The sequence below is a fragment of the Streptomyces hirsutus genome (assembly GCF_001418415.1).
Taxonomy (GTDB): domain Bacteria; phylum Actinomycetota; class Actinomycetes; order Streptomycetales; family Streptomycetaceae; genus Streptomyces; species Streptomyces hirsutus.
The window spans coordinates 1-48,085 of sequence record NZ_LIQT01000044.1 but is presented as its reverse complement, the minus strand read 5'-3'; the positions used below and the strand labels follow the sequence as shown (position 1 = coordinate 48,085).

The 48,085-nt window shown below is 68.9% G+C and carries 56 protein-coding genes; 6 read left to right on the top strand and 50 right to left on the bottom strand.

The genetic code is table 11. The features are described from left to right. The 3 genes from glmS to AOK11_RS03825 all read right to left on the bottom strand — a co-directional run. Nucleotides 1–1,718, bottom strand: a 1,718-nt coding sequence (gene glmS, locus AOK11_RS03835; protein WP_055592194.1) for a glutamine--fructose-6-phosphate transaminase (isomerizing), incomplete at its 3' end; no start/stop codon positions are given. 104 nt (nt 1,719–1,822) lie between these two features. After that, a complete protein-coding gene (locus AOK11_RS03830) occupies nt 1,823–2,602 on the bottom strand; it encodes a hypothetical protein (RefSeq protein WP_055592193.1) in 780 nt (259 codons plus the stop codon). Between the two features lie 161 nt (nt 2,603–2,763). Continuing rightward, entirely contained in the window at nt 2,764–4,275 is a 1,512-nt protein-coding gene (locus AOK11_RS03825) for a polysaccharide pyruvyl transferase family protein (RefSeq protein WP_055592192.1), read from the bottom strand. 194 nt (nt 4,276–4,469) lie between these two features. Between AOK11_RS03825 and coaA the strand changes: the two genes are divergently transcribed. After that, nucleotides 4,470–5,459, top strand: coding sequence for a type I pantothenate kinase (gene coaA / locus AOK11_RS03820; protein ID WP_055592191.1), 990 nt, complete (start codon nt 4,470–4,472; stop codon nt 5,457–5,459). A 162-nt stretch (nt 5,460–5,621) separates the two neighbouring features. On the opposite strand, the gene glmM is transcribed toward coaA, so the two are convergent. The 3 genes from glmM to rplM all read right to left on the bottom strand — a co-directional run bounded on the left by glmM (nt 5,622) and on the right by rplM (nt 8,397). Then, nucleotides 5,622–6,980, bottom strand: coding sequence for a phosphoglucosamine mutase (gene glmM, locus AOK11_RS03815; protein WP_055592190.1), 1,359 nt, complete (start codon nt 6,978–6,980; stop codon nt 5,622–5,624). Nucleotides 6,981–7,386: 406 nt separating this feature from the next. After that, complete coding sequence (gene rpsI, locus AOK11_RS03810) at nt 7,387–7,911, bottom strand: 30S ribosomal protein S9 (protein WP_055592189.1); 525 nt, start codon at nt 7,909–7,911, stop codon at nt 7,387–7,389. 42 nt (nt 7,912–7,953) lie between these two features. Next, entirely contained in the window at nt 7,954–8,397 is a 444-nt protein-coding gene (rplM, locus tag AOK11_RS03805; RefSeq protein ID WP_055592188.1) for a 50S ribosomal protein L13, read from the bottom strand. Nucleotides 8,398–8,833: 436 nt separating this feature from the next. Here rplM and AOK11_RS03800 point away from each other — a divergent pair, with 436 nt between their 5' ends. Continuing rightward, nucleotides 8,834–9,721: a hypothetical protein gene (locus tag AOK11_RS03800; RefSeq protein ID WP_055592187.1), complete on the top strand. Its 888-nt coding sequence runs from the start codon at nt 8,834–8,836 to the stop codon at nt 9,719–9,721. Nucleotides 9,722–9,803: 82 nt separating this feature from the next. Here AOK11_RS03800 and AOK11_RS03795 read toward each other — a convergent pair whose 3' ends face one another. The 5 genes from AOK11_RS03795 to AOK11_RS03775 form a co-directional block, all read right to left on the bottom strand. Beyond that, the gene (locus AOK11_RS03795; protein WP_055592186.1) at nt 9,804–10,889 is read right to left on the bottom strand and encodes a C40 family peptidase; all 1,086 of its coding nucleotides are present in this window, start codon (nt 10,887–10,889) and stop codon (nt 9,804–9,806) included. Between the two features lie 21 nt (nt 10,890–10,910). Next, entirely contained in the window at nt 10,911–11,393 is a 483-nt protein-coding gene (locus AOK11_RS03790) for a poly-gamma-glutamate biosynthesis protein PgsC/CapC (RefSeq protein ID WP_055592185.1), read from the bottom strand. 54 nt (nt 11,394–11,447) lie between these two features. After that, entirely contained in the window at nt 11,448–13,196 is a 1,749-nt protein-coding gene (pgsB, locus tag AOK11_RS03785) for a poly-gamma-glutamate synthase PgsB (RefSeq protein WP_055592184.1), read from the bottom strand. Between the two features lie 6 nt (nt 13,197–13,202). Beyond that, nucleotides 13,203–15,527 (bottom strand): HAMP domain-containing protein, encoded by a 2,325-nt coding sequence (locus AOK11_RS03780; protein WP_055592183.1) that lies wholly within the window; start codon nt 15,525–15,527, stop codon nt 13,203–13,205. Nucleotides 15,528–15,734: 207 nt separating this feature from the next. Beyond that, a complete protein-coding gene (locus tag AOK11_RS03775) occupies nt 15,735–16,910 on the bottom strand; it encodes a CapA family protein (protein ID WP_055592182.1) in 1,176 nt (391 codons plus the stop codon). A 200-nt stretch (nt 16,911–17,110) separates the two neighbouring features. On the opposite strand from AOK11_RS03775, the gene AOK11_RS03770 reads away from it, so the two are divergent. After that, the gene (locus tag AOK11_RS03770) at nt 17,111–17,944 is read left to right on the top strand and encodes a hypothetical protein (protein ID WP_055592181.1); all 834 of its coding nucleotides are present in this window, start codon (nt 17,111–17,113) and stop codon (nt 17,942–17,944) included. Nucleotides 17,945–17,993: 49 nt separating this feature from the next. Here the strand turns inward: AOK11_RS03770 and truA are convergent, their stop codons facing one another. The 37 genes from truA to gdhA form a co-directional block, all read right to left on the bottom strand. Then, the gene (truA, locus tag AOK11_RS03765; RefSeq protein ID WP_055592180.1) at nt 17,994–18,857 is read right to left on the bottom strand and encodes a tRNA pseudouridine(38-40) synthase TruA; all 864 of its coding nucleotides are present in this window, start codon (nt 18,855–18,857) and stop codon (nt 17,994–17,996) included. 73 nt (nt 18,858–18,930) lie between these two features. Then, the gene (gene rplQ / locus AOK11_RS03760; RefSeq protein ID WP_055592179.1) at nt 18,931–19,446 is read right to left on the bottom strand and encodes a 50S ribosomal protein L17; all 516 of its coding nucleotides are present in this window, start codon (nt 19,444–19,446) and stop codon (nt 18,931–18,933) included. A gap of 114 nt (nt 19,447–19,560) precedes the next feature. Next, complete coding sequence (locus AOK11_RS03755; RefSeq protein WP_042165128.1) at nt 19,561–20,583, bottom strand: DNA-directed RNA polymerase subunit alpha; 1,023 nt, start codon at nt 20,581–20,583, stop codon at nt 19,561–19,563. 176 nt (nt 20,584–20,759) lie between these two features. Continuing rightward, a complete protein-coding gene (gene rpsK, locus AOK11_RS03750; RefSeq protein ID WP_003956432.1) occupies nt 20,760–21,164 on the bottom strand; it encodes a 30S ribosomal protein S11 in 405 nt (134 codons plus the stop codon). 65 nt (nt 21,165–21,229) lie between these two features. After that, the gene (rpsM, locus tag AOK11_RS03745; RefSeq protein WP_055592178.1) at nt 21,230–21,610 is read right to left on the bottom strand and encodes a 30S ribosomal protein S13; all 381 of its coding nucleotides are present in this window, start codon (nt 21,608–21,610) and stop codon (nt 21,230–21,232) included. A gap of 207 nt (nt 21,611–21,817) precedes the next feature. Then, complete coding sequence (gene rpmJ, locus AOK11_RS03740) at nt 21,818–21,931, bottom strand: 50S ribosomal protein L36 (protein WP_003974245.1); 114 nt, start codon at nt 21,929–21,931, stop codon at nt 21,818–21,820. A gap of 64 nt (nt 21,932–21,995) precedes the next feature. Beyond that, nucleotides 21,996–22,217, bottom strand: coding sequence for a translation initiation factor IF-1 (gene infA / locus AOK11_RS03735; protein ID WP_003948620.1), 222 nt, complete (start codon nt 22,215–22,217; stop codon nt 21,996–21,998). Between the two features lie 427 nt (nt 22,218–22,644). Further along, entirely contained in the window at nt 22,645–23,481 is an 837-nt protein-coding gene (gene map, locus AOK11_RS03730) for a type I methionyl aminopeptidase (protein ID WP_055592177.1), read from the bottom strand. Nucleotides 23,482–23,614: 133 nt separating this feature from the next. Beyond that, nucleotides 23,615–24,268, bottom strand: coding sequence for an adenylate kinase (locus AOK11_RS03725; protein WP_055592176.1), 654 nt, complete (start codon nt 24,266–24,268; stop codon nt 23,615–23,617). Further along, nucleotides 24,268–25,581, bottom strand: coding sequence for a preprotein translocase subunit SecY (secY, locus tag AOK11_RS03720; protein ID WP_055592175.1), 1,314 nt, complete (start codon nt 25,579–25,581; stop codon nt 24,268–24,270). The genes AOK11_RS03725 and secY overlap by 1 nt, the downstream gene beginning before the upstream one ends. Nucleotides 25,582–25,813: 232 nt before the next feature. Continuing rightward, nucleotides 25,814–26,269 (bottom strand): 50S ribosomal protein L15, encoded by a 456-nt coding sequence (gene rplO, locus AOK11_RS03715; protein ID WP_055592174.1) that lies wholly within the window; start codon nt 26,267–26,269, stop codon nt 25,814–25,816. Nucleotides 26,270–26,271: 2 nt separating this feature from the next. Beyond that, nucleotides 26,272–26,454 (bottom strand): 50S ribosomal protein L30, encoded by a 183-nt coding sequence (gene rpmD / locus AOK11_RS03710; protein WP_042165115.1) that lies wholly within the window; start codon nt 26,452–26,454, stop codon nt 26,272–26,274. A 2-nt stretch (nt 26,455–26,456) separates the two neighbouring features. Continuing rightward, entirely contained in the window at nt 26,457–27,062 is a 606-nt protein-coding gene (gene rpsE, locus AOK11_RS03705; protein ID WP_030221015.1) for a 30S ribosomal protein S5, read from the bottom strand. Between the two features lie 41 nt (nt 27,063–27,103). Then, a complete protein-coding gene (rplR, locus tag AOK11_RS03700; protein ID WP_055592173.1) occupies nt 27,104–27,487 on the bottom strand; it encodes a 50S ribosomal protein L18 in 384 nt (127 codons plus the stop codon). A gap of 3 nt (nt 27,488–27,490) precedes the next feature. Further along, a complete protein-coding gene (rplF, locus tag AOK11_RS03695; RefSeq protein ID WP_055592172.1) occupies nt 27,491–28,030 on the bottom strand; it encodes a 50S ribosomal protein L6 in 540 nt (179 codons plus the stop codon). Nucleotides 28,031–28,054: 24 nt separating this feature from the next. After that, nucleotides 28,055–28,453, bottom strand: coding sequence for a 30S ribosomal protein S8 (gene rpsH / locus AOK11_RS03690; RefSeq protein WP_055592171.1), 399 nt, complete (start codon nt 28,451–28,453; stop codon nt 28,055–28,057). A gap of 237 nt (nt 28,454–28,690) precedes the next feature. Beyond that, nucleotides 28,691–28,876: a type Z 30S ribosomal protein S14 gene (locus AOK11_RS03685; RefSeq protein ID WP_003948630.1), complete on the bottom strand. Its 186-nt coding sequence runs from the start codon at nt 28,874–28,876 to the stop codon at nt 28,691–28,693. A 5-nt stretch (nt 28,877–28,881) separates the two neighbouring features. After that, on the bottom strand, nt 28,882–29,439 hold the full coding sequence (rplE, locus tag AOK11_RS03680; RefSeq protein WP_055592170.1) for a 50S ribosomal protein L5: 558 nt from the start codon (nt 29,437–29,439) through the stop codon (nt 28,882–28,884). Then, the gene (rplX, locus tag AOK11_RS03675) at nt 29,439–29,762 is read right to left on the bottom strand and encodes a 50S ribosomal protein L24 (protein WP_042165101.1); all 324 of its coding nucleotides are present in this window, start codon (nt 29,760–29,762) and stop codon (nt 29,439–29,441) included. The genes rplE and rplX overlap by 1 nt, the downstream gene beginning before the upstream one ends. Before the next feature lie 2 nt (nt 29,763–29,764). Then, nucleotides 29,765–30,133, bottom strand: a complete 369-nt coding sequence (rplN, locus tag AOK11_RS03670; protein ID WP_003992364.1) for a 50S ribosomal protein L14 — start codon at nt 30,131–30,133, stop codon at nt 29,765–29,767. Between the two features lie 107 nt (nt 30,134–30,240). After that, entirely contained in the window at nt 30,241–30,528 is a 288-nt protein-coding gene (gene rpsQ, locus AOK11_RS03665) for a 30S ribosomal protein S17 (protein WP_055570326.1), read from the bottom strand. Continuing rightward, nucleotides 30,528–30,752 carry a 50S ribosomal protein L29 gene (gene rpmC, locus AOK11_RS03660; RefSeq protein WP_030831683.1) on the bottom strand — a complete coding sequence of 75 codons (225 nt, stop codon included), beginning with the start codon at nt 30,750–30,752 and terminating at the stop codon, nt 30,528–30,530. The genes rpsQ and rpmC overlap by 1 nt, the downstream gene beginning before the upstream one ends. Beyond that, complete coding sequence (rplP, locus tag AOK11_RS03655; RefSeq protein WP_054217227.1) at nt 30,752–31,171, bottom strand: 50S ribosomal protein L16; 420 nt, start codon at nt 31,169–31,171, stop codon at nt 30,752–30,754. Before rplP ends, rpmC begins: the two co-directional genes overlap by 1 nt. Nucleotides 31,172–31,176: 5 nt before the next feature. Further along, the gene (rpsC, locus tag AOK11_RS03650) at nt 31,177–32,004 is read right to left on the bottom strand and encodes a 30S ribosomal protein S3 (RefSeq protein WP_010986347.1); all 828 of its coding nucleotides are present in this window, start codon (nt 32,002–32,004) and stop codon (nt 31,177–31,179) included. Beyond that, nucleotides 32,004–32,351, bottom strand: coding sequence for a 50S ribosomal protein L22 (gene rplV, locus AOK11_RS03645; RefSeq protein WP_030619142.1), 348 nt, complete (start codon nt 32,349–32,351; stop codon nt 32,004–32,006). Before rplV ends, rpsC begins: the two co-directional genes overlap by 1 nt. Before the next feature lie 42 nt (nt 32,352–32,393). Beyond that, the gene (gene rpsS / locus AOK11_RS03640; protein WP_003948639.1) at nt 32,394–32,675 is read right to left on the bottom strand and encodes a 30S ribosomal protein S19; all 282 of its coding nucleotides are present in this window, start codon (nt 32,673–32,675) and stop codon (nt 32,394–32,396) included. Nucleotides 32,676–32,687: 12 nt separating this feature from the next. Continuing rightward, nucleotides 32,688–33,524 (bottom strand): 50S ribosomal protein L2, encoded by an 837-nt coding sequence (rplB, locus tag AOK11_RS03635; protein WP_055592169.1) that lies wholly within the window; start codon nt 33,522–33,524, stop codon nt 32,688–32,690. A 40-nt stretch (nt 33,525–33,564) separates the two neighbouring features. Beyond that, the gene (rplW, locus tag AOK11_RS03630; protein ID WP_055592168.1) at nt 33,565–33,984 is read right to left on the bottom strand and encodes a 50S ribosomal protein L23; all 420 of its coding nucleotides are present in this window, start codon (nt 33,982–33,984) and stop codon (nt 33,565–33,567) included. Continuing rightward, a complete protein-coding gene (gene rplD, locus AOK11_RS03625; protein WP_055592167.1) occupies nt 33,984–34,643 on the bottom strand; it encodes a 50S ribosomal protein L4 in 660 nt (219 codons plus the stop codon). The genes rplW and rplD overlap by 1 nt, the downstream gene beginning before the upstream one ends. A gap of 8 nt (nt 34,644–34,651) precedes the next feature. After that, complete coding sequence (rplC, locus tag AOK11_RS03620) at nt 34,652–35,296, bottom strand: 50S ribosomal protein L3 (protein ID WP_055592166.1); 645 nt, start codon at nt 35,294–35,296, stop codon at nt 34,652–34,654. Between the two features lie 18 nt (nt 35,297–35,314). Next, entirely contained in the window at nt 35,315–35,623 is a 309-nt protein-coding gene (gene rpsJ, locus AOK11_RS03615; protein ID WP_003948644.1) for a 30S ribosomal protein S10, read from the bottom strand. A gap of 486 nt (nt 35,624–36,109) precedes the next feature. Beyond that, on the bottom strand, nt 36,110–36,673 hold the full coding sequence (locus AOK11_RS03610; RefSeq protein WP_240497211.1) for a hypothetical protein: 564 nt from the start codon (nt 36,671–36,673) through the stop codon (nt 36,110–36,112). Between the two features lie 44 nt (nt 36,674–36,717). Beyond that, complete coding sequence (locus AOK11_RS03605) at nt 36,718–39,489, bottom strand: RHS repeat-associated core domain-containing protein (protein WP_055592164.1); 2,772 nt, start codon at nt 39,487–39,489, stop codon at nt 36,718–36,720. Further along, a complete protein-coding gene (locus AOK11_RS42665; RefSeq protein WP_055592163.1) occupies nt 39,455–41,278 on the bottom strand; it encodes a DUF6531 domain-containing protein in 1,824 nt (607 codons plus the stop codon). Before AOK11_RS42665 ends, AOK11_RS03605 begins: the two co-directional genes overlap by 35 nt. 100 nt (nt 41,279–41,378) lie before the next feature. Then, entirely contained in the window at nt 41,379–42,026 is a 648-nt protein-coding gene (locus AOK11_RS03595; RefSeq protein ID WP_055592162.1) for a hypothetical protein, read from the bottom strand. A 104-nt stretch (nt 42,027–42,130) separates the two neighbouring features. Then, complete coding sequence (locus AOK11_RS03590) at nt 42,131–42,463, bottom strand: cupin domain-containing protein (protein ID WP_055592161.1); 333 nt, start codon at nt 42,461–42,463, stop codon at nt 42,131–42,133. A 133-nt stretch (nt 42,464–42,596) separates the two neighbouring features. Next, nucleotides 42,597–43,955: an NADP-specific glutamate dehydrogenase gene (gene gdhA / locus AOK11_RS03585; RefSeq protein ID WP_055592160.1), complete on the bottom strand. Its 1,359-nt coding sequence runs from the start codon at nt 43,953–43,955 to the stop codon at nt 42,597–42,599. 432 nt (nt 43,956–44,387) lie between these two features. Here gdhA and AOK11_RS03580 point away from each other — a divergent pair, with 432 nt between their 5' ends. From AOK11_RS03580 to AOK11_RS03570, 3 genes are read left to right on the top strand one after another with little or no spacing between them, the layout of a single operon-like run. After that, a complete protein-coding gene (locus tag AOK11_RS03580; RefSeq protein WP_055592159.1) occupies nt 44,388–44,756 on the top strand; it encodes a PadR family transcriptional regulator in 369 nt (122 codons plus the stop codon). After that, on the top strand, nt 44,753–45,370 hold the full coding sequence (locus tag AOK11_RS03575) for a hypothetical protein (RefSeq protein WP_055592158.1): 618 nt from the start codon (nt 44,753–44,755) through the stop codon (nt 45,368–45,370). Before AOK11_RS03580 ends, AOK11_RS03575 begins: the two co-directional genes overlap by 4 nt. Then, nucleotides 45,367–45,777: a hypothetical protein gene (locus tag AOK11_RS03570; protein WP_157869278.1), complete on the top strand. Its 411-nt coding sequence runs from the start codon at nt 45,367–45,369 to the stop codon at nt 45,775–45,777. Before AOK11_RS03575 ends, AOK11_RS03570 begins: the two co-directional genes overlap by 4 nt. 308 nt (nt 45,778–46,085) lie before the next feature. Here the strand turns inward: AOK11_RS03570 and AOK11_RS03565 are convergent, their stop codons facing one another. Together AOK11_RS03565 and AOK11_RS03560 are read right to left on the bottom strand one after the other, a co-directional pair. Beyond that, nucleotides 46,086–46,745: a response regulator gene (locus AOK11_RS03565; protein WP_206188771.1), complete on the bottom strand. Its 660-nt coding sequence runs from the start codon at nt 46,743–46,745 to the stop codon at nt 46,086–46,088. Then, complete coding sequence (locus AOK11_RS03560) at nt 46,718–48,007, bottom strand: sensor histidine kinase (protein ID WP_055592155.1); 1,290 nt, start codon at nt 48,005–48,007, stop codon at nt 46,718–46,720. Before AOK11_RS03560 ends, AOK11_RS03565 begins: the two co-directional genes overlap by 28 nt. Nucleotides 48,008–48,085: the final 78 nt, after the last annotated feature.

The following is a 48,085-nucleotide window of genomic DNA, read 5'->3' as shown; positions in this document are numbered from 1 at the left end:
GGCGGGATGCGGATGAGGTGGTCGGCGTAGGGGGTCACCTCGTCGTCGCCCTCCTCGGCGATGACGATGGTGCGGGCGCCGCGGGCGCGGATCTCCTGGATGTTGGAGACGATCTTGTCGTGGAGGACGGACCGGCCTCGCGGTGACGGGACGAGGACGACCACGGGCAGGTCGTCCTCGACCAGGGCGATCGGGCCGTGTTTCAGCTCTCCCGCGGCGAAGCCCTCCGCGTGCATGTAGGCGAGCTCCTTGAGCTTGAGCGCGCCCTCCAGGGCGACCGGGTAGCCGACGTGCCGGCCCAGGAACAGCACGGTGCTCTTGTGGGCGAGGGTGCGGGCGAGTTCCCGTACCGGCTCCATGGTCTCCAGGACCCGTTCCACCGAGCGGGCGATGGAGGACAGGTCCCGGACGACCGCGCGGATCTCGTCGCCGTACTTCGCGCCCCGGACCTGGGCGAGGTACAGGGCGACCAGGTAGCAGGCGACCAGTTGGGTCAGGAAGGCCTTGGTCGAGGCGACGGCGACCTCGGGGCCGGCGTGGGTGTAGAGGACGGCGTCTGACTCGCGGGGGATGGTCGAGCCGTTGGTGTTGCAGATGGCCAGGACGCGGGCGCCCTGTTCCCGCGCGTGCCGCAGGGCCATCAGGGTGTCCATGGTCTCGCCGGACTGGGAGACGGCGATGACGAGGGTCTGCTGGTCGAGGATCGGATCGCGGTAGCGGAACTCGCTCGCCAGCTCGACCTCGCAGGGGATCCGCGTCCAGTGCTCGATGGCGTACTTGGCGATCAGCCCGGCGTGGAAGGCCGTCCCGCAGGCGACGATGACGACCTTGTCGGCCTCGCGCAGCGCCTTCGGGGGGATCCGCACCTCGTCCAGGGACAGGGCACCGGAGCCGTCGATGCGGCCGAGCAGGGTGTCGGCGACGGCTCTGGGCTGCTCGGCGATCTCCTTGAGCATGAAGGAGGCGTAGCCGCCCTTCTCCGCGGCCGACGCGTCCCAGTCGATGTGGTACGTACGGACGTCCGCCGGTGCGCCGTCGAAGCCGGTGACCGTGACCTTGTCGCGGCGCAGTTCGACCACCTGGTCCTGGCCCAGTTCGATCGCGGAGCGGGTGTGCTCGATGAACGCGGCGACGTCCGAGGCGAGGAACGACTCGCCCTCGCCGACGCCCACCACGAGCGGCGAGTTGCGGCGCGCGCCGACGACCACGTCCGGCGCGTCCGCGTGGACGGCGACCAGGGTGAAGGCGCCGAGCAGCCGCCGGCAGACGAGGCGCATCGCCTCGGCGAGGTCGGCGCAGGAGGAGAACTCCTCGGCGAGCAGGTGGGCGACGACCTCGGTGTCCGTCTCGGAGGCCAGGTCGTGGCCACGTTCGGCCAGTTCGGCCCGCAGTTCGGCGAAGTTCTCGATGATGCCGTTGTGGACGACGGCGACCCGGCCGGCGTTGTCGAGATGCGGGTGTGCGTTGGCGTCGGTGGGGCCGCCGTGCGTGGCCCAGCGGGTGTGGCCGACGGCGGTCGCCCCGGTGGGCAGCGGCCGGGCCGCCAGTTCCTTCTCCAGGTTGACCAGTTTCCCGACCCGTTTCGCCGTGGCGAGCCCGCCGTCCGCGAGGACGGCCACGCCCGCCGAGTCGTAGCCCCGGTACTCCAGTCTTTTCAGTCCGGCCGTCACGACGTCCAGCGCCGACTGCGGCCCCACGTAACCCACGATTCCGCACATGCCCGGCAGCCTACGATCCGTCAGGCGCCGGAAAGGGCCGCCGCGTGCCCGGAATCGGAAATTCCCACCGGTGCGCGAGGCACCGGTGGGAACGGAGGGGTGCGTCAGCCGAGCTTGGCGAGCTGGGCGTCGGAGATCTGCGTCGGGAAGGGGGCCTCCTCGCCGGCAGCGATCGCACCGAAGTTGGCCGCCGAGAAACCGGTGACGGTGGCGCCGGTGCGCGCGACGACGATCTTGACGGGCGCCTCGACGCCCTCATCGGCGGCCATCGTCACGGTGATCTCGACGGACTCGTCGGCGCCCTTCGGCCCCTCGGTCTTGGCGACCTTCAGGAACTCGATCTTCTCGCCGGCGGCGGTGGAGGTGAAGCCCTTGGCGCACTTCTCGACGGCGGCGTCGACGTCCTTCATGACCTGCTCGGCGCCGCCGTCCTCGTAGGAGGCGAGCGTGACGAGGACCTTGTCCACGTCGAGGCCGGCGAGCAGGGCCTCCGCCGGGTCCGTACCCTCGGCGGGCTTCTTCGCCTCACCGGTCCAGGACCGCTTGACGGTGGCGGCGGGCGAGCCGACCGGGGCCGCGACCTGCAGGTTGGCGAGGGGCTGGCACGCCTCGTCATCCGCCTTGACCTTGTCGGCGCTCAGGTCGTCCGTAGCGGGCACCTTGGTGACCACCTTGCCGTCCTTCATGTCGGCCTGCACCAGCGCGGCCTTCTCCAGCTCGGCCGCGGTCAGCGCCTTGGCCGCGGGCGCGGCGGAGGAGTCCGCCTTGCCCTCGTCCCCCTTGCCGCTGTCGCTGTCGCCGGAGCCACCGCAGGCGGTGACGAGCAGGGCGAGTGCGGCGGCGGAGGCGGCGAGAGCGGAACGGCGGACGGCGGTGGTTCTCACGTGGGAAAACTCTTTCTTCGAAGGCGCGGAGGAATCCGCTGCGCAGTGCACGGAATATAGACACAGCCCTCTCACAAATGATCATCGAAGGATCATTCGTAGGGGAACCGTGACGGTCACGTGATCCTGCTTCGTCCACCCGCCGGCCCGGTCCGGTCCGGTCAGCCCTTCTCGCCCGGCTTGGACTCGCCGGGCTTCGGGATGCGGCGTACCCGGCGGCGGACGGCGGGGCCGATCCGGACCATGGCGCGCTTCTCGATGCCGCCGATGCGGCGCTCCAGGGCATCGAGCCGCTTGCGGGTGGCCGCCAGTTCCTTCTGCGCGGCGGTGAGCCGTCGACCGGTCTCGTCCGCCCGTTCCTCGGCGGCGGCCAGCCGGGTGCGCAGTTCCTTGTTCTCCCGGACGCGCTTGTCGATCCGGGTGTTGGCGACGGCGATCCGCTCGCGCAGCCGGCTGACCCGGTAGCGCATGTGGCCGTCGTCCGAGCCGTCCCAGACCGGCATCGAGGCGGGCAGTTCCAGGACGGCGAGACGGGCGTCGAAGGCCGCGCCGCGGTCGCCGTGGGTGTACGTGTTCCGCAGGCCGTTGCGGTCGAGGAAAGCGACGATCCGCTCGAACCGTTCACCGTGGTACTTGATCATCGCCGAGTGGTCGGCGGCCTCGTACAGGTCGCGCGGGTCGGTGTCCGCGGACAGCGAGTCGATCGGGACGTGCGGGATGTCGAAGTAACGGCACAGTTCGAGGGTCCGCGAGTCGTGGGTGAGCACGACGCTCGGCGTACCGGCCAGCAGAGCGGCGATGTTGCCGTGGATCCGGGTGCCGTAGGCGAAGTCGTGGCCGCGCAGCTCGTCGATCCAGGTGGCCGGGTCCAGCGGCATGCGCACCTTGTTCTCGCGCATCAGCCGGTGGCTGAGCTGGAGCGGGAACGGGTCCTCGACGCCGGTCTCCGGCGTGAGGTCGCCCCAGAACAGCAGTTCCGCGTCGGCGAGGTTCTGCGCGTAGTAGAGCAGGTGGGGGTAGCGCTCCGACGCGTGACGGGCCAGACCGGCGATGTCTCCCACGGGGAGGGCGTCCGGGGAGAGGTTGACGGCGATGCGCGAGGACGCGGTCAGCTCGACGGCACGGACGGCCGGGAAGGTGTCCCCGTACAGGAACATGGACGGACAGCCGATGATGTCGACGCGGTCGGCGGGGAACCCCAGGTCGGTGAGGTAGCGGGCGGTGAGCTCGCCGCGGACCCCGATCGACGCGGACCGCTCGAGGACGGCGGAGACGAAACGTTTCACCGACGCCTCGATCGGTCTCAGCCGCCCAGTGTCGTAGTCGGCCCCGGTCTGGGCGCCCACGCCGAAGACGACCACGGGGATGGTGAGTTGCTCCACCAGCGCCGACAGCCGGTCCAGGGACGCCTGGAAGGCGGGGCGGAAGGCGTTCGCCAGCGGCACGACGAAGGCCTCGTACTGCTCGTTGATCTCGGCCGCGCGCCGGGCGGACGGATCGGTGCGGATGCCGTTCGAGACGACGTCGGTGTCCGGCGCGGACAGCATCTTGTGGGCCGAGTCGCTGAAGAGAAGATTGCCCGTGTTGGTCCCGATCAGATCCTGGTGGATGAACTCCGTCGGCGTGGCCACGCGGAGCGGGCTCTTCCCGGAACGGATCAGAATGCGCTTCACACGGCACTCCCCGGCTGCTGCGGCTGATGGACTCGACGGCGACCCTGGCCGCTACGAAATGCTAAACACGGTGCAAAGAAAACCGGACACGGGGTAGGCAACTTCTCGCAACCCCCCTCGGTTTCCTTCCACTCCCCCTCGCCGCGTGACGCAGCCCACGAACCATCCCGTTCAAACTCCGTTAACAATGGACTGTGATCTCACCGGTCTCCACGACGTCCCGGAGCGCCCAGCGGCAGCGGCCGGAGGCGACTCCCTACCTCGACCTCACCCGTGCGGAGTGGAGCGCGCTGCGCCACAAGACGCCGCTGCCGCTGTCCGCCGACGAGGTGGAGCAGCTGCGCGGGCTCGGTGACGTCATCGACCTCGACGAGGTGCGGGACATCTACCTCCCGCTGTCCCGGCTGCTCAACCTCTACGTCGGCGCCACCGACGGGCTCCGGGGCGCGCTGAACACCTTCCTCGGCGAGCAGGGCTCCCAGTCGGGCACGCCCTTCGTCATAGGGGTCGCCGGTTCCGTGGCCGTCGGCAAGTCCACGGTGGCCCGGCTGCTCCAGGCCCTGCTCTCCCGCTGGCCCGAGCACCCGCGCGTCGAGCTGGTCACCACGGACGGCTTCCTGCTGCCGACGAAAGAGCTCCAGGCGCGCGGTCTGATGTCGCGGAAAGGTTTCCCCGAGTCGTACGACCGTCGCGCGCTCACCCGTTTCGTCGCCGACATCAAGGCCGGCAAGGACGAGGTCACGGCCCCGGTCTACTCCCACCTCATCTACGACATCGTCCCGGGCGAACTCCTCACCGTGCGCCGCCCGGACATCCTGATCGTCGAGGGCCTCAACGTCCTGCAGCCCGCGCTGCCCGGCAAGGACGGGCGCACCCGGGTCGGGCTCGCCGACTACTTCGACTTCAGCGTGTACGTGGACGCCCGGACCGAGGACATCGAGCGCTGGTACCTCAACCGCTTCCGCAAGCTGCGCGCGACCGCCTTCCAGGACCCCTCCTCGTACTTCCGCAAGTACACCCAGGTCTCGGAGGAGGAGGCCCTCGACTACGCCGGAACGATGTGGCGGACGATCAACCGGCCCAACCTGGTGGAGAACATCGCCCCCACCCGCGGCCGGGCCACCCTCGTCCTGCGCAAGGGCCCGGACCACAAGGTCCAGCGCCTCAGCCTGCGCAAACTGTGACCTCGGGGACGGGACACCGGTCGTGACCCGAGGGCGGGGCGATCGCCGTCGCCGCCCCGCATCCGTCCGTCCCACATCCATTCGTCCCGCATCCGTCCACCCGGTGCGCGGCCGACCGGTGACCGCCGGGCCGGCACCGCCGGACGGCGGCCACCCGCTCCGTCAGCCCAGCGCCGACTTCACCACGTCCGCCAGGCGTCCCGCGACCGAGCGGGCCTGGTCGATGTCGGCGGCCTCCACCATCACGCGGACCAGCGGTTCGGTGCCCGAGGGGCGGAGCAGCACGCGGCCGGTCTCCCCCAGCTCGCGCTCGGCCTCCGTCACGGCCACCGCGAGTTCCCCGGAGCTCTGCACCCGGGTCCTGTCCACGTCGGGCACGTTGATGAGCACCTGCGGCAGCCGTTCCATCACCGACGCCAGCTCGCGCAGCGGACGCCCGGTCTCGGCGACGCGCGCGGCCAGCAGCAGGCCGGTGAGCGTGCCATCGCCGGTCGTGGCGTGGTCGAGGACGATGACGTGGCCGGACTGCTCGCCGCCGAGGGCGTAGCCCTGCTGCTTCATCTGCTCGAGCACGTACCGGTCGCCGACCGCAGTCTGCACGAAGTGGATGCCCTCGCGCTCCATGGCGAGCTTGAACCCGAGGTTGGACATCACGGTCGCGACGACGGTGTCGGAACGCAGTGCGGAACGTTCCCGCATCGCCAGGGCGAGCACGGCGAGGATCTGGTCCCCGTCCACCTCTTCACCGGTGTGGTCGACGGCCAGGCAGCGGTCGGCGTCGCCGTCGTGCGCGATGCCGAGGGCGGCCCCGTGCTCGACGACCGCGGCCTTCAGCTGCTCCAGGTGGGTCGAGCCGCAGCCGTCGTTGATGTTGAGCCCGTCCGGCTGGGTGCCGATGGTGACGACCTCGGCCCCGGCCCGCGCGAACGCCTCCGGCGAGACCCGGAAAGCGGCGCCGTGCGCCTCGTCGAGGACGATCCGCAGGCCGTCCAGCCGGTTCGGCAGGACGCCGACGAGGTGGGCGACGTACGTGTCGAGCCCCTCCTCGTAGTCCCGCACGCGGCCCACGCCGGCGCCGGTCGGGCGGTCCCAGGGAGCGCCGGTGCGGTGCTCCTCGTACACGGACTCGATCCGGTCCTCCAGCTCGTCGGCGAGCTTGTGGCCGCCGCGTGCGAAGAACTTGATGCCGTTGTCGGGCATGGCGTTGTGGCTCGCGGACAGCATCACACCGAGGTCGGCGCCGAGTGCTCCGGTCAGATGCGCCACGGCGGGCGTCGGCAGCACGCCGACCCGCAGCACGTCCACACCGGCGCTGGCCAGTCCGGCGACCATGGCGGCCTCCAGGAACTCCCCGGACGCCCGCGGGTCACGCCCGACCACGGCGGTCGGCCGATGCCCCTCGAACGTGCCCGCCTCGGCCAGTACGTGCGCGGCGGCCACGGAGAGGCCCAGCGCCATCTCGGCCGTCAGGTCCGCGTTGGCGACACCGCGCACGCCGTCCGTGCCGAAGAGTCGTCCCACTTGTCCTCCTGAGAAGCGTCAGTATCGAAATCCGTATCGAATGCCGTACCGGAAGTCGTATCGGAAGTCATATCGAGCGTGATGTCGCGAGGGCGTGATGCCGGACCGCGGACCGAGGACCCGGGCACCGCATCGGACGCCAGGCACCGGACGCGGGACGTCAGGTACCGGGCATGACCCTTGGCCCGCAGGCCACGGCCCAGGGGCGCAAGTGAGGTGTTCGTTCGACGGTCGCGCTGCGTGTGCGGCTTCCGCATCCCGAGGCAAGCACTCCCCGGCCATCCGATCAGATTAGCCGTCGAGCGCCTTGTGTCGTTATACGCCCGCCGTGGAGAGAAAACGAACGCCCCGGCGGCACTGTGGCGTGCCGCCGGGGCGTTCGGAGTACATGCAGGAGCAGCTGCAATCAGCGCTTGCTGTACTGCGGGGCCTTGCGGGCCTTCTTCAGACCGGCCTTCTTGCGCTCGACCGCACGGTCGTCGCGGCGGAGGAAGCCGGCCTTCTTGAGCGCGCCGCGGTTGTTGTCGACGTCCGCCTCGTTCAGCGCACGGGCGACACCGAGACGGAGCGCACCGGCCTGACCGGAGACACCGCCACCCGCGATGCGGGCGATGACGTCGTAGCGGCCCTCGAGCTCGAGCACCTTGAAGGGCTCGTTCACTTCCTGCTGGTGCACCTTGTTCGGGAAGTAGTCCTCGAGGGTGCGACCGTTGATCTTCCACTTGCCGGTGCCCGGAACGATCCGGACGCGGGCGATGGCGTTCTTGCGACGGCCCAGGCCGGCGGCCGGCTGCGGCTCGCCGAAGCGGGACGCCATGGACTCCGAGGTGTACTCGCCCTCGACGGGCACCTCGGACTCGGTGGTGTAGCTGTCGATGTCGATGTCGGTCTCGGTCTCTTCGAGCGGCTGCTCGGCAGTGGTCTCGGCCACGATGCTCCTCAGATTCTGTTCAGTCTTAGGGGGTGGCCGGAACTACTGCGCGACCTGGGTGATCTCGAACGGCACCGGCTGCTGCGCAGCGTGCGGGTGCTGGTCGCCCGAGTAGACCTTCAGCTTCGACAGCATCTGACGGCCCAGGGTGTTCTTGGGGAGCATGCCCTTGACGGCCTTCTCGATGGCCTTCTCGGGGTTCTTCGCCAGCAGCTCGTCGTAGCGGACCGAGCGCAGACCGCCCGGGTAGCCCGAGTGGCGGTACGCCATCTTCTGGGTCCGCTTGTTGCCGGAGAGGTGCACCTTGTCGGCGTTGACGATGATGACGAAGTCACCGGTGTCGACGTGAGGGGCGTAGATCGGCTTGTGCTTGCCGCGCAGGATGGAGGCCGCAGTGGAGGCCAGACGACCCAGGACGATGTCCTGGGCGTCGATGACGAGCCACTGGCGCGTCACATCGCCGGGCTTGGGGCTGTACGTACGCACGGTTCGTAGCCTTCGCTTCTTCAGTGAGTGGTCCTGACATGGTCACCGAAGACGATCACGACAGCCCTGACCGCACCGCGGTGACGCATACCGCGTGCAGGTCGCTGGTCATCGGCCCGGTGGACCGGTGTAAGGGCCCCTCACGTGAGAATGAGCAAGCCAATACACATAACAAACATGCAGAATACCCATGCTCGGCCGGACGGGTCAAAACGAGTCCGCCGCGCGTGGGCCACACCGACTCTACAGGCGTTCGCCACCACCCGTCCCTCTCCCGTTCGCCGGGCCTGTCCCCCCTCGTACGCCGGGCCCTCCGCGCGGCTCGCACCAACCACCCGGAGTTGTCGCTTTTGCCCCTCGGGCGGGGCAACGGCGTGGACCGCGCGCGGGGTTGGGGCGGGCCGGTGCACCCCGCTCCCCGTCTAAGATGCGCCCCATGAGTTATGGGCAGGGGGGACCTCCTTCGCAGTGGGATCCCTGGAAACCGCAGTCTCAGCAGCCCTGGAGCAGCGGGGGCGGGAGCGGCAGCGGCCAGGCACCGGACTGGGCCGCGCTCGCCGAGGCGTCCGAGACACGTCACAGGCGACGGCGGCTGCTGTTCATCGGCGGCGGCGCGATCGCCACCGCCGCGATCGGCACGGCCGTGGCGGTGGCCGTCGTCTCGGCGAACGGCAGCAACCAGGCCTCCGACCCGTCCTCCCAGCTGCCGGCGACCGCCGGCCTGCCGAGCCCCACCGGCACGGTCCCGTCGTTCGCCCCGACGAGCGCGCCGCCGCCGCTGGACCCGAAGGACTTCGTCTCCAGCGCGCAGAAGGACCGGGCGCCGCTGGGCCCCGACGTCCTCTTCCCGGGCACGCAGCTCACCATGGGTGACACGGTGTACAAGAAGGGCCCGACGGCCGACACCCGCAACTGCGCCTCGGCCGCCAAGGCCACACTGCCCAAGGTCCTCACGGACAACGGCTGCAGCCGCCTGCTCCGGGTCACCTACACCAAGGACGACGTCGCGGTGACGGTGGGCGTGGCCGTCTTCGACACCGAGGCCCAGGCGGCCAAGGCCAAGCAGCAGGCCGACGCCAAGAGCATCATCAAGTCCCTCGCGGGCGGCGGGGTGAAGGAGTTCTGCGACGGCGCGGTCTGCCGGTCGACCACCAACTCCTACGGCCGTTACGCCTACTTCACCCTCTCCGGCTTCACCGCCGCCAAGAACGTGACGGAGAAGGACAAGGCCGTCTTCTCCACCGGCAACGATCTCGCGGAGTTCACCTTCCGTCAGATCCTCCGCCGCGGCGAGGCCCAGGCCTCGGCCGCCGCGGAGGAGTGACGACGGCCCGGCCCACTCCTCGGACGACGAAGCACCGAGCCGGACCCGGCTCGGTGCTTCGGTGCTTCGTTCCCTCAGCGCCTCACAGCCGCTTCGCGCTGCGCAGCGTCTTCGCGTAGTAGCCGTTGCCGTCCAGCCGGGAGACACCGCCGATGTCGCCGATGGTCGGGCCGTTGACCTCCTCGCGGCTGGACACGAAGATCAGGTGGCCCTCGGTGTCGTAGCCGAGCACCATGCCCACGTGGTCCAGCCGCTCCTTGGTCCGCGCGTCGAGCTTGAAGAAGACGAGGTCCCCGGGCTGCAGCTGGTCGATGTTGGCGGGCCGGTCCTCGGCGGACACGCCGGTCAGCGGGAGCACGTCGGCGCCCAGCTTGGAGCGGGCCATGCCGTTGGCGGTACGCGGCAGTCCGTCGCCGGAGGCGCTGTCCAGGGACATCAGCGGGTAGCGGGCGCGGTAGCCGAGCACCATGCGGATGAAGCCGGAGCAGTCCAGGGCCCTGGCCCGCATGGCCTCCGGCGTCCCGACGGCACCGTCCCGGAAGGGGTACTGGACGCCGAGGAAGTCGTAGAAGTCGGACTGCTCCAGGCGCAGGTCGCCGCCTTCCGCGCCGGTGGTGTTCAGCGGGCCGAAGTCGGCGTCACCGGCGTAGAGCGTGCCCTGCTCGTCCTTCTTGTCCGGGGCGCCGGCCACGTACTGGAAGGCGAACGCGAAGAGGTCGTCCTCCTCGCTGTCCTTGTTCTCGGCGTACCAGTCCTTGAACCACTGTTCCTTCTCCGCGCCCTTCTTCCACTCCTCGGGCAGGAGCCGGACCCAGTCCCGGGTGGACACCTTGGACTTGGTCGCGGCCGGCTCCTGGAAGGTGCGGGCCTTCCCGGTCAGCGTCGCGGTGCGCGACCCGTCGGTGAGGACCGCCACGATCTGCCCGTCGCCGCCGCGCAGCACCGAGCGCGCCGGGTTCTCCAGCCGGGACCAGGTCGCCTTGCTGTCGTCCGCCCCGCCCCCGGACCCGCCGGTGCCGTCGAGGACACCGACGTTGCGGACCTCGGTGACCCCGGGCGTCTCCTGCTTGCGCAGTTCCACGGTGAGGTAGCCGGAGGCCCCGACGAGTGTGAGCACCACCAGTCCGGGGACGATGTGGCGCGTCTTCTTCTTCCCTTTCCCTGCCATCGGAATGCTCCTCGGTTGTTGTCAGACGGTGGGCATGACGCCGAGCAGCAGGCCGGCGGCGATGACGATGTAGGCCATGAGCGAAACGGTGCCGGTGGCCAGCAGGGTGGGCCCCTTGGGCTGGCGCACCATCTGGTAGGCGATCAGACCGGGCACGATGAACCCGAGGGTCTGGTTGCCGTACAGCAGCGGGAACTCGAGCGAGAGCACGATCATCACGGTGCCCTGGAGCAGCACGCCCAGCAGGACGACCGCGGCGAACAGCCGCTTGCCGTAGAGGATCACCAGTCGCTGCATCACCTTGGTGCCCGCGTAGGTCAGGGCCGTCACGCCCACCACCATCGCCGCGCGCTGCAGGTCCTCGATCAGGGTGAGCGCCAGCCAGCCCGGGGTGATCATGCCGCCGGGCGACAGGTTGGTGGTGAGATAGCACAGCAGTGAGAAGAACAGACCTATCGCGATGCCCAGAGCGGCCATCTCGGGAGTCAGTGCGGCGGTGATCAACGGGGTCTCCGGGCAGGTGTGCGGAAGGAAGAAGGGCGGTCGGCCCGCGGTGGGTCAGCGACGCGGAGGCGGTCCGCCGCCGTCCTCGTCGGTCGGGTACCAGGGCCCGCCGTCGGGCTGCTCGTCGTAGTACGGCCGGCTTTGCCGCTCGGGCCCGTGCTCCTGGTACTGCTGCCCGTACTGCGGAGGGCGCTGCCCCTGCTGCGGTGCGTGCTGTGCGCGCCGCTGCTCGTACTGCTCACGCTGCTCGTGCTCCGCGTGCTGCTCACGCTGCTCGTGCTGCGCGTGCTGCTGGTACTGGCCTTGCTGCGGGTACCGGTCCTGCTGGGCGTACTGGCCCTGCCGGCCCTGCTGCCCGTACGGCCCCGGCTGCCCCTGGGGAGCGGCCTGCGATGCCGCCCGGGGTCCCGCCTGCTGGACGGGGGCGCGGCGGCGGATGAGGGGGATCTCCTGGGTCTGGGAGGCCTGGTAGCGCTCCTCGTACGCCGTCGGGTAGGCGGCGAACGGGTCCAGGCGGGGCGCCTGCTGCGCCGGAACGGCGGCGGCCTGGGCCGGGGCCGGAGCCGGCCGGTCCGGGTCGCTCTGCTGCTCCGGACCGGCCGGCTGGTCCGGGTCGGGCGTGTCGTCCGCGGGGAGTTCGGCCAGGTACTCCAGCAGTTCCTCGCCCTGGCCGTGGATGTTGCCGATGGCGACGAGCGAGGAACCGTCGGACATGCGGCCGAGCAGTTCCGGCATGAAATCGTGGGCGTCCCGGCGGTCGCCGCCCAGGTCCACCGCGCGGTCCCGCCACTCGGCGGGAATGGCGTCGATGGCGCTCTTGGCGGGGTGCCCGATGACGAAGACGTTGTCCGGCTGGAGGTCGGGGACGATCTCGCCCATCTGCCCGTTGCGCTCCACGCGGTCGGGGCGGCAGTTGATCACGACGTTCAGCGGGCGGCGGATGGCGCCGAGGTCGAGCAGCTGGTTGATGTTCATCAGCGTCGACTCGGGGTCGTTGGCCGCGAAGACGTTGGCGAAGGCCAGCCGCTTGTTCTCCTCGGTCACGTACTTCTCCACGGAGAGGACACCGGGGTCCGGCGGAGCGTCGTACATGCCCTGCAGGGCGACCTCGCGTTCCACACCGAGCAGCTCGGCCACGACCAGGGCGATCGCGACGTTCTCCTTGAACGTGAACCAACTGAAGCCGCGCAGCTCCTCGTCGGTGACCATCTCGGGGTCCGCGTAGATCAGCTTGCAGTTCCGGGCGTCGGCCTCCTCCTGGAGGATGTCGAAACGATCCTTCTCGGCGGTGACGCAGATGCCGTCCTGGGGCATCGAGCGGCACAGCGAACGGGCCACGTCGTCGAGCGTGGGGCCCATCTCGGCGAGGTGGTCCTCACGGACGTTGCACAGCACGCCGATCGTCGAGCGGATCAGCTTGCTCTGGTTGACCTCCTGGAGGGCCGGCATGACCGCCATGCACTCGATGACGAGCGCGTCGGGCCGGTACGCGGCGGCCCGACGGACGATGCCGATCTGCTCCACCACGTTGGCGATGCCGAACTTGCGGTAGACCGGCTCCTCGGTCGCGTCCGGGTGGATGAACCGGGCGGCCGTGCCGGTCGTCTTGGCGACCGTGGTCAGGTCACCGCCGCGCAGGGCGCCGGCGCACAGCCGGGTGATGGAGGACTTGCCGCGGATGCCGTTGACGAGCACCCGGGACTGTATGGAGTGCAGGGCGGCGTAGTGCCGGCGCTGCTCGATGACGCCCGCGACGAACAGCAGCAGGCAGCAGACGAGCAGGGCGCAGTAGAGGTAGAGCACGGCGGGTCACCTTCCTCCGGCGCCGAGCCGGGGTTCACCGGGTCGGGGCTCGGTCGGCCGGGGTTCGGCGGGTCGGGGCTCGGCGGTTCGGCGGGGCTGCTGCTGCCGGCGGGCCTGGAGCTGCTGACGGATCAGTTCGAGGCTGCGGACGACCGCTCCCACCTCGTCGTGGTACGTGGGGTAGAGCACCGCCTTGAGGTCGCCGTCGGCCAGCTTCTCGGCGCTGGTGGCGAGGGCGCGCAGCGGCCGGGCGACCACGAGGTGCACCCAGCCCAGGCAGACCACGATCGCGGCGAGCCCGAGCAGGCCCGCGAGCACGCTGCGGTCCTCCCGCTCGTACGCGGTGATCTGGAAGCGGTCGGCGTTCTGCCAGCTGACCACGGTCCAGCCGGCGTCGGCGGCGACACCGCCGCCGCTGAAGGGAGCCGCGGCCGCGACGGTGACGTTGCCGCCGTCGCGCAGGAGGAGCCCGTTCTCCACGGGACCGGCGCCGACCTGCACACCGGCCGCCCGGACCAGGTCGGTCAGGGACTCGCGGGGCAGCTCCTCGAAGGCGAGGAAGCCGTTGCTGGCGGCGAGGGTCCGCCCCTTCGCGTCCACCACGCGGACCTCACCGAGGCCGGGACGTTTCAGCAGCGAGTTGAGGAACTCGATCCGCACTTCGCCGACCAGCGTGACGTCCTTCTCCTCCGGTACGGGCGCGCCGGCCTGGACCACCGGCTTCTTGCCGCCCTCCCCGGACACCCGGACCAGCGGCAGGTCCTTCCCGTCGCTCCAGTCGTGCGGGTCGCCACCGGCACGGGCGACGACCTCGCCGCCCGCGTCGACGACGTACAGCGCGCCGTACCGGGTGTGCTTGCGCAGGGCGTCCTCGAGCACGTTCTCGGTGGCGTCCCGGTCGGAGACGTCGACGAGACGGGAGGTGGAGACCAGGTCCGCCTGGGCCTCGTTCAGTGCCCGGCGGACGCGGTCGGACACCAGGTCGGTGCGGTCGCGCTGGTCGTTGACCATGGTGGCGGGCACGCTGACCGAGTCGTCGGTGCGGTTCAGCAGCAGGCCGACCGGCACGCACCACAGGAGCAGCAGCACGGCGGTCACCACGAGCTGCACCCGGATTCCGAACCGCGTCCTGCCGGCGCGCCTCGCGCCGCCTCCCCCGTCGAAGCCACCGGGTCCGCCGGCACCGTTCGGCCCGCCCGAGCCGCCGAGCTGGCCCCTCAGCCGTTCCAGGGCGTTGCCGATGCGGGCGGCCTCGCCGCCGCGGAAGGCACCGACGGGACGGGTGAGGTCACCGCGGGCGAGCCGGCGGGACTCCAGGAACAGCCGCAGCAGGGGCCGCTGCACCCGGGCCCACAGGAATCCCGCGGCGAGCAGGCCGAGTACCACCAGGGCGCCGGCCGCGATCAGTCCGTACAGCTCCCGGCCGGTGGCGCCGCTCTGCTCGGCGACCGCGGGGAGCATGGCCACGACCGTGAGGCCGAGGCCCGCCGCGACGCTCTCCTTCTCCTCGGGGTCGGAGGAGGAGAGCGAGGCGTATCCGACGGCGACGACGCGGCTGTTGTAGTCGTCTCCCAGCAGGGTCCCGCTGACGCCGGGGTAGCCGCGGGAACCGGGCTCCTTGGCGGTGACGGGGTGTTCCTCGGTCCGTTCGGCCGCCTGGGCGGACAGGTCGGACATCTGCTTCTGGAGGAATTCGAGTTCCTGGCGCTGCTGGTCCGAGTTGAGCGCCTCGGACTGCTCGAAGCCGGCGGTGGCGAGCACCTCGCCGCCGCGTGCCACGACCGCCATGGTGCGGAACGGGCCGAGCGTGATGGGCGGCACGGACAGACTGTTGGAGGCGATCAGGAGCTGCTGCGGACGGTCCTTCCAGTCGAGGAGGGCCATCGTCATCAGCCGGACGTCACCGGTCTCCAGCCGCACCATGCGCGGGAGGAGGGCGCTCTTTCCGGTGAGGACGTCCTTGTCCAGCCAGGCGAGCGGGATGCGTTCGCCGCGTGCGGCGAGCACGTCCCCGCTCTCCAGGTCCACCACGGTGGTCCCGGTCCACTTCTGGTACGTCCTGCCGAGGTCGGAGAGGACGTCCTCGGGCTCGGCAGGTTTCCCGGCGTTCAGCGCGGTGACGGTCCGCCGCAGATCCGTGACCCGCTCGTCGATCGAGGCGCGCAGGGCGATCGCCCCGTCCTCGGCGTAGTGCTGCTGGGAGGAGAGCACGGCCTTCGGTACGACGGGGTCGCTGCCGGGGCCGAGCACCTGGGCGGTCAGCCCGGCCAGGGCGAGGATCAGTACGCACAGCACCGCGATCGGCGGGCGGATGCCGCCGAGCAGCGGCATGTCCGCCCGTCTGCGGCTGCGGCGCCGCTTCTGTGCCGTGGGCGGCGCGACATGGCTCGATGTCACCGGTGGTCTTCCTTGGTCTTTACGCGGATGCCGGGCGTACGCCGGCGCACCAGGACCGCGGCCGTGCGACGTCGTCACTCAATAGACTGATAAACGCTGACAAGGTTGTATCCCCGGCGCGGACTTCGGGTGTGGGGCCGGTCACTTCTCCAACGAGAGCTGCTCCAAGCCGTCGCCGCCGGGGGCGCCCCGGTTGTAGAGGAAGCCCCGGGTCCGGTCGATCGCCAGCCGGTAGCGGGCGAGCCGCTCCTCGGACAGGTCGCCCGGCTCGTCGAGCATCAGCTGGGCGTCCACCAGCCGGAGGTCCTGCACCGCGCCGTCGGGCATCTTCTCCCCGGCCTCCACCTCCGGCGGGATGTCCACCAGCGTGGTGCGGTAGCGGGCGGAGACGTCCCAGCCCTCGGTCGTCTCCTGGAACTCGAACCAGCCGAGGGCCCCCTCCTCGGTGAGTCCCGTCGGCGAGGAGTGCCGGGCCACATGGTTGCCGAGGCTGTAGGCGACCCAGGTGCCGTTCACCTTCTGGATGGGCTGGACGACGTGGGCGTGATGCCCGAGCACGAGGTCGATACCGGTGTCCTCGGCGAGCCGCTGCGCCATCCGGAGCTGCGGCACGCCGGGCTCGTTGTAGTGCTCCATCCCCCAGTGGACGGAGAGGATCACCACCTCGGCACCCTTTTCCCGGGCCCGGACCTCGGCCTTCTTGATCTCCTCGGTGCCGAGCCGGTTCAACGCCCACTTGTGCTTCTCGGGCGTCGGGTTCAGGAACGACTCCCAGGAGTACGACAGATGCGCGACCTTGACGCCTTCGACGTCACGGATGTTGATCTCCTGCGCCTCCTTCGCCGACCGCGCCGACCCGGTGTGCCCGAGGCCCACCTTGTCCATGACGTCCAGCGTGCGCCGCACGCCGTCCATCCCGTGGTCGAACGTGTGGTTGGAGGCGGTCGAGCAGGTGTCGTAGCCCACGTCCTTCAGTGACGTCAGGACCTGCGGCGGGACCAGGAACTCCGGGTAGCCCTCGAAGGGGCCCTCCGGCTTGCCCACGGGGGTTTCCATGTGGCAGATCGCCAGGTCCGCCTTGCTGATGACAGGCTTCACCCCGGCGAGCAGGGGGCCGAAGTCCAGCCCCTTCTCTCCCTCGCCGGTGGCCTTCGCGTCCTTGGTCGCCTGTTCGACCAGCTCGGGGTGGATGAGCACGTCACCCGTGGCTGCGACGGTGAACGAACGCCCTCCCGGCTTGGCCTGGGGCTCCACCGAACCGTCGGCGGTACCGCACGAGGCCAGCAACCCGGTCAGTGCGACCAGGGTGGCGGCCACCCGAACCTTAGGGAGAGACTTACGCAGTGTCACACGGTCATATTCACATGGTCCACACACCCGCCGCGCCGATTACCATTACGAGACAGTCACGTTTCTTTCCAATTATCGCCCTAGTGCTACTTGTTCTGACAATGACGAGTTGCCAGGTGAACACGGGGGAAAAAACGGAGGAAAACGTTCCGTCATCTCGGGAACTGGTGGACCTCCGCAGCCGCATCCTCACGTACACGAAGACCTTCAAGCGCGACGGCCCCTATGCGCCCCCCGACGCCGACCAGCGCGACCGGCTCGCACGCGGCGTCGGACGGCTCCTGGACCAGGACCCGCGGGAGGCGGACGAACTCCTCGCCCCGATCGGCCTGCGCGTCACCCGGCTCACCGACACCGCGACCGGCCGGCGCTACGACGAGGTCGCCGCCCCGGGCGAGGGCGCGAGCACGCGGTGGGGGCGGCTGTACCTGAACGCGGACTCCCCGGTCCGCTGGAGTGCCCAGGTGCCGCACCCCGTCGCCGACCAGGCGACCGAGTCGCTCGGCCTGCGGCTGCTGGAGGACAACCCGGGCGGCGCGCTCGTCCTGGCCGGCGCCCACCGCCGGGCGGGCGACGGCGACGAAGGTGACCGCGTCGCGGATGTGGCCCACCGCGAGGACAGCGCCTTCCACCTGATCGTCGTGGAGCTGCAGAAGCGCGGGGTGCCCGGCATCCAGCTGCACGGCTTCGCCGAGGCCTCCGCGAAGCGCTACGACGCGATCCTCTCCGGCGGTGCCGCGCAGAGCGCGCCCGGCGAGGCGTCCGCGCTGGCCGACCGCCTGGAGGCGGACGGGCTGCGGGTCTGCCGGGGCTGGTCGGCCCACTGCCCCCTGGAGGGCACCTCCAACGTCCAGGGCAAGGCCGCGCAGCAGCACCACGCGGTCTTCCTGCACCTGGAACTCGCCCCGGACGGCCGCGGCGAAGGACCCCGTTCCCAGGAGGTCGTGGACGCCCTGTCGGGGCTGCTCACGACCTGGACGGAGAAGGGGGCGGGAAACTGAGCGGAGAGCCGGGCAAGGAGGGGGGCGGAGAGCCGGGCCGGACCCGGGATCAGCAGCACCGGGCCGGCGGAGCCGGCAACGACCGCTTGTTGCGGGCCTCCTTGGAGCGGGCGGCCAGGAGGTCGTCGGACGGATAACCGACCTCCTCCAGGGTCAGCCCGTGCGGACGCACCACGTGCACCGCCGAGTCCCGTACGCCCGTCGCCAGCACCTTGCCCGGCCAGTCGGGCGCGCGGTGGCCGTCGCCGACGAACAGCAGCGCGCCGATCAGCGAGCGCACCATGTTGTGGCAGAAGGCGTCGGCCCGCACCGTCGCCGTGATCACCCCGTCCGCGCCGCGCACCAGGCTCAGCTCCTGGAGCGTACGGATGGTCGTCGCCCCCTCCCGCCGCTTGCAGTACGCGGCGAAGTCGTGCTCCCCCAGCAGCCGGCCCGCCGCCTCGTTCATGGCGTCGACGTCGAGCGGCCAGTCGTGCCACAGCACATGGCCGCGCAGCAGCGGGTCCACCCCGCCGGGGTGGTCGGTGACGCGGTACGCGTAGCGCCGCCAGACGGCGGAGAAGCGGGCGTCGAATCCCGCCGGGGCCTCGGCGAGGGACCAGATCCGCACGTCGCGGGCCAGCCGTCCCGCGAGCCGCTTGAGCAGCTTCTCCCGGTGCTGCTCCCACAGATCGGCCGGGAGGTCGACATGGGCCACCTGCCCGCGGGCGTGCACCCCGGCGTCGGTCCGTCCGGCCACGGTCAGTTCGTACGTCGTCTCCCCGGACCGCGTGACGGTCCGCAGGGCGTCCTCGATCTCCCCCTGCACGGTCCGCCGGCCCCCGGCCTGCTTGGCCCAGCCGGAGAACCCGGTCCCGTCGTAGGAGAGATCCAGGCGGATACGGACGTGTCCGGGCTGCGCTTCGTCACTCACGTACAGATCCTCTCAGGCATACGAAAGCGGGCCCGCCCCGGGAAGGGCGGGCCCGCTTCGGCGAGACAGTGCCTCAGGCGTCCTTGGACTCCTCGGCCGGGGCCTCGGCGGCCTCGTCCTTGGTGTCCTCGGGCTTCGCGTCCTCGACGGCCGCGTCCTTCGTGAGGGCGTCTTCCTTGACCGCGCGCTTGGTCGCGGCCTCGGCCTCACCGGTGGCCTCCTGGGCGACCGTCAGGGCCTCGACCAGCTCGATGACGGCCATGGGCGCGTTGTCGCCACGGCGGTTACCGATCTTGGTGATACGGGTGTAGCCACCCGGGCGGTTCTCGTACCGCGGGCCGATCTCGGTGAAGAGCGTGTGCACGATGCTCTTGTCCGTGATGACCTGGAGCACCTGGCGGCGGTTGTGAAGGTCGCCCTTCTTCGCCTTGGTGACCAGACGCTCGGCGTACGGACGCAGACGGCGCGCCTTCGCCTCGGTGGTGGTGATCCGGCCGTGCTCGAAGAGCGCCTTCGCGAGGTTCGCGAGGAGGAGCTTCTCGTGCGCGGCGCTGCCGCCCATACGGGTACCCTTGGCGGGCTTCGGCATGATGTTTCTCCTAGGTGTCTGCCCCGGCCGTATCAGGTACCGGAGTCAGTATCCGAGCAGGCGGTCGCCTGTCGGAGATCCGGGGCCTCCCCGAAGGGAAGCCCCGGAAGGTTCTCAGTACTGCTCGGTCTCGACGAACCCGGCGTCCGCGTCGTCGTCCGCGCCGAAGGCGTCCGCAGCCGCGGTGGGGTCGAATCCGGGCGGGCTGTCTTTCAGAGCCAGGCTCATGCCGGCCAGCTTCGCCTTGACCTCGTCGATCGACTTCGCACCGAAGTTGCGGATGTCGAGGAGGTCGGCCTCGGAGCGGGCGACGAGCTCACCCACGGAGTGGATGCCCTCACGCTTGAGGCAGTTGTACGAGCGGACCGTGAGCTCCAGCTCCTCGATCGGCAGCGCCAGATCGGCGGCGAGAGCGGCGTCCGTCGGCGACGGGCCCATGTCGATGCCCTCGGCGTCGATGTTGAGCTCGCGGGCCAGACCGAACAGCTCGACCAGGGTCTTACCGGCCGACGCCATGGCGTCACGCGGACGCATGGCCTGCTTGGTCTCGACGTCGACGATCAGCTTGTCGAAGTCGGTGCGCTGCTCGACACGGGTCGCCTCGACCTTGTACGTGACCTTCAGCACGGGGCTGTAGATGGAGTCGACCGGGATACGGCCGATCTCCTGGCCCACCTGCTTGTTCTGCACGGCGGAGACGTAGCCGCGACCGCGCTCGACGGTCAGCTCCATCTCCAGCTTGCCCTTGCCGTTGAGCGTGGCGAGGACGAGGTCGGGGTTGTGCACCTCGACACCGGCCGGGGGCGCGATGTCGGCGGCGGTGACCTGACCCGGGCCCTGCTTGCGCAGGTACATCACCACGGGCTCGTCGTGCTCGGAGGAGACGACCAGCTGCTTGATGTTGAGGATCAGGTCGGTGACGTCCTCCTTGACACCCGGCACGGTGGTGAACTCGTGCAGGACGCCGTCGATGCGGATGCTGGTGACAGCGGCGCCGGGGATCGACGACAGGAGGGTGCGGCGGAGGGAGTTGCCGAGGGTGTAGCCGAAGCCCGGCTCCAGCGGCTCGATCACGAACCGGGACCGGAACTCGTCGACGACCTCTTCGGTCAACGAGGGACGCTGAGCGATCAGCATGTGGAGATCCTTCTTTCGTGGACGCCCGCTATTTGACGTCCGACGGAAACCGCACCCGGTAAGGAGTGCGGGCACTGCAAGGGTACGGGCGGTACGGCCCGTATACGGAGCGTACCGCCCGAAAAATCACTGCCTGCGTGGCGCCGGATCAAGGACTCGGACGCGACGCGGCCGCATCAGACGCGGCGACGCTTCGGCGGGCGGCAGCCGTTGTGCGGGGTCGGGGTGACGTCCTGGATGGAGCCGACCTCGAGACCGGTCGCCTGGAGCGAACGGATGGCGGTCTCACGACCGGAACCCGGGCCCTTGACGAACACGTCGACCTTGCGCATGCCGTGCTCCTGGGCGCGGCGGGCAGCCGACTCGGCGGCCATCTGCGCGGCGAACGGCGTGGACTTCCGGGAGCCCTTGAAGCCGACGTGGCCGGCGGAGGCCCAGGAGATCACGTTGCCGGACGGGTCCGTGATGGAGACGATCGTGTTGTTGAACGTGCTCTTGATGTGCGCGTGGCCGTGAGCGACGTTCTTCTTTTCCTTGCGGCGCACCTTCTTGGCAGCGCCCTGACGTCCCTTGGGGGGCATCTACTAACTCCTACGGGAGGTGGTCGGTCCTTCAGCGAAGACCGTGGACAGGTGTCCGCTGCGGACTACTTCTTGCCCGGCTTCTTCTTGCCGGCGATGGCGCGACGCGGGCCCTTGCGGGTACGCGCGTTGGTGCTGGTGCGCTGACCGCGGACGGGCAGACCGCGACGGTGACGCAGACCCTGGTAGGTACCGATCTCGACCTTGCGGCGGATGTCGGCCTGGATCTCGCGACGGAGGTCACCCTCGGTCTTGACGTTGTTGTCGACGTACTCGCGGATCGCGACGAGCTGCTCCTCGGAGAGGTCGCGAACGCGGGTGTTCGGGTCGACGCCGACAGCGGCCAGCGTCTGCTGCGAAAGGGTTCGGCCGATGCCGAACACATAGGTGAGGGCGATCTCCACGCGCTTTTCGCGCGGGATGTCAACACCGGAAACGCGTGCCATTCAATGGCTCCAGTTTGTTGTCGGAGGTCTTCCGCAGATCCGTCCCCCAACCGCCGTCCTCGCCTGCTTCGACGATTTGGTACGGACTGGGTCCCCGGCCTCCGAGCCAGGGGTGTCGAGCCGGAAGGCTCGGGCTCTGCGTATGAACGTGTACTGCTCGCGTCGCGCGAAGTTCTGCGGGAAGGCGCAGAGGGTGGATCGTGCGGTTCAGCCCTGGCGCTGCTTGTGGCGCGGGTTGTCGCAGATGACCATGACCCGGCCGTGACGGCGGATCACCCTGCACTTGTCGCAGATCTTCTTGACGCTCGGCTTGACCTTCATGGGATTGAAGTTCTCCGGGCTCAGTGCCCCCGCATCACAGGGAGAGGGGGCAAGATCTACTTGCTCACTTGTACCGGTAGACGATCCGGCCACGGGTCAGGTCGTACGGAGAGAGCTCCACCACGACCCGGTCGTCAGGGAGGATGCGGATGTAGTGCATGCGCATCTTGCCGCTGATGTGTGCCAGAACCTGGTGGCCGTTCTGGAGCTCGACCTTGAACATGGCGTTCGGAAGAGACTCGACGACAGTGCCCTCGATCTCGATGGCACCTTGCTTCTTGGCCACGCTTCGCCCTTCGAATCGACTACCTTGATCGGCTCTGCCGCGCACCGCACGTGCATGACGTGCATGCAGACATGCGGGTGCACAAGAGCCGACGAGTCAGTCTACGTCAGGGGCCCCCGGAAAGACGAATCGAGAAAGTCTGCCCCACCCACGCGATCCTTAACCCGCCGACTTCCGCGAGCACCGGGGTTCGTCCCGGCGGATCCGGCGCGGCCGTGATCCCGTAGCCGGCGGGCCTCGGCCCGCCTCCGCCGGCGCGACGGAGTGCTCCGGAGTGCTCCCCGTGCGAGGACCGGGTCCCGTCCGTCGTGATGACGGTCCGGCCGCACCCCGAGCGTCCCTCTCGCGGCTCGGCGCCAGGGGCGCCTCACAGGCCTCCGGCGGTTGCGCCGCCCCCGGCCGACGGTCGCGGCGAGGCCTCCCTCACTCAGGCGAGCGGATCCGGCGCGGCCGTGATCCCGTGCTCGGCCAGCTTCGCCTTCCCGCCGTCCGGGGCGGTCAGCACCAGCGGGCCCGCCTCCGTCAGCGCGACGGAGTGCTCCCAGTGCGAGGACCAGGTCCCGTCCGTCGTGATGACGGTCCAGTCGTCCTCCAGCACCTGCGTCTTCGCCGTGCCCAGCGAGACCATCGGCTCGATGGCCAGGCAGAAGCCCGGGACCAGCTTGGGTCCCTTGCCCCGGCGGCGTTCGACGTAGTTCAGCAGATGCGGGTCCATGTGCATCTCGGTGCCGATGCCGTGGCCGCCGTAGTCCTCGATGATCCCGTAGCGCCCGCCGCCGGGCTTCGGCTGCCGGCGGATGTAGGTCTCGATGGCGCGGGAGACGTCGACCAGCCGGTTGCCCGGCTTCATGGCCGCGATGCCGGCCCACATCGACTCCTCGGTCACCCGGGACAGCTCGACCAGCTCCGGGGCGTGCCCGGACCCGACGAAGGCCGTGTAGGCCGCGTCACCGTGCCAGCCGTCGATGATGGCGCCGCAGTCGATGGAGATGACGTCCCCGTCCTTGAGGACCACCTCGTCGGAGGGGATGCCGTGGACGACGACCTCGTTGACGGAGGTGCAGATCGTCGCGGGGAAGCCGCCGTAACCGAGGAAGTTGGGCTTCGCGTCGTGCTCCGCGAGCACCTTGCGGGCGACCTGGTCCAGGTCCTTGGTCGTGGCCCCGGGCACGGCCGCCTCGCGGGTGGCCGCGTGAATGGCAGCGACCACCAGCCCCGCCTCACGCATCTTGGCGATCTGCTCGGGGGTCTTGATCTGCACCATGAGGACGACGGCCTTTCTGGACCGGAGAGAGTACGGACACCGTCAACGATACGGGGGACGGTGTCCGCGCCCGCTCCCCCGCACACACGTCGGCCGCGGCTCCCCGCAGGGAACCGCGGCCGGACGGGCACAGCTACTGGTCCTGCTTGAGCGCCTCCAGCGCGCGCCCGGTGACCTCGTCCACCGGACCCATCGCCCCGATCGTCACCACGAGGCCCTGGGCCTTGTAGTAGTCGATGATCGGCTCGGTCTGCGTGTGGTAGACCTCCAGCCGGGTGCGCACCGTCTCCTCGGAGTCGTCGTCCCGCTGGTACAGCTCGCCGCCGCAGACGTCGCAGACGCCTTCTTTGGCCGGCGGGCTGTACGTCACGTGGAAGACGTGGCTGGAGTCCTTGCGGCAGACCCGCCGTCCGGCGATCCGCTTGACCACCTCGGCCTCGGGGGCCTCCAGGTCGAGCACCGCGTCCAGCGTGATGCCCTCGGTCTCCAGCAGCTCGTCCAGCGCCTCGGCCTGGGAGACGTTCCTCGGAAAGCCGTCCAGCAGGAAGCCGGCCTCGGCGTCCGGCTGCTCCATGCGGTCCTTCGCCATGGCGATGGTGACCTCGTCCGGCACCAGGTTGCCCGCGTCCATGTAGGACTTCGCGAGCTTGCCCAGATCGGTCTGCCGGCTGATGTTGGCGCGGAACAGATCGCCGGTGGAGATGTGGGGGATGCTCAGCTTCTCGGCTAGGCGGGTGGCCTGTGTGCCTTTCCCAGCACCCGGCGGCCCGACGAGGACGATTCGCATCAGCGGAGGAACCCTTCGTAATTGCGCTGCTGGAGCTGGCTCTCGATCTGCCTCACCGTCTCGAGACCGACACCCACGATGATCAGGATGCTGGTCCCGCCGAACGGGAAGTTCTGGTTTGCCCCGAAACCGGCCAACGCCATCGTCGGCACGAGAGCGATCAGACCCAAGTACAGCGAACCCGGCCAGGTGATCCGGTTGAGTACGTAGCTCAGGTACTCAGCGGTCGGTCGGCCAGCCCGGATGCCCGGGATGAAACCACCATACTTCTTCATGTTGTCAGCGACTTCTTCGGGGTTGAAGGTAATCGCCACATAGAAGAATGCGAAGAATACGATCAAGAAGAAGTACAGAATGATGTGCGCCGTTGCTCCGGGGTCGGCCAGGTTCTTCGTGACCCACGTCGCCCAGCCCGCGGTGGAACTGGAGAACTGGACGATCAGCGCCGGGATGTAGAGCAGCGACGAGGCGAAGATGACGGGGATGACGCCCGCCTGGTTCACCTTGAGGGGGATGTAGGTGGACGTACCGCCGTAGGAACGGCGGCCGATCATGCGCTTCGCGTACTGCACGGGAATCCGGCGCTGCGCCTGCTCGACGAAGACGACCAGGCCGACCATGACCAGACCGACGAGCATGACCGTGCCGAACTCGATCCAGCCGTCCGCCAGGCTGCCCTGCTCCTTGATGGCCCACAGGGCGGAGGGGAAGGTGGCGGAGATCGAGATGAACATCAGCATCGACATTCCGTTGCCGACGCCGCGGTCGGTGATCAGCTCACCGAGCCACATGACGGCGGCCGTGCCGGCGGTCATCGTGATGACCATGGTGATGGTCACGAACATCGACTGGTCGGGGACGATCTGGCTCGCCACCGGGCAGCCCTGGAAGAGGGCTCCGCTGCGCGCGGTGGCCACCAGGCCGGTGCCCTGCAGGACGGCGAGCGCCACCGTCAGGTAACGGGTGTACTGCGTGATCTTCGCGGTACCGGACTGGCCCTCCTTCTTCAGGGCCTCCAGCCGCGGGATCACCACCGTCAGCAGCTGCAGAATGATGCTCGCCGTGATGTACGGCATGATGCCGAGCGCGAAGACCGTGATCTGCAGCAGCGCGCCGCCGCTGAACATGTTGACCAGCCCGAAGATGCCTTGGTTCGCCTGGGCCGCGTCCATACAGATCTGGACGTTCCGGTAGTCGACGCCCGGGATCGGAATGTTCGTACCGATCCGGTACACCACGATGATGCCGAGTGTGAACAGCAGTTTCTTGCGCAGGTCGGGCGTCTTGAACGCCCGGGCGAACGCGGTGAGCACGGTGCCTCCTGCGACCCCCGCGCAACCGCGTCAAGGGTGATGGTCTTGAGGTTCGACGAATACGTAACGGTCAACCTTCGCCCGAAGTGCCCGTGTGGGGCGCCCGGGGAAAGTGGGCAGTGCAGGCCACCTTACCGGCGGACCACCGCCCTAGGAACGACCAACCGGGGATACCCCATATGTGGGGTATCCCCGGTCGGGATCGCTCAAGTCATCAGCAGGCCTGAGTAATTCAGACGAGCTCGGTGACGGTACCGCCGGCGGCGGTGATCTTCTCCTTGGCGGAGCCGGAGACGGCGTCGACCGTCACCTGCAGTGCCACGGAGATCTCGCCCTGGCCGAGGACCTTGACGAGGCTGTTCTTGCGAACGGCCCCCTTGGCCACCAGACCCTCGACGGTGACCTCGCCACCCTCGGGGTAGAGCGCGGCCAGCTTGTCGAGGTTCACGACCTGGAACTCGATCTTGAACGGGTTCTTGAAGCCCTTCAGCTTCGGGAGACGCATGTGAAGGGGCATCTGGCCACCCTCGAAGCGCTCCGGAACCTGGTAACGGGCCTTGGTGCCCTTCGTACCACGACCGGCCGTCTTACCCTTGGACGCCTCACCGCGACCCACACGGGTCTTCTCGGTCTTGGCGCCCGGGGCGGGACGGAGGTTGTGGATCTTGAGCGGGTTCTGCTCCGCCATGATCAGTCGACCTCCTCGACCGTCACGAGGTGGCGGACGGTGTGCACCATTCCGCGGAACTCGGGGCGGTCCTCCTTGACGACCACGTCGTTGAGCCTCTTCAGGCCCAGCGAACGCAGGGTGTCACGGTGGTTCTGCTTGCTGCCGATGTAGGACTTGACCTGCGTAATCCTGAGCTGCGCCATGATTACGCACCCGCCCCGGCACGTGCACGGAGGAGAGCCGCGGGAGCGACGTCCTCGAGCGGCAGACCGCGGCGGGCCGCGACCTCCTCGGGACGCTGCAGGCCCTTGAGAGCCGCCACCGTCGCGTGCACGATGTTGATCTGATTGTCGGAGCCGAGCGACTTCGACAGGATGTCGTGGATACCGGCGCACTCGAGCACGGCACGCACCGGACCACCGGCGATCACACCGGTACCCGGGGACGCGGGCTTGAGCAGCACGACGCCGGCAGCCTTCTCACCCTGGATCGGGTGCGGGATGGTGCCCTGGATGCGGGGAACCTTGAAGAAGTGCTTCTTGGCCTCCTCCACACCCTTGGCGATGGCGGCCGGCACCTCCTTGGCCTTGCCGTATCCGACACCCACGGTGCCGTCACCATCGCCCACCACGACCAGCGCGGTGAAGCTGAAGCGACGACCACCCTTCACAACCTTGGCGACACGGTTGATCGCGACGACGCGCTCAACGTATGCGGTCTTCTCGGCGGCAGCTGCGCCGCCGTCACGGCCCTTCCGGTCCCGCCGCTCGCCGCCACCGGCACCGCCACCGCGGCGCTGGGGTCCAGCCATTGGAATTACCTCTCTCTGTTTCCGCTAGCTACGGAACCGACTCAGAACTTGAGTCCGGCTTCGCGGGCGGCGTCCGCCAGGGCGGCGATGCGCCCCGCGTACTGGTTGCCACCGCGGTCGAATACGACAGCCTCGACTCCGGCAGCCTTGGCGCGCTCCGCGACCAGGGCACCGACCTGCTTGGCCTGCGAGGACTTGTCGGCCTCGCCACCGCGGATCGATGCGTCCAGCGTGGACGCCGAAGCCAGCGTGTGGCCCTTCAGGTCGTCGATCACCTGCGCCACGATGTGACGGTTGGAGCGGGTCACGACCAGGCGAGGACGCTCGGCGGTACCAGAGACGTTCTTGCGGATCCGGATGTGACGACGCTTGATAGCAGCACGCTTGTAGGCGTCGCCCTTGAGGATCTTCTGCCCGTATGCCATGGCTTACTTACCCGCCTTTCCGACCTTGCGCCGGATGACTTCGCCCTCGTACTTGACGCCCTTGGCCTTGTACGGGTCGGGCTTGCGCAGCTTGCGGATGTTCGCCGCAACCTCGCCGACCTTCTGCTTGTCGATGCCCTCGACCGAGAAACGGGTCGCGGACTCCACCTTGAAGGTGATGCCCTCGGGGGCCTCGACCAGAATCGGGTGGCTGTAACCGAGAGAGAACTCCAGGTTCGAACCCTTGGCGAGCACGCGGTAACCGACACCGCTGATCTCGAGCTTCTTCACGTAACCCTGGGTCACGCCGGTGATCATGTTCGCCACCAGCGTGCGGGACAGGCCGTGGAGGGCCTTGTTCTGACGCTCGTCGTTGGGGCGGGTGACGCTCAGTACGCCGTCCTCACCCTTGGCGACCTCGATCGGCGCCACGACGGTGTGGGTCAGCGAGCCCTTCGGGCCCTTGACCTCGACCGTGCGGCCGTCGATGGTGACGTCCACGCCGGCGGGAACCGCGATGGGGAGCTTGCCGATGCGCGACATAGCTGTTTCCTCCGTTCCCTTCTGCTACCAGACGTAGGCGAGGACTTCCCCACCCACGCCCTTCTTGCCGGCCTGCTTGTCGGTGAGGAGCCCGTGCGACGTGGAGATGATCGCCACGCCGAGGCCGCCCAGCACCTTCGGCAGGGAGGTGGACTTCGCGTACACCCGGAGACCGGGCTTGGAGATCCGCTTGATGCCCGCGATGGAGCGCTCACGGTTGGGGCCGAACTTCAGCTCGAGAACGAGGTTCTTGCCGACCTCGGCGTCCTCGGTCTTCCAGCCCGTGATGAAGCCCTCCTGCTGGAGGATCTCCGCGATGTGAGACTTGATCTTGGATGCCGGCATCGTCACAGAGTCGTGGTACGCCGAGTTCGCGTTCCGCAGACGAGTCAGCATGTCTGCGATCGGATCAGTCATGGTCATGAATTGGCCTTCGGCCTCTCTCGCCGTGGTTTCCTGGTGCGCCATCCCTCTCCCCGATCCGAGACGGGACGGGTGCGGCGCGGTGGACCTACGGCGTAGTAAGCAAACATTAGCGGGCGGAGCCCGCGTGCGTCCGGGCACGGCAGGTGCCCAACCCCGCAAGCCTAAGCCATGCGGAGCAGGCCTCCTGCCGTTCCCCTTGCTTACCGAGAGCCCTGGGAGTCCGGAACTACCGGATTACCAGGAACTCTTGGTCACGCCCGGCAGCTCGCCACGGTGAGCCATCTCACGAAGGCACACGCGGCACAGGCCGAACTTGCGGTACACGGAGTGCGGACGACCGCAGCGCTGGCAGCGGGTGTAGCCGCGCACTCCGAACTTGGGCTTGCGAGCAGCCTTCGCGATGAGAGCCTTCTTCGCCATCTCGCTCACGCCTCCTTGAACGGGAAGCCGAGGTGACGGAGAAGGGCACGGCCCTCTTCGTCGTTGGTCGCCGTGGTGACCACGGTGATGTCCATACCCCGGACACGGTCGATCTTGTCCTGGTCGATCTCGTGGAACATGACCTGCTCCGTGAGACCGAAGGTGTAGTTGCCACGGCCGTCGAACTGCTTGGGGGACAGACCACGGAAGTCGCGGATGCGCGGCAGCGCGAGCGACAGGGTGCGGTCCAGGAACTCCCACATGCGGTCGCCACGGAGGGTGACGTGGGCACCGATCGGCTGACCCTCACGCAGCTTGAACTGCGCGATGGACTTGCGGGCCTTGGTGACGGCCGGCTTCTGACCGGTGATCGTGGTGAGGTCGCGCACGGCGCCGTCCATCAACTTCGAGTCGCGGGCGGCGTCGCCCACACCCATGTTGACCACGATCTTGACGAGGCCGGGAACCTGCATGACGTTCTCGTAGGAGAACTGCTCGAGCAGCTTGCCCGCGATCTCCTCGCGGTACTTCGTCTTCAGACGCGGAGTGGTGGTGGTCGTCATCAGATGTCCTCACCCGTCCGCTTGGCAACGCGGATCTTGTTGCCTTCGTCGTCGAAGCGGTAGCCGACGCGGGTGACGACCTTCTGGCCGTCCTTCTCCACGACGAGCTGCACGTTGCTGACGTGGACCGGGGCCTCAGTGGTCACGATCCCGCCGGCCTGCGAACCGCGGGCGGTCGGGGCGGCCTTGGTGTGCTTCTTGACCCGGTTGACGCCCTCGACCAGGACGCGGTCCTCGCGCGGGTAAGCGGCAATGACCTTGCCCTGCTTGCCCTTGTCCTTGCCGGTGACGACCTGGACCAGGTCACCCTTCTTGATCTTCATGCTCACAGCACCTCCGGCGCGAGGGAGATGATCTTCATGAACTTCTTCTCGCGCAGCTCTCGGCCGACCGGGCCGAAGATACGGGTGCCACGGGGGTCGCCGTCGTTCTTCAGAATGACGGCGGCGTTCTCGTCGAAGCGGATGTACGAGCCGTCCGGGCGGCGGCGCTCCTTGACCGTGCGAACGATGACCGCCTTGATGACGTCACCCTTCTTCACGTTGCCACCGGGGATCGCGTCCTTGACGGTGGCGACGATCACGTCACCGATGCCCGCGTAGCGGCGACCGGAGCCACCGAGCACACGGATGCAAAGGATTTCCTTCGCCCCCGTGTTGTCGGCGACGCGCAGTCGCGACTCCTGCTGGATCACGTCTATCTCCTGTTTGTCTGCCGGTTCCCCGGGGGCCGCTCATCTGCTTGAGCGAACGGCCCCCGGAGCCTGGCGGAACTGTCCTGCGAGGGGTGCCTCGCAGGAGATTACTTGGCCTTCTCGAGGACCTCGACGATGCGCCAGTGCTTCGTCGCGGACATCGGCCGGGTCTCCATCAGGAGGACACGGTCGCCGACGCCGGCCGAGTTCTGCTCGTCGTGGGCCTTGAGCTTGCTCGTGCTGCGGATGACCTTCCCGTACAGCGCGTGCTTCTTGCGGTCCTCGACGGCGACGACGACGGTCTTGTCCATCTTGTCGCTGACGACGATGCCCTCGCGGGTCTTGCGGAAGCCTCGAGCCTCGGTGTTCGTCTCAGTCACGTTGTTCTCGCTCATCAGGCGTTCTCCACCGTTTCGATGCCCAGCTCGCGCTCGCGCATCAGGGTGTAGATCCGCGCGATGTCCTTGCGGACGGCCTTCAGCCGACCGTGGTTCTCGAGCTGTCCGGTCGCCGCCTGGAAGCGGAGGTTGAACAGCTCTTCCTTGGCTTCGCGGAGCTTCGCCAGAAGCTCCTCGTCACCCAGTTCGCGCAGCTCGGACGCCTTGGTACCGGCCGACATCACGCTTCACCTGCCTCGCGCTTGACGATCCGGCACTTCATCGGCAGCTTGTGGGCTGCGCGAGTCAGCGCCTCACGGGCGATCTTCTCGTTGGGGTAGGACAGCTCGAACATGACCCGACCCGGGTGCACGTTCGCGATCCACCACTCCGGAGAACCCTTACCGGAACCCATGCGGGTCTCGGCAGGCTTCTTCGTCAGGGGACGGTCCGGGTAGATGTTGATCCAGACCTTGCCGCCACGCTTGATGTGGCGGGTCATGGCGATACGGGCCGCCTCGATCTGGCGGTTGGTCACGTACGCCGGCGTGAGGGCCTGAATGCCGTACTCGCCGAACGCGACCGTCGTACCGCCCTTGGCCTGACCACGGCGCGTCGGGTGGTGCTGCTTGCGGTGCTTGACCCTACGGGGGATCAGCATGTCGGTCAGGCCTCCGTTCCGGTGCTCTCAGCCGGAGCGGCAGCCGGAGCCTCAGCCTTGGGGGCCTCGGCAGCGGGAGCCTGCTGCGGCTTGCGACCGCGACCGCCACGCTCGCCACCGCGGCCACCACGGGCCGGGCGGTCAGCGCCACCACGGGCCGGGCGGTTGCCGGCGCGGGCAGCGGCGTTCTCGGCGCGGACCTCGGCGATGTTCTTGACGTCGCCCTTGTAGATCCAGACCTTCACACCGATGCGGCCGAAGGTCGTCTTGGCCTCGAAGAAGCCGTAGTCCACGTTCGCGCGGAGCGTGTGCAGGGGCACACGGCCCTCGCGGTAGAACTCCGAGCGGGACATCTCGGCGCCGCCGAGGCGGCCACCGCACTGGATCTTGATGCCCTTGGCGCCGGCCTTCATCGCCGACTGCATGCTCTTGCGCATGGCACGGCGGAAGGAGACGCGGGAGGAGAGCTGCTCGGCAACGGCCTGGGCAACCAGCTGAGCATCGGTCTCGGGGTTCTTGACCTCGAGGATGTTCAGCTGGACCTGCTTGCCCGTGAGCTTCTCGAGGTCGCCGCGGATGCGGTCGGCCTCGGCGCCACGGCGGCCGATGACGATGCCCGGACGCGCGGTGTGGATGTCCACCCGCACACGGTCACGGGTGCGCTCGATCTCCACCTTCGAGATGCCGGCGCGCTCCATGCCGGACGTCATCATCCGACGGATGGCGACGTCTTCCTTGACGTAGTCCTTGTACAGCTTGTCGGCGTACCAGCGCGACTTGAAGTCGGTGGTGATGCCGAGCCGGAACCCATGCGGGTTAACCTTCTGGCCCATTACCGGGTTCCTTCCTTGCTGCTGACGACCACGGTGATGTGGCTGGTCCGCTTGCGGATCCGGTAGGCGCGGCCCTGGGCACGCGGCCGGAACCGCTTAAGGGTCGGGCCCTCGTCGACGTACGCCTCGGAGATGACGAGGCTGTCGGCGTCGGTGTGGTCGTAGTTGTGCGCGGCGTTGGCAATGGCGCTGTCCAGCACCTTGCCGACCGGCACGCTCGCGGCCTGCGGGGCGAAACGCAGGACCGCCTGAGCCTCCGTGGCATCCATGCCACGGATAAGGTCCACCACTCGGCGGGCCTTCATGGGCGTAACGCGGATGTACCGCGCCTGGGCCCTGGCTTCCATGGTTGTCCTTCCAGTGTCTGTCATGGTCATTCCACCCCGCTGTTAGCGGCGCTTCGACTTCCGGTCGTCCTTGACGTGACCCCGGAAGGTGCGCGTCGGCGAGAACTCACCGAGCTTGTGGCCGACCATCGACTCGGTGACAAACACCGGAATGTGGGTCTTGCCGTTGTGCACCGCGATCGTGTGGCCGAGCATGGCCGGGACGATCATCGAGCGACGGGACCAGGTCTTGATGACGTTCTTGGTGCCGGCTTCGTTCTGGACATCCACCTTCTTGATCAGGTGGTCGTCGACGAAGGGCCCCTTCTTGAGACTACGCGGCATCTAAACCCGCTCCTAGCGCTTCTTGTTCGTCTTGCGGCGGCGGACGATGTACTTGTTCGACGCCTTCTTGGGCGAACGAGTACGGCCTTCCTTCTGACCCCACGGGGACACCGGGTGGCGACCACCGGAGGTACGGCCTTCACCACCACCGTGCGGGTGGTCCACCGGGTTCATGACCACACCACGCACGCTCGGGCGGACGCCCAGCCAGCGCTTGCGCCCGGCCTTGCCCCAGTTGATGTTGCTCTGCTCGGCGTTGCCGACCTCGCCGACGGTGGCGCGGCAGCGGACGTCGACCAGGCGGATCTCGCCGGACGGCATGCGCAGGTGGGCCATGGTGCCCTCCTTCGCGAGCAGCTGCACCGAGGCGCCGGCGGAGCGGGCGAACTTGGCACCGCCGCCGGGACGCAGCTCGATGGCGTGCAGCGTCGTACCGACCGGGATGTTGCGCAGGGCGAGGTTGTTGCCCGGCTTGATGTCGGCCCCGGGACCGTTCTCGACGCGGTCGCCCTGCTGCAGGTTGCGCGGGGCGAGGATGTAGCGCTTCTCGCCGTCGGCGTAGTGCAGCAGCGCGATGCGCGCGGTGCGGTTGGGGTCGTACTCGATGTGCGCGACCTTCGCCGGCACGCCGTCCTTGTCGTGACGACGGAAGTCGATCACGCGGTAGGCGCGCTTGTGTCCGCCACCCTGGTGGCGAACGGTCACACGACCTGAGTTGTTACGGCCGCCCTTGCTGTGCAGGGGACGGACCAGCGACTTCTCCGGCGTGGACCGCGTGACCTCGACGAAGTCGGCGACGCTGGAGCCACGACGGCCCGGCGTAGTCGGCTTGTACTTGCGGATTCCCATTTCTCAGTCCTCGTCCGATTCCGGACGATCCGAACCTCCGTCAGGAGGTCGGACCGCCGAAGATGTCGATACGGTCGCCCTCGGCAAGGGTCACGATCGCGCGCTTGGTGCCCGCGCGCTGGCCGAAGCCGGTGCGGGTGCGCTTGCGCTTGCCCTGGCGGTTGATCGTGTTGACCCCGGTGACCTTGACCGAGAAGACCGCCTGCACGGCCTCCTTGATCTCCGTCTTGTTGGAGCCCGGAGCGACGATGAACGTGTACTTGTTCTCGTCGATGAGCGCGTAGCTCTTCTCCGACACGACCGGCTTGACCAGGACGTCACGGGGGTCCGTGTACGACTTGCTCGCCGGGGTGACGACGGTGTTCTTGCCCTCGGTGGCGTGGCGGTGCGCCTTGGCGACGCGCGCGGCCTTGACCTTCTTCGCCGCCTTGGAGGCGATGGAGGGGTGACGGACTGCCATCAGACCTCGCTCCCTTCGTTGTCGTTGGCCTTGTTCGGGCCGGCGACGAAGGACTCGAAAGCGGTCTTGGTGAAGACCACGTCGTCCGAGACGAGAACGTCGTACGTGTTCAGCTGGCCCGGCTCCAGGATGTGGACCTGGGGCAGGTTGCGGGCGGAGAGCCACGCGGCCTCGTCGGCGCGGTCGACGACCAGGAGCAGGTGCTTGCGCTCCGAAATCTTGCCGAACAGCGTCTTGGCGGCCTTCGTGGAGGGGTTCTCGCCCTCGATCACGCCGGTGACGACGTGAATGCGGTCGTGGCGGGCCCGGTCGGTGAGGGCGTGGCGCAGGGCCGCGGCCTTCATCTTCTTCGGGGTCCGCTGCGAGTAGTCGCGCGGCTGCGGGCCGTGGACGATGCCACCGCCGGCGAACTGCGGCGCACGGGTCGAGCCCTGACGGGCGCGGCCGGTGCCCTTCTGTCGGTACGGCTTCTTGCCGCCACCACGGACTTCACCGCGACGCTTGGTCTTGTGCGTGCCCTGGCGGGCAGCGGCGTTCTGCGCGACGACGACCTGGTGGATCAGCGGGATGCTGATCTTCTCCACGCCGAAGATCTCCGCGGGGAGCTCGACGCTTCCGGTCTTCTCGCCGGCAGGCGAAAGGATGTCAACAGTGCTCATCGGTTACCTCAGGCCCCCTTGGCCGCGGTGCGGACCAGGACGAGGCCGCCGTTCGGACCGGGAACCGCGCCCTTGATGAGCAGCAGACCCTTCTCCGCGTCAACGGCGTGGACGGTCAGGTTCTGGGTGGTGACCCGCTCGTTGCCCATACGGCCCGCCATGCGCTGGCCCTTGAACACACGACCCGGGGTGGCGCAGCCGCCGATGGAACCGGGCATGCGGTGCACGCGCTTGGCGCCGTGCGAGGCCTTGTTGCCCTTGAAGTTGTGGCGCTTCATGACGCCACTGAAGCCCTTGCCCTTGCTCTTCGCGGTGACGTCGACCTTCACGCCGGCCTCGAACACCTCGGCGGTGACTTCCTGGCCCAGCGTGTACTCGGAGGCGTCCGCGGTGCGGATCTCGACGAGGTGACGACGGGGGGTGACGTCGGCCTTGGCGAAGTGGCCCTTGAGGGGCTTGTTCACCTTGCGCGGGTCGATCTCACCGAACGCGATCTGGACGGACTCGTAGCCGTCGGCGTCGTTCGTACGGACCTGGGTGACGACATTGGGCCCGGCCTTGAGGACGGTGACGGGAACAACGCGGTTGTTCTCGTCCCACACCTGCGTCATGCCGAGCTTCTCGCCCAGGATGCCCTTGATCTGCTTGGTCATCTCTCAGATCACCGGCCCTCAGAGCTTGATCTCGATGTCGACACCGGCCGGGAGGTCGAGTCGCATCAGGGAGTCAACGGTCTTGGGGGTCGGGTCGAGGATGTCGATGAGGCGCTTGTGCGTGCGCATCTCGAAGTGCTCGCGCGAGTCCTTGTACTTGTGCGGCGACTTGATGACGCAGTACACGTTCTTCTCAGTGGGAAGCGGCACCGGGCCCGCGACCGACGCACCAGTACGCGTCACCGTCTCGACGATCTTCTTCGCCGAGGAGTCGATGACCTCGTGGTCGTAGGCCTTGAGCCGGATGCGGATCTTCTGTCCCGCCATGGCTACTTCGTAGTCCTGTCTCTAGTAACGCTCTGGAACCCGATGGTTTGCCCGCTCTGTCACTCACCCTCCCCTCCTCCGACCCACGCGGTCGGGCGTGTCGCGCTCCCGTCGACATGAATGTCCCTTGTCGGAACTTCCCTGCATGGGAGTGCGGGCCCTTCCGGAACCGCGGGCGGGGGCGAGAGGCCCACCGGGCGCCTGGTCTGCACCCCGCTGACACTTCCCGGAAGATTCCCGTACGTCCGCCCCTACATCTCTCGATGTAATGCATGGGACGACGAGTACTGTGGGACTCGCTTCCGGTCCTCCCGACGGGAGACGCGCAGCATCGGCACTCGACCGAGCAACCCCGCTAGTCTGCCACAGCGGGGAGCGGCCTGGCCAATCGGGCCGGAGAGAATACCCCGGGGGTGACGGGGGTCAAACCACAGCCGCCGAGTACCGGCTGCTGGGAGGCACCGCACCCGGACGGCACGTCACGCGTCAGAAGCCCCATGGCTCGGGATGCGGCGTGAGAGCCCGGTCCTCCGACCAGATCAGGCGGGCCTCCAGGTCGGCGCCCAGGATCTTCTGGAGGCGCTCGACCGCCCAGCCGTTCCAGTGGACGGCTCCCGGGAAATCGGGCACACGAAAAGCGGGCAGCTCGGCAGGCAGGGCATCGGGGCGGAAGACTGTGATCTTCATCTGGCCCGTTCCCTTCTTCGGCTTGGACGACCTGCGTGGATCCACACAGTCGACCACCTTCTCCACGAGGTAGAGGGCGTACTCGGGTTCAGCCTCCGGGTCGGCACCTTCCGGGAAGACAGGGAGGTAACGTCCCGCTGCCGCCAGTTCTCCCGCCAGAAGGTCGGCGACACGACTGCTGAACACCGGAGCACCCGGATACCCGCAGGGGAACTCGGCCTCCCGCAGACGCGGATTCCCGACCCACTCGGCGGCAAACGAATCCGGCAGGTCCGCAAAGTCCCCGGTGCGCAGCCCTCGGATCAGCTTCCGGTGTGCGTACTCCTCAAGGGACAGGGTCCGGAAGTCCCCCAGGCTCGGCATCAAGCGGTAGACCGTGAGAGGCCCGCGAGAGCGGTCAGTCGTCATCACGCCGTCCAGACCGCGCCAGGCCCCGGCGCACCGGTGGCGAGCTCACCCTCGACCTGGCGGCCGATGCTGCGCAGTTCCCGCCGTAGCTGTGCGCGAATGGCGCGCACGCCCATTCCCTGGTCCACCCCGTCACGCACGACCTGCTCCAGATGCTGGTTGACTCGGCGCAGGAAAGGTTCGCGGTGGGTGTAGTTGTGGGGGGCCGGATGACCCAGCGGGATTCCGTTGGCTGCGTCGTTGACATCGACTCCATACCTCTCCAACAGTGCACGGCTGCGGGCTCCGGGTACCCAGTGGCCCGCGTTCCCTCCGGACGGAACGATATGGGCAGCCGCGTGGCCGCGTGGCGGGCGGCGTCCCTCGCGCCTCATGTTCCTTCGCAGCCGGCGCGCGTTCTGCCGACAGGTGAGAAGGCCCAGGTAGTCGAACCAGAGAAGCGGGTTGAGGGTGTAGCGGCGAGGATTCGGACCGGCGTCCATTCCCAAGGGATCGGGGCTGATGTAGGCCGCCGTCACCGGGTCGTAATGCCGAAAGTAGTTGTAGTGAAGCCCTGTCTCCGCGTCGAAGTACTGCCCGGGAAAACGGAGCGGCGTATAAGCCGTCGCACTCGTATCGGGCACGGTGAGACCCCAGAGCGTGGCGTCCGAGCGCCAGGCGAAGGCGCCGTCCTCTGAGACGAGCTCGGTCGGGGTACCGACGAGGTCGGTGATGATGGCGAAGAATCGTTCGTCGACGACTTCCTGGGGAGCACCCGCCAGGGCAGTGCGCTCCGTCTGTGCGACAGGTCGCACTCCTTCACGGTCCCAGGTGAGGGAGTGTTCTTCCGGGCTGTCGTGGGTGCGCGTGGTCTGCTCCGCCAGGTGCGGGCCGTCCCAGGTGAAGCGGGTCTCCTCCAGGACCGTCGCTCCGTCCTCGCCAAGACGCTGCTTGGCGACGCGGCGTCCGAGCGGGTCGTACCGGTAGCGCCAGGCTGTTCCGTCGGGCGTGGTCACCGAGGTGAGCCGGTCTTCGGAGTCCCAGGTGTAGCGCCAGATGTCGGGCTTGCGGGAGAGCCGGGTCCTACGGCGCAGGATCACGCGCCCTGCGGAGTCGTACTCGTAGCGCACCGAACCGGCTCGCGAGACTCGGTGACCCTCGTACGTGCGCTCCCCGCGCCCCTCGGGCACGGGCTGTCGCTCGGGCCAGGAGGCCCAGGTCAGGTTGCCGGTCTCGTCGTACGCGTAGGTCTCGGTCCAGTCCGCGGCACGGACGGCGGTGACTTGTCCCGCTGTGTCTACATCGAATGTGCGGCGGCCTGTGCCTTGATCGTCCAGTGCCGTCACACAGCCGTCGGCCCGATAGGTGTATGTCTGCTGTTTGAGCGGTTGCGCGGATCGCGGCGAGGACAGCGTCTGACCGGTGAGTCGGTCCTCGGTGTCCCAGGACTGGGTGAGGACGAGTCCGGTGGGCCCCAGCCGCCGCGTGCTTTCCCGTCCCACCGCGTCGTACTCGGAGACAAGGGTCCGGCCGGAGGCGGTGAGAGCGGTGCGATTGCCTGCCGCGTCGTACTCGTAGCGTGTGATGACGCCACTGGGCGTCGTACGGCGCGTGGGACGATTCAGCACGTCGTAGGCCGTCGTCACCGCGCGCCCGTCGATCGCCTCGCTCGTGATGCGTCCCGCGGCGTCGTACACGTAGCTCAGTGTGGCGTCGTGACCTGTGGCGCTGAGGAGCCGACCGGCGGCGTCGTGCACGAAGGCGATCGTGGCCGCCCCGTCGACCGTCCTCTCCACCTGGTTCCCCACGCTGTCGTACCGGAAGACGGTTGCCTGCCCCAGCGGATTGACACGGCTGAGGAGCTGCCCGGCCGCGTCGTACGCGTACGTCACCGTCCGGCCTTCGAAGTCCGTCTCCGTGACGAGTCGGCCTGCGGCATCGTGGACGTAGTCCCAGGTGAGTCCGTGCGGGTTGCCGACCTGTACGAGACGCAACTCGGTGTCGTGGGTGAAGACGTACCGGACTCCGTCGGAAGTCGTCCGGGAGGTCAGTAGGTCGAAAGCGCCGTAGGTGAAACGGGTGACCTGACCTAGCGCGTCTGTGTGGGTGACGCAGTTTCCCTCACCGTCGTACGTCCAGCGTTCGCCGCTGCCGTCCGGGTCACGTCGGGAGGCCTGCAGCCCTTCGATGGTCCATGTCGTCACGGTTGTCGATCCCAGGGGATCGGCGACCGTCGCACTCCGTCCGAAAGCGTCGTAGGTGAACTGCCAGACGGCTCCGAGCGGGTCCGTCGCGGAGAGCGGCTGCCCGGCCGCATTGTTGGTGAAGCGCTGCACCGAGCCCAGCGGGTCGGTGAGAGAAGTGAGAGCACCGGTTTCATCCCGGGTGAACCTCACCGTCGAACCATCAGGTCGCGTCACGGCCGTACAGTTGCCACGCTCGTCCCAGTCCTGTCGCACAACCAACCCGTCGTAGCCGGTCAGCTCGATGAGCAGGTTGAGTTCGTTGAAGCGGGCGGACGAAGTGGAGCCGTCAGGTAGGCGAACGGCTGCGAGATTACCGGCCGCATCCCACTCCATGTGGGTGGTGCGCCCCAACGGATCCGTACGCGCTGTGAGTTGATCTCGCCTGTTCCATTCCTGCCGGACCACGTTGCCCAGCGCATCCGTCTCGGCGATGAGCTGGAAGGCGTCGTTGAACTGGTAGATCGTGGAGTGTCCCAGCGAGTCGACGGCAGTCGTGCGGTGCGCCTCGTCGTCATAGGTGAACGTGTAAGTCCAGGAATCCGTCACGTCCGCGCCCGGCTGTGCACCGCCCGATGTCGTCGTAGGTGAAGCGATACCAGAATCCGTTGCGGTCCTCCCAACCGGTCATGCGCCTGTGGTCGTCGTAGAAAAAGCGGAGGGGAAGCCCTGAGGAGTTGACAACCTGAACGAGGTTGCCGGTCATGTCGTAGTCGTACCGGACGAGGACGGGTTGCTCACGGGCACTGCTCAGGACCAGCGCCGTGATTCTGCCGTTCTCACAGGTCACGCCGATGCGGTAGCCGCCGTGATGCGTGATTTCCTCGGGAGAGCCGTCGGCCGCGTACGAAACCGTGATGGCGTTGTCGTTGCGGTCCCTGATGCCAGTGAGCGGAAGCTCCGCCGGGGGGCCGAGCGCAAGCGACCGGAAGGTCATTCTCTGTCCGGTCTCGGGCCGGTGCACGGTAATCTCGCCCTCCGGCGTGCCGTCCCAGGACATGGGCCAGCGAGGTCCCTCCACCGGCAGTACGGGCACATCCGGTTCCGGCACCGGATACGTGAGAACCATGCCGTCCTCGACCACGTAGCGCACACCGGAAGGGTCCAGAATGAGCCGCTGGTCGAGTGTGGTGGTCCAGCTGCGCCCGAGCAACCGGCCGCTTCGAGTGCCGGCACGGAAGTGCCGTTCGAAGACGAGCGGCAGCGATCCGTCCAGGGAGACATCGATCGCAGACATGACCATTTCGCCGGTGGCCATGTCGATCGGGTCACCGCGCGTGAAGAGCTTCTTCATCTGACGGCCCAGCAGGCGAGTGCCCTTCCCCAGGCCCTTCACCCCGAGGGCCATGCCCTTGAGGCCGGTCCTGCCGAGAGCCTTCACTCCCTTGGCAAGACCGCCGAGAGTGGTCAGGCCCTTCATGCCGGGTATGCAGTCCAGCGCCGCCAGCCCCACGTCCCATAGGGATGCCTGGCCCTTGGAGTACTTGTAGAGGGTGTCGGCGAGGACGACGAGGGCGGCGATCAGGACGATCGCGCCCAGGATCGGGCCGCCGATGATCAGGGCGACGATGCCGACGACCGCGACGACGACCTTGCAGGCGGCGACGATGGTGTCCCAGTTGTCGGTGAACCAGTCACCGATCTCCCCCCACACCGACCGGTTCTGGATACCGGCGTCCGACGCCTCGTCGATCTTGCCCTTGGCCTCGCGGGCCGCCTCCTCACGCATCCCGCGCGCGTCCGCGGCCATCTTCCTCGCCGCGGCCAGCGCGTCCTGGGCCTCGGAGACGTCCGCGCGGGCGGAGGTCTCGGCGGTCTTCGCGTTGCGCACGTCCCTCGTCGCGGCCCGCACCTTGGCCTCGTCCGGCCTGTCCGCGTCCGACTTGCTGCCGGTGGGGTCGTCCTTGTACTTGTCGGCCTCCTTTGCCGCCCGGCCCACCCACGATTCGGCCGACGACAGCCGGGACTGCGCCGAGGACAGATCGGCACGCGCCTCACGCGCCTTGGCCAGCGCCCGGTCCGCCAGCGCCTGCGCCCGCTCCAGCTTCGGCCAGTAGGCGGCGAGCGCGTCGCCGCACATCCCGTAGGACTTCTCCAGCTTCTTGAGGTTCTTCGGAACCCCGGAGAACTCCTCCTTGAACACGGTCGCCGACTTGCCGGCCCACTCCGCCAGCGTGCTCTCGCCCGCCATGCCCTTGACCAGGCGCAGCGCCTCGGAGACGTCGTCGGCGAAGTCGTGCAGAACCTTCGCGAGCCTGCGCACCCGCTCCGGGTCACCGGGGGTGGGGTCCCTGTCCAGGTCCAGGGCATGCCAATCCGTCGGCCTGTGGCCCGCCATCCCGCAACCCCCGTCACGCGCACATCATCAACCACCGTATGCACACGGGAACTTACAAGGCACAGCAGTTCGAGGGAAAGGTCAGGTCGGGACGCGTGGCTCAGTCGGTGAAGCGGAACGTCAACGTGATCGCGTCGAAGATGTCGAAGAAGGAGTCGGCGAGGTCGAGGACCTGGCTGCTGCCCGCCACCAGGGCGACCTTGCCCTCCTGGCCGGGGACCGGGATGAAGGTCTGCGTCAGCACCGCGCGGACGGTGCGGTGGAGTTCGTCGCCGGGTACGGGGATGTCCTCGATGCCGTACGTCCGGGCCGCCGGGCCGACGCCCGGGATGTCGACGGTGGTCACCTTGCGCCAGGAGTCGCCCGGCTTTCCGGCTTCCTTGACGGCGAGTTGGGCGGTGATGGCGGCCGGGTCGGTGGGGAGCGGGTCGCCCCCGCTCGTACGGCCGCCGACCAGGGACACCGTCACCGAGCCGGTGATCGGGGCGTCCCCGCCGAAGCTCTCGGCCATGCAGCCGCAGTACAGCGCGCCCGACTTCCAGGCGTCCGCGGCGGCCTTCCGCAGGAACGTGGTGTACGTGTCCCGGTGCGGTTCCAACTCCGGGTGCTGACGCAGACGTTCGGTCACCATCCGGTGGATCGAGTCGTCCCGCGACTCCGGCCGGACGTCGAACTCCCACCAGGACTCCGGCACCTTGATCCGGAAACCGCCGCGTTCGACGGTCAGCGCCTCCATGTAGCGGGCCATGACGCCGCACTCCCCCCGTTCACGGTTCGATCGTCTGCGCCGACATCGTCCCATTGTTCGGTGCGACCCCGTGGCGGGGAGGGTCCGGTCCTCGGTCTCGTCCCTCAGGCCTGCTTGGCGACGGTGAGGAGTACGACCGCGTCCTCCAGAGCCTCCAGGGCGTGCCGGGCCGGCGGGATGATGATCAGATCACCGTCCCGGCCCTCCCACGACGTCTCCCCGCTGGTGAGGCGGACCCGGCCGCGCAGCACCAGCAGGGTCGCCTCGCCGGGGTTCTCGTGCTCGGCGAGGGAGGTGCCGGAGGTCAGCGCGAGGAGGGTCTGGCGCAGGGTGTGCTCGTGGCCGCCGTAGACCGTGCTCGCGCTGCGGCCGGTGGAGGCGGCGGCGGCGCGTTCCAGGTGCTCGCGGGCGAGGGCGTCGAGGGAGAGCTTCTGCATGGGTCCGAGTCTCCACGGCCGGGTCGTGCGGGCGCCAGGGCCATGTGGGGTAGTCCCCCGCCGAGCGGGCTGGGACCAGGCCCGAGCGGGGGAAGGGCCGCTGCCTCCCCCCGCCGGTAATGGTCCGGAACCGTCAGATGACGCCCTGTGCCAGCACCGCGTCCGCGACCCGCTCGAATCCGGCGATGTTCGCGCCCGTGACGTAGTCGCCGGGGGAGCCGTAGCGGTCGGCGGTCTCGGCGCACGTGTTGTGGATGTCGGTCATGATGCGGGCCAGCTCGTTCTCGACCTGGTCGGCCTTCCACGTCGTACGCGACGCGTTCTGCGTCATCTCCAGGGCGCTGACCGCGACCCCGCCCGCGTTCGCCGCCTTGCCGGGGCCGAAGGCGACTCCGGCCTGCTGGAGGAGCTGCACGGCCTTCGGTGTCGTGGGCATGTTCGCGCCCTCCGAGACGGCCTTCACGCCGTTGCGGATGAGCGTGGCGGCCGCGTCCTCGTCCAGCTCGTTCTGCGTGGCCGACGGCAGGGCGATGTCGGCCGGGACCTCCCAGACCCGCCCGCCGGGCACGAACCGCGCGGAGGGGCCGCGCCGCTCGGCGTACGTGCTCACCCGGCCGCGCTCGACCTCCTTGATCTGGCAGAGCAGCTCCAGGTCGATGCCCTTCTCGTCGACGACGTAGCCGCTGGAGTCGGAGCAGGTCACCGGGTTGGCACCGAGGGCGATCAGCTTCTGGATGGTGTAGAGCGCGACGTTCCCGGAGCCGGAGACGACCGCGGTCTGGCCCTCGAGGTCCTCGCCGCGCTCGTGCAGCATCGCCTCGGCGAACAGCACGTTGCCGTACCCGGTCGCCTCCGGCCGGATCAGCGAGCCGCCCCAGCCGGCGCGCTTGCCGGTCAGGACGCCGCCCTCCCAGCGGTTGGTGATCCGCCGGTACTGGCCGAACAGGTAGCCGATCTCGCGCGCGCCGACACCGATGTCACCCGCCGGGACGTCGGTGTACTCGCCGATGTGCCGGTACAGCTCCGTCATGAAGGACTGGCAGAAGCGCATGACCTCCGCGTCGCTGCGGCCCTGCGGGTCGAAGTCGCTGCCACCCTTGCCGCCGCCGATGCCGAGGCCGGTCAGCGCGTTCTTGAAGACCTGCTCGAAGCCGAGGAACTTGATGATCCCCAGGTTCACGGAGGGGTGGAAGCGCAGACCGCCCTTGTACGGGCCCAGGGCGCTGTTGTATTCGATCCGGAAACCGCGGTTGACGTGGACCCGACCCTGGTCGTCCTGCCACGGCACCCGGAAGATGATCTGCCGCTCCGGCTCGATCAGCCGCTCGACGAGCCCCGGGTCCCGGTACTCGGAGCGTGCCGCGAGCGCCGGTCCGAGGCTGTCCAGCACTTCGCGTGCGGCCTGGTGGAACTCGTGTTCCGCCGGATTGCGGCGGACGATTTCGGCGTGCAGGTGGGCGAGCGCTGTGCTGCGGTCGGGTCGTGAGGTCACGGGGTCCCTTTCTGGCGCGGCTGACACCGGAACGAGCCCGGTGATGGGCGCGCGGCGCCATTGCCTCGCGCAGGACGGCGACCGCCAGGGGGCTTCTCCGTACAGCAGTCGACCCTTCAGTGTTACTCATGTGTAAAGCGGAAGGCCAAGGATCTGACACGACTGTCCGCCATTCGAGACCCTTCGTACGGAACGCGGGACAACTGACCGAGTTCGGGTACCCCCGTCGCCGCACCCGCCCACACCGCCCACACCGCCCGCATCGCCCCCTGGGCCGGCGGTCACCGGCCTCCGACCGGAGGTGTCCGGCGATCAGCGGGCCCGGCGCCCGCGCCATGGCGGCTCGCGTCCCATGACCTCGCTCTGCGCGTACTCTTGACACTCGACTATTCTGAATTTCAGACTAGTCGTGATCGTAGGGAGGGTCGATGCATGGGCGACATCCAGCCCGCATGGCTCCGCGCCGTCCTGCCGCTGTGCCTTCTGGCCACGCTGGAACGCGGAGAGAGTTACGGGTACGCGCTGCTCCAACAGCTCCAGGAATCGGGACTCGGCACGGTCAAGGGAGCCGTGCTGTACCCGGCACTGACGCGGCTCGCCGACGACGGTGCGGTCGAGGTCCGATGGGCCCCGGGAGAGGGCGGCCCCGGCCGGAAGTACTACCGGCTGACCGATGCGGGACGGGAGCGGCTGGCACGGGAACGCCGGGCATGGCAGGGCTTCCGCACGGCGGTCGACACGGTGGCGGCTTTTTCGGCCGGCCCCACCGGCACACCTCATGAACAGGAAAAAAATCGATGACGAAGGCCGCCGCCGGTACCCGCCCGGGTCACAGCGACCGGGACGCCTGGGCCGACAAGCTGGAACGGGAACTCACCCTCGTGCACAGCGTGCCGCGCGAGCTGGTGAACCGTGTGCTGGCGGAGGTCGCCGAGGCAGTCACCGAGACGGAACAGCCGGCGGAGGAACTCTTCGGCCCCGCCGAGGAGTACGCCGCCGTGGTGGCCACCGAACGGGTCGACGTCCGGCACCGCAGCGCGCTCGACTTCGAAGGCAGGACACCGGCCACGCATTTCCGGCAGGGCATGGTGGCAGGGAGCATCGCCGTCCTGATCATGACCGTGGCCGGAACCTTCAGCGGTGAGGAGCTGTCCGGCGCCTCGACTCTCCTCCTGTCCCTCTCCACATCCGTCTTCGTGGCCGTCGGCTTCGCGGTCTTTCCCGCCCTGCGGGCGGCCGGACGGACCCGGACCGCCTGGCTCCACGGCGCCGGCGTCATCGCCGCGGTCGGCGTCTGCCTTGCGGCCCTCCCTGCGATCCGGGACGCACATTCCTTCCCGTTCCCCCGTTCGCGGCGGCCGGGTGCGGGCTGCTGCTCGGGGTCCTGGGGCCGGCCGTACCCGCGCGGGTGGTGAACCGGTGGTTCTCCCCCGGCGAGGGCCGACGGCTCGATGACGAGCAATGGCTGCGCCGACTGGGCGAGTTGCTGCACGGGCGGCACGGTCTTCCCCTGCGCACCGCACAACAGCATGTGACCGAAGCACGGGAGCACCTGGCGGCCACCGGGAGCGGCGCACAGCAGGAACTCGGCCAGGTGGAGATCTACGCCATGGACCTGACCGACGGCCCGGGCCGGGACGTCCAGCGGATCCGCCACAGGCTCCTCGGCGCCCTCTCCGGTACGGCCGTCTTCGCCGTGCTGTTCACCCTCACCCTGCTGGACCCCGACAGCAGTGGCGCGGCTCCCTGGGCCCACGCCGTGCTCTTCGCCTGCTCCAGCGCCTTGGCGGTCACCCTCCTCCGGAAGATGAGGACCCGGTGAACCACGCCGGCCCTCACTGACCGGCCTCATCACCGGAATCACCCCGTACGGGACGATCGGGCCCTGGTGTGCCGTCACAGCGCATCCGGGTTCGCGCCCCCGGTCCGCGCGGACGACGAGGAGAACCGGAGGCGAGCGGTACCGCGGTGGAGAGCTGTCGGGTCGGATCAGCAAGCTCACTTGTCGGCTCGCGCAGCGCGTACCGACGGCCGCCTCGGTCCACTCCCGGTCCACCCGGTAACGGCACGGGGCGGACAGCCCGGTGTCACGGGCCGGTTGCCGGATACGGATACTCGCGGTACGCCGCGTCAGGCCCGCAGATATGCCAGGACCGCCAGCACCCTGCGGTGGGTCTCGGTCGCCGGGGGCAGGTCGAGCTTGGTGAGGATGCTGCCGATGTGCTTGCCCACGGCCGCCTCGGAGACGACGAGTTCGCGGGCGATGGCGCCGTTGGACCTGCCCTCCGCGATCAGGGCCAGCACCTCGCGCTCACGCGGGCTGAGCCGCTCCAGGGGGTCCCGGCGGCGGCGCAGCAACTGGCGTACCACCTCCGGGTCGACGACCGTGCCGCCGTCCGCGACCTCGGCCAGCGCGTCGACGAACTCCTCGACCTGGCCGACGCGGTCCTTCAGCAGGTAGCCGACGCCCGTGCCGTCACCGGAGTCCAGCAGTTCGGCGGCGTAGGCCCGCTGGACGTACTGGCTGAGGACGAGGACGGGCAGGGTGGGGCGCCGCTCCCGCAGCCGCACCGCCGCGTGCAGGCCCTCGTCCTGGAAGCCGGGCGGCATGCGGACGTCCGTCACGACGATGTCCGGGGTGTGTTCCTCCACGGCCCCGATCAGCGCCTCCGCGTCGCCCACCGCCGCCACGACCTCGTGTCCGCAGCGGCCGAGCAGGCCGATCAGACCGTCCCGCAGCAGCACGCTGTCCTCGGCCAGTACTACGCGAAGCGTTCGGTCCACTCGCAAGGAATCTCCACGCGCAACAGGGTCGGTCCGCCCGGCGGACTGGACAGGGAGATTTTGCCACCCAGGACGGACACCCGGTCGGCGAGCCCGGTCAGTCCGCTGCCCTCCCCGGCCTCGGCGCCGCCCCGGCCGTCGTCGCGGATCTCCAGGAACAGCCGGCCGTCACGGTGCCCGCCGGTCACCTCCGCACGGTCGGCGCCACTGTGCCTGGCCGTGTTGGCGAGGGCCTCGCAGACCACGAAGTAGGCGGCGGCCTCGACCGCTCGGGGCAGCCGCCCGGACAGCTCCAGACGGACGTCGACGGGGACGACGGACCGGTCGGCGGCATCGTCGACGGCCGCCTTGAGGCCGTAGTCGGCGAGCACCTTGGGATGAATGCCGCGGATCAGCTCGCGCAACTCCTCCAGCGCCTTTCCCGCCTCCCCGTGGGCCTTGGCCAGTTGGTCGGCAAGGGGGCCTGATGGTGCGTCCAGGCGGGCCAGGCCGAGGGCCATCGTCAGGGCGACGAGGCGCTGTTGGGCGCCGTCGTGCAGGTCGCGTTCGATCCGGCGCCGTTCGGCTTCGAAGGCGTCCACCAAGCGCACGCGGGACCGGGTGAGTTCGACGACCCTGGCGCCCAGGTCACCGCCGCGCGGGGCGACGAGGACGCGGGTCAGCTCGGCACGCGCGCCCGCCGCCAGGCCCAGCGCGTAGGCGCCCAGGGCGAGGAGCAGCAGTCCCAGCACCGCCATGCCGAACGCGGTCGGCCAGGTGGTGACCGTCCACTGCTTGAGCACCTTCGCCTCCTCGCCCTCACCTACGGTGGCCATCAGCAGCGGGGTGGCGACCGTGGAGAGCGGCAGGGCCAGGGCGGTGGTGACGACGAGGGCGTCCACCGGCCAGAGCAGACCGGCGAACAGCAGGGCGTAGCCGAGCTCCCGCCAGGTCGCCCGCTCCCGCAGCCGGGTGGTCAGCCAGGCCCATGGGCCCGCGGCGGTGGGCTGTCGGTGCCGGCCGGGTGCGGGGTCACGGTCGACCAGGCGCAGCCGGTGCCGTTCCACCTGGGCGACGGGGATGCCCGCGAGGGCGGTGAGGACCAGCAGCGGCAGGCCCACCACCACGACGGCGAGGACACCGCCGGCGGCCGCCGCGGCCACGATCCCCACCAGGGTCACGGCACCGGCCACCGCCCCGGTCACCAGGTAGGCGGCCGCGCGCCACGGCCACGCCGACAGCAGGAAGCCGGGGGCGGACATGGCCTGCCACACGTTCCGAGGGTGCATGCGGGTCACCGTAGAACTGCCGCGTACGGCGGGGCCATCGGTCCAGGGGGCCTCCCCGGGGTAGGGCCGGCCCTACCC

Bases quoted from the DNA above. Each gene is read 5' to 3' on its own strand.
- AOK11_RS03800 (WP_055592187.1), top strand. From the start codon at position 8,834: ATGAGTTATGGGCAGGGGGGACCTCCTTCGCAGTGGGATCCCTGGAAA.
- AOK11_RS03795 (WP_055592186.1), bottom strand. From the start codon at position 10,889: ATGGCAGGGAAAGGGAAGAAGAAGACGCGCCACATCGTCCCCGGACTG.
- AOK11_RS03780 (WP_055592183.1), bottom strand. From the start codon at position 15,527: ATGCCGCTGCTCGGCGGCATCCGCCCGCCGATCGCGGTGCTGTGCGTA.
- rplQ (WP_055592179.1), bottom strand. From the start codon at position 19,446: ATGCCGAAGCCCGCCAAGGGTACCCGTATGGGCGGCAGCGCCGCGCAC.
- AOK11_RS03755 (WP_042165128.1), bottom strand. From the start codon at position 20,583: ATGCTGATCGCTCAGCGTCCCTCGTTGACCGAAGAGGTCGTCGACGAG.
- rpsK (WP_003956432.1), bottom strand. From the start codon at position 21,164: ATGCCCCCCAAGGGACGTCAGGGCGCTGCCAAGAAGGTGCGCCGCAAG.
- rpsM (WP_055592178.1), bottom strand. From the start codon at position 21,610: ATGGCACGCGTTTCCGGTGTTGACATCCCGCGCGAAAAGCGCGTGGAG.
- rpmJ (WP_003974245.1), bottom strand. From the start codon at position 21,931: ATGAAGGTCAAGCCGAGCGTCAAGAAGATCTGCGACAAGTGCAGGGTG.
- map (WP_055592177.1), bottom strand. From the start codon at position 23,481: ATGGTGCAGATCAAGACCCCCGAGCAGATCGCCAAGATGCGTGAGGCG.
- AOK11_RS03725 (WP_055592176.1), bottom strand. From the start codon at position 24,268: ATGCGAATCGTCCTCGTCGGGCCGCCGGGTGCTGGGAAAGGCACACAG.
- rplO (WP_055592174.1), bottom strand. From the start codon at position 26,269: ATGGCGGAGCAGAACCCGCTCAAGATCCACAACCTCCGTCCCGCCCCG.
- rpmD (WP_042165115.1), bottom strand. From the start codon at position 26,454: ATGGCGCAGCTCAGGATTACGCAGGTCAAGTCCTACATCGGCAGCAAG.
- rpsE (WP_030221015.1), bottom strand. From the start codon at position 27,062: ATGGCTGGACCCCAGCGCCGCGGTGGCGGTGCCGGTGGCGGCGAGCGG.
- rplR (WP_055592173.1), bottom strand. From the start codon at position 27,487: ATGGCATACGGGCAGAAGATCCTCAAGGGCGACGCCTACAAGCGTGCT.
- rplF (WP_055592172.1), bottom strand. From the start codon at position 28,030: ATGTCGCGCATCGGCAAGCTCCCCATCGCGGTTCCCGCCGGCGTGGAC.
- rpsH (WP_055592171.1), bottom strand. From the start codon at position 28,453: ATGACCATGACTGATCCGATCGCAGACATGCTGACTCGTCTGCGGAAC.
- AOK11_RS03685 (WP_003948630.1), bottom strand. From the start codon at position 28,876: ATGGCGAAGAAGGCTCTCATCGCGAAGGCTGCTCGCAAGCCCAAGTTC.
- rplE (WP_055592170.1), bottom strand. From the start codon at position 29,439: ATGACGACCACCACCACTCCGCGTCTGAAGACGAAGTACCGCGAGGAG.
- rplX (WP_042165101.1), bottom strand. From the start codon at position 29,762: ATGAAGATCAAGAAGGGTGACCTGGTCCAGGTCGTCACCGGCAAGGAC.
- rpsQ (WP_055570326.1), bottom strand. From the start codon at position 30,528: ATGAGCGAGAACAACGTGACTGAGACGAACACCGAGGCTCGAGGCTTC.
- rpmC (WP_030831683.1), bottom strand. From the start codon at position 30,752: ATGTCGGCCGGTACCAAGGCGTCCGAGCTGCGCGAACTGGGTGACGAG.
- rplP (WP_054217227.1), bottom strand. From the start codon at position 31,171: ATGCTGATCCCCCGTAGGGTCAAGCACCGCAAGCAGCACCACCCGACG.
- rpsC (WP_010986347.1), bottom strand. From the start codon at position 32,004: ATGGGCCAGAAGGTTAACCCGCATGGGTTCCGGCTCGGCATCACCACC.
- rplV (WP_030619142.1), bottom strand. From the start codon at position 32,351: ATGGAAGCCAGGGCCCAGGCGCGGTACATCCGCGTTACGCCCATGAAG.
- rpsS (WP_003948639.1), bottom strand. From the start codon at position 32,675: ATGCCGCGTAGTCTCAAGAAGGGGCCCTTCGTCGACGACCACCTGATC.
- rplB (WP_055592169.1), bottom strand. From the start codon at position 33,524: ATGGGAATCCGCAAGTACAAGCCGACTACGCCGGGCCGTCGTGGCTCC.
- rplW (WP_055592168.1), bottom strand. From the start codon at position 33,984: ATGGCAGTCCGTCACCCCTCCATCGCCTCCAAGGCGGCGAAGAAGGTC.
- rplD (WP_055592167.1), bottom strand. From the start codon at position 34,643: ATGAGCACTGTTGACATCCTTTCGCCTGCCGGCGAGAAGACCGGAAGC.
- rplC (WP_055592166.1), bottom strand. From the start codon at position 35,296: ATGACCAAGCAGATCAAGGGCATCCTGGGCGAGAAGCTCGGCATGACG.
- rpsJ (WP_003948644.1), bottom strand. From the start codon at position 35,623: ATGGCGGGACAGAAGATCCGCATCCGGCTCAAGGCCTACGACCACGAG.
- AOK11_RS03610 (WP_240497211.1), bottom strand. From the start codon at position 36,673: ATGCCGAGCCTGGGGGACTTCCGGACCCTGTCCCTTGAGGAGTACGCA.
- AOK11_RS42665 (WP_055592163.1), bottom strand. From the start codon at position 41,278: ATGGCGGGCCACAGGCCGACGGATTGGCATGCCCTGGACCTGGACAGG.
- AOK11_RS03595 (WP_055592162.1), bottom strand. From the start codon at position 42,026: ATGGCCCGCTACATGGAGGCGCTGACCGTCGAACGCGGCGGTTTCCGG.
- AOK11_RS03590 (WP_055592161.1), bottom strand. From the start codon at position 42,463: ATGCAGAAGCTCTCCCTCGACGCCCTCGCCCGCGAGCACCTGGAACGC.
- AOK11_RS03580 (WP_055592159.1), top strand. From the start codon at position 44,388: ATGGGCGACATCCAGCCCGCATGGCTCCGCGCCGTCCTGCCGCTGTGC.
- AOK11_RS03575 (WP_055592158.1), top strand. From the start codon at position 44,753: ATGACGAAGGCCGCCGCCGGTACCCGCCCGGGTCACAGCGACCGGGAC.
- AOK11_RS03560 (WP_055592155.1), bottom strand. From the start codon at position 48,007: ATGCACCCTCGGAACGTGTGGCAGGCCATGTCCGCCCCCGGCTTCCTG.